Genomic DNA, 56,667 nt, shown 5'->3' with positions numbered 1-56,667 from the left:
CGCGGTCGCCGCGGGGCCCTTCCAGTCGTCGCCGACCGTCTTCGCCAACTGGTCGAGGCCTTCGACCGTCTCCTCCAGGTAACGCAGCATCTCCTCCACATCCTGAAGGAGATCGGACAGTTCCTGATCCGATACTGGTCGCTTCTCGTCACTCATGTTCCATACCCCTGCCACCTCCGGTCCGGCCCCTCAGCGGGATGATCGTGCCATGACCGGGGCCGGTCCGGAGGGTTAGCCCGCAAGGTGGTCGAACTCGCCCGCCTTGATGGCATCCAGAAGGGGCCGCAGCTTGGCGGGGGTGGTGGTCATCACGGTGCCGGGCTCGTCGCTCTCGCGCAGCGCTATGGCGCCGGGCCCCAGGGCGGCCAGCTCTACGCAGGAGTTGCCGTCGCCTTGCGTGGAGTACGAGGACTTCTGCCAGTTGATCTCAGACATGTCTTTGCCTTCAGAGGGTGTCTTGCCTTCAGAGACGTTGGGCGATGCCGTGGATCATGTCACGTGACTCCTTCTGGGGGAGGGTCACTTTCATGGTCCGGGCCAGCACCGCCCGGTGGTTGGTCAGCTGGGTCCCGGCGTCCAGGAACATGGGGCCATGTGCGGCGTCGAGCTGCACGGTGTCCAGCTGCGGCACCGGGCCCGAGGCGTAGGTGACCGATACGCCGGAGACCGGGAACCCGCCCGCCTCGAACGGGATGACCCGCACGGTGACATTCTTCCGCGTCGAGGCCTCCAGCAGGCTGTCCAGCTGTCTGCGCATGAGCTCCGGTCCGCCGAGCCGCATGCGCAGACAGGCCTCGTGGATGATGAAGGTGCACGGCGGGGGATCGTCCCGGTCGAGGATGTCCCGGCGCTTCATCCGGTGGGACAGCCTGCGCCTCATCTCGGCCGGCGACCACGCCGGAACGGCCTCGGCGAGCACGGCCCGTGCGTACTCCTCGGTCTGCAACAGCCCCGGCAGGAACATCAGCTCGACTACGCGCAGGCTCGTGGCGTAGTACTCCAGCTCGGCGAGGTCGAGCCCGCCGGTGGCGATATGGCCCCGGTACTCCTCCCACCAACCGCCCTTGCGCTCGCGGGTCATGGCGACGAGCGCGTCGACGTACGCGTGGTCCGGACAGGTGTAGATGGCGGCGAGGGCGCGCACCCGCTCCTCGCTCACACCGAACCGGGCCAGCTCCAGGTTGGTGATGTGGGTGCGGTTGATGCCCAGCCGGTCGGCGGCCTCCTGGATGCTGAGTCCGGCGCCCTCGCGCATCCTCCTCAGTTCTGTTCCGAGCCGGACTTGACGCGCGGTCGGGACGCTTCTGGGTGGCATGGCCCTCCGTAACCCTTAAGGAGTAATTGTCGGGGAGATTCAACGAGGCCGTAGCAGTTGTTTGTGTCGCTGCCCTACCTTGGGTGCCGTCGCCGCTACTGCGCGTTGATCGCTGTAACGGTACGCGCGATATCGGCCCTTTCGCAGGGAGTTGATCCATGGAGTCCGACTACGAGTCCGACGACCGTCCACCGCGCCGCCCGCCCGCTCCCTCCAAGGACCCGTACGCCTACACGCTCCAGAACAGCCGCCACGCCACCTCCGCCAAGGTCTGCCGGGACTTCGTCGCCGTCGTGCTGGGCTCCGTGGGGCAGGAGGCGCTGGTCGAGGTGGCCACCCTGTGCACCTCCGAGCTGGCCACCAACGCCTTTCTGCACGCCGAGGGCGACTGCCTGACGCTGCGCGTGGTGATCGAGCCTCCCCGCTTCCGCGTCCTCGTCTACGACGCCTCCGCCCAACTCCCCGCCGCGGCACGCCTGCCCGAGGGCGACCGCCTCCACGGCCGCGGCCTCGGCCTGGTCGCGGCTCTCGCCGACGCCTGGGGCACGGCGGACGCGGACCCGGTGGGGATGTACGCGAAGGCGGTGTGGTTCGAACTCCTCGCGGAGCCGGACACGCCCTAGGCAGGGTGCCCCAGGAGCATCGTGGGGGCGCCCGCCGAGCGGGTGAGGAGGATCGTGCAGGCGTTGCCCCCTTCGAGCCGCAGCTTCTTGCGCAGATGCTCCGGCTCGATCGCCGAACCGCGCTTCTTGATGGTCGCGACGCCGACCTCGCGCTCCCGCAGCAGCGCCCTGAGCCTCTTCAGGTTGAACGGCAGCACATCGGTGATCTCGTACGCGGTGGCGTACGGCGTCGGGCGCAGCTCGTCCGCCGTGATGTAGGCGATCGTCGGATCGATGAGGCGGCCGCCGATCCGGGCCGCGACGTCCGCCACGAGGTGGGCACGGATGACGGCGCCGTCCGGTTCGTACAGCCAGCGGCCGACCGGGCCGGGCTCGGGGTCCGGGAGCTGGGCGCCGAGCAGGGAGTGGCCGGAGGGCAGCAGGGTGGCGCGGCGCATGCCGGGGCGGGCGGTGCCGAACCACAGGACGGCCTCCTTCACGTTCCCCTGGTCCGAGATCCACTCGGCCTCCGCGTCCTCCGGCACCGCCTCGTGCGGAACCCCAGGCGCGATCTTGAGGGCGGCGCGCGGGGCGGTACGGGCGGCCTCGATGGCCCACGACAGCGGCGGGGAGTACGCCTCGGGGTCGAAGACCCGGCCCCGGCCGCCGCGCCGGGCGGGGTCCACGAAGAGCGCGTCGTGGCGCGAGGTGTCGACCTCGGTGACATCGGCGCAGCGCACCTCGATCAGCCGCGACAGGCCCAGCGCGTCGGCGTTGGCCCGGGCGACGGCGCAGGTCAGCGGATCGCGGTCGACGGCCAGGACGCTGAGCCCGGCCCGCGCCATCGCGATCGCGTCACCGCCGATGCCGCAGCACAGATCGGCCACGGTGCGCACCCCGAATCCGGCCAGCCGGTCGGCGCGGTAGGCGGCGACGGAGGTACGCGTGGACTGTTCGACGCCGTTCGGCGTGAAATACATCCGATGGGCGTCCTCGGCCCCGAACTTGGGCACGGCCCGCTGCCGCAGCCGCGCCTGGGTCAGGGCCGCCGAGACCAGGGCGGCCGGATGGTCGCGGCGCAGCCGGGTCGCGGTGGCCAGCTCCCGCGCCGGGTCGTAGTCCCGTAGCGCGGAGAGCAGCGCCTGCCCCTCGTCGCCGAGCAGTGAGTCGAAGGCGTCAACGTCCACATGGCCCATTCTCCCCGCTCCCGGGAGGGCATTCGCACCCGTACGGCGTGCGGGCGCGCACCATGGAACCGAAGATCACTTTTGTGATGATGCTCAAGACTGGTGTATCCGGGTGTCTGGTTCTCGCCGCCGCGGCGGCCCTGCTCACCGGCTGCGGGGGCACGGGCCCCGAGCCGCGCCCCGGGACGGGGAAGGCGGCCGGCCTCACGCGGTCGGCCTCGGCCTCCCCGTCCTCCGCGTCCCGGGCCTCCGGCGCGCCACCGCCCGGGAGCGGGCGCCAGGACGGTCCGCATCCGCCGCCGGACGGCTACCGCCGCTGGGGGCTCGACCGCCCGCTGGACCCGCCGCCCCCGCCCGCCGTCAAACCCGCGCTCGCGCCGGTGTGGCCGCCGGCGCCGGGGCTGGCGACGGTCATCCGCCGGGTGGCGACGACCGATCGGGTGGTTTTCCTGACGCTCGACGACGGGATCGAGAAGGACCCGGACTTCATCGACCAGGCCCGGGACCTCGGTCTGCCGTTCACCCAGTTCCTGGAGGACGAGGTGATCGGCACCCACTACGACTACTTCCGCGCGCTGCGCGAACTCGGCAACCGGATCGGCAACCACACGCTCACCCACCCCAGCCTGGCGGGCAAGGACTACCAGACCCAGCTCCACGAGATCTGCGGCCAGCAGGAGGTCCTCGGCGAACGCCTCGGGCTTCAGCCCCGCCTCTTCCGTCCGCCGTACGGGAACTACGACCGGAACACGCTGCGGGCGGCGGCGGAGTGCGGGCTGAGCAAGGCGGTGCTGTGGCGCGCCGAGATGGAGCCGCAGGGGCTGGTCTACCGCTCCGGGAGCGGGCTGCGGCCGGGGGACATCGTGCTCGCGCACTTCCGCGGCCCCGAGCAGCTGCACGGGCACACCATGACCGACATGATCACCGAGCTGGTGCGGGAGGTCCAGGCGCAGGGATTCACCGTGGCGCGCCTGGAGGACTACATCTGACCGCCTCCGAAGGCCGCTCGCGGGGGCGTCCGCGACCGGACGTCCGTGCGGTCCGTCGCCGCCTCGCTTGGCACTCTGGTTGACGGAGTGCTAACCGCGTCATAATGTCAGGGCTGGCACTCGGCACTGCGGAGTGCCAGCCACACAGCGACGGGCAGGTCCGGCACCCGCGACGACGGATCCACCTGGTCGCCACCTCAGACAGTTAACCCCGTGAGATCTCCGAAGGGGGAGGTCGGATCGTGACGACCGCCAGCTCCAAGGTTGCCATCAAGCCGCTTGAGGACCGCATCGTGGTCCAGGCCGTCGAGGCCGAGCAGACCACGGCCTCGGGCCTGGTCATCCCGGACACCGCCAAGGAGAAGCCCCAGGAGGGCGTCGTCCTGGCCGTCGGCCCGGGCCGTTTCGAGGACGGCAAGCGGCTTCCGCTCGACGTTTCCGTCGGCGACGTCGTGCTCTACAGCAAGTACGGCGGCACCGAGGTGAAGTACAGCGGCGAGGAGTACCTCGTCCTCTCGGCTCGCGACGTCCTCGCGATCGTCGAGAAGTAATCACCGAAGTCTTGCCTTGAGCCGCGCCCCGGTGCCCGTGTCACAGATACCCGGGGTCGGGGCGCGGTTCGTTTTTTTGACGCGACGGCGGCTGCCTCGTTACGGCGGCCGAGGATCGCAATGAGAGGACATACGCAACCATGGCGAAGATCCTGAAGTTCGACGAGGACGCCCGTCGCGCCCTTGAGCGCGGCGTGAACAAGCTTGCGGACACCGTCAAGGTGACGATCGGCCCCCGCGGCCGCAACGTCGTCATCGACAAGAAGTTCGGTGCTCCGACCATCACCAACGACGGTGTCACGATCGCCCGCGAGGTCGAGGTCGAGGACCCGTACGAGAACCTGGGCGCCCAGCTCGTCAAGGAGGTGGCGACCAAGACCAACGACATCGCGGGTGACGGCACCACCACCGCCACCGTGCTGGCCCAGGCGCTGGTCCGCGAGGGCCTGCGCAACGTGGCCGCCGGCGCCTCCCCGGCCGCCCTGAAGAAGGGCATCGACGCCGCGGTCAAGGCCGTCTCCGACGACCTGCTGGCCACCGCCAGCCCGATCGACTCCAAGTCCGACATCGCCGCCGTGGCCGCGCTGTCCGCCCAGGACAAGCAGGTCGGCGAGCTGATCGCCGAGGCGATGGACAAGGTCGGCAAGGACGGTGTCATCACCGTCGAGGAGTCCAACACCTTCGGCCTGGAGCTGGACTTCACCGAGGGCATGGCCTTCGACAAGGGCTACCTCTCGCCGTACATGGTGACCGACCAGGAGCGTATGGAGGCCGTCCTCGACGACCCGTACATCCTGATCCACCAGGGCAAGATTTCCTCCATCCAGGACCTGCTGCCGCTGCTGGAGAAGGTCATCCAGGCCGGCGCCAGCAAGCCGCTGCTGATCATCGCCGAGGACGTGGAGGGCGAGGCCCTGTCCACCCTCGTCGTCAACAAGATCCGCGGCACCTTCAACGCCGTCGCCGTGAAGGCCCCCGGCTTCGGTGACCGCCGCAAGGCGATGCTCGGCGACATGGCCACCCTCACCGGTGCCACCGTCATCGCCGAGGAGGTCGGCCTCAAGCTCGACCAGGCCGGTCTGGACGTGCTGGGCACCGCCCGCCGCGTGACCGTCACCAAGGACGACACCACCATCGTCGACGGCGGCGGCAACGCCGACGACGTGGCCGGCCGCATCGCCCAGATCAAGGCCGAGATCGAGACCACGGACTCCGACTGGGACCGCGAGAAGCTGCAGGAGCGCCTCGCGAAGCTGGCCGGCGGCGTGTGCGTGATCCGCGTGGGCGCGGCCACCGAGGTCGAGCTCAAGGAGAAGAAGCACCGTCTGGAGGACGCCATCTCCGCGACCCGCGCCGCGGTCGAGGAGGGCATCGTCTCCGGTGGTGGCTCCGCGCTGGTCCACGCCGCCAAGGTGCTCGAGGGCGGCCTGGGCAAGGAGGGCGACGAGGCCACCGGTGTCGCCGTCGTCCGCCGCGCCGTCGTCGAGCCGCTGCGCTGGATCGCGGAGAACGCGGGCCTGGAGGGCTACGTCATCACCTCGAAGGTCGCCGAGCTGGAGAAGGGCCACGGCTACAACGCCGCGACCGAGGAGTACGGCGACCTGGTGAAGGCCGGCGTCATCGACCCGGTCAAGGTCACCCGCTCCGCGCTGGAGAACGCCGCGTCCATCGCCTCGCTGCTGCTCACCACCGAGACCCTGGTGGTCGAGAAGCCGGCCGAGGAAGAGGCCGAGGCCGGCGGCCACGGTCACGGCCACGCGCACTGACGCGAACCGAGCGCCACGCGAAGGCGCGGCCACCCCGCACGGGGTGGCCGCGCCTTCGCGCGTCCGCGCGCCCGGCGGCGGGGCGCGCGTCCGGTACCGGCCCGCTCACCCCTTGACCGGGGCCCGGCCCACCTTCGAGGACACGCCCGCCACCGCCGCCCTCGGCACCAGCTTCGCCAGCCCGGTCAACGCCTTGTACCGGGGATCCGGAATCGACAGCGACTTCCCCCGCGCGAAGTCCTTCAGGGCCGCCGCGACCAGCCGGTCCGCGTCCAGCCACATCCAGTCCGGCGCCTTCTCCGGCTTGATCCCCGCCCGGGCGTGGAACTCCGTCCGCACCAGCCCCGGGCACAGCGCCATCAGCCGCACCCCCGACCGCGCCAGGTCCTTCGCCGCGCCCTGCGTGAACTGCACGACCCACGCCTTGCTCGCCCCGTACGTCCCGCGCGGGAAGAAGGCGGCCACCGAGGCCACGTTGATCACCCCGCCGCGCCCCCGCGCCCGCATGGTCCCGGCGGCGGCGCTGGTCAGCCGCAGCACCGCCTCGCAGTGCAGCTTCAGCATCCGCAGCTCATCGGCGAGCGGCGCCTCCAGATAGCGGCCCTTGTTGCCGAACCCGGCGTTGTTGACGAGCAGATCGACCGGATGTGTACGGTCCCCCAAGCGCTCCTCGACCGCGGCGATACCGGCGTCCTCGGACAGGTCGGCCCGCAGGACCTCCGCCTCGACTCCGTGCCGGTCGTGGAGGTCGGCGGCCTGGTCCCGCAGACGCTTCTCGTCGCGGGAGACCAGCACCAGGTTGTGCCCGTCCGCCGCGAGCCGGCTCGCGAAGGCGGAGCCGATGCCGGCCGTGGTTCCGGTAATCAATGCAGTCGTCATACGCGCACGGTATCGGCCGGACGATCATCGCGTGCCCGGGCGCCGCGGCCCGCGCCGGAGTACGCCGCCAAAGCAGCGGCGCGATATTCCGGTCCGCACCCAAGCGCGTCTTATGCTCGGGGGCATGATCGAGGCCCGTCATCTGAAAGTGCTGCGCGCGGTGGCCACCACCGGTTCCTTCTCTGCCGCCGCCCGCGAGCTGGGCTGCACCCAGCCCGCCGTCAGCCAGCAGATGAAGGCCCTGGAGCAGTCCGCGGGGACGCCGCTGCTGATCCGTACCGGGCGGGAGATGCGGCTGACCGAGGCGGGCGAGGCGCTGGTCCGGCACGCGGCGGGCATCCTGGCCGGGCTGACCGCCGCGGAGGAGGAGGTCGCGGCGCTCGCCGGGCTGCGGGCCGGACGGGTGCGGCTGGTGTCGTTCCCCAGCGGCAGCTCCACGCTGGTCCCGACCGCGCTCGCCGGGATGCGCGCCGCCCATCCGGGGACGCGGGTCTCCCTGGTGGAGGCCGAGCCGCCGCGGTCGGTGGAGATGCTGCGCGGCGGCGACTGCGAGATCGCGCTCGCCTTCCGGTACCCCCACGCGGGGCCCGCGGCCGGTACGGACGCGGACCCGGCCGCGGGATGGGACGACCTGGTGGTGCGGCCGCTGCTGCGGGACCGGCTGGTGGTCATGGTCCCGCACGACCACCGGCTGGCCGGGGCCGGGACGGTGGGCATCGGGGAGCTGGCCGGGGAGCCGTGGATCGCGGGCTGTCCGCGGTGCCGCCGCCATCTGGTGGAGGTGTGCCAGGCCGAGGGCTTCACCCCGCGCATCGACTTCGCGACGGACGACTACCCGGCGGTGGTCGGGCTGGTGGGGGCCGGGCTCGGGGTCGCGGTGCTGCCGGAGCTGGCGGTGGAGTGCGTGACGGCCAAGGGGACGGCCACGCTGGAGGTCACGCCCGAGGTGCGGCGCGAGGTGGTGGCGCTGACGCTGCCGGACCTGGCGCGGGTGCCCGCGGTGGCGGCGACCCTGGACCGGCTGGAACTGGCGGCGCGCCGCTGACCTGCGAAAAGCCCGCCGCCGACCTGCGGAAAGCCCGCCGCCGACCCGCGGAAAACCCGCCGCGACGTGCGAAAACCCGCCGATCGTCGGTGGGAACGGTCGGCGGTGGTGGGGCGATGGTTGCTGATGGAACGTTTCTTCAGGGCGGATGAGGGCCGGGATCCCGGTCAGGACCCCGGGGCTCCCGAGGAGGCCACCGTGCGATGGCGGGCCCGCCCCATCAGCTCCTCGCGCTCGTCCTCGGTCAGTCCACCCCACACCCCGTACGGCTCGCGTACCGCCAGGGCGTGAGCCGCGCACTGCGCCCGTACCGGGCAGCGCATGCACACCTCTTTCGCCGACATCTCGCGCGCGCTGCGGGCGGCGCCGCGCTCCCCCTCGGGGTGGAAGAAGAGCGAGCTGTCGACACCACGGCACGCGGCCAGGAGCTGCCAGTCCCACAGATCGGCGTTCGGACCGGGAAGACGGGAGAAATCTGCCATTGCCTTGTCTCCTCGAAGCGATCGGCTGCGGACGCTGTGTCCCGGGTCGCACACCTACTGTGTAAGTAGATGTAAATATGACTCATTGCGAATCTAGCCACATAGACCGGCAAATTGGAAGCAAGGTCGCCAAATGCCACCGAAGGGGATGACCTTTGGGGGAGACGTGACAGGGCGCGACCTGCGCGGGGAAGCGCCTCCGTATCCGAGGGCTCACGTAGAGTGTCGAAGGTGGCCGCCGAACCCCGTAACTCTTTCGGGTGACCGTCGTTGAGAGTGCGGAGGCGGTTGATGGGTAAAGCTCTCGGACACATATCCGGGGCTGTCAATCGCTCAGGTGACGATATGTACCAGCCTGGAGGCTCAAGGTGACGCGCATCATCTGCGGAGGGCGGCCATGACATCCGTCCTCGTCTGCGACGACTCCCCGCTCGCCCGAGAAGCGCTGCGCCGCGCGGTGGCGACGGTGCCCGGCGTCGAGCGGGTGACGACGGCGGCCAACGGCGAGGAAGTCCTCCGCCGATGGGGCGCCGACCGCTCGGATCTGATTCTGATGGACGTGCGCATGCCCGGCCTCGGCGGAGTCGAGACCGTGCGCCGGCTGCTCTCCGCCGATCCCGGCGCCCGGATCATCATGCTCACGGTCGCCGAGGACCTCGACGGGGTCGCGCTGGCCGTGGCCGCCGGTGCCCGCGGCTATCTGCACAAGGACGCCTCGCGCGCCGAGCTGCGCGCGACCGTGACGCAGGCCCTCGCCGACCCGACCTGGCGGCTCGCCCCGCGCCGGCTGCGCTCCGCCGAGATGGGCGCCGCGCCCACGCTCACGGCGCGGGAGATCCAGGTGCTTGAGGGCATGAGCCACGGCCGGTCCAACGCGGAGATCGGCCGTGAGCTGTTCCTCTCCGAGGACACGGTCAAGACGCACGCCCGCCGGCTGTTCAAGAAGCTCGGCGCGTCCGACCGGGCCCATGCGGTGGCCCTCGGATTCCGCTGGGGCCTGGTCCGCTAGCGGAGCCGGGGCCCATCGATCGGTCCGAATCGACATGCTGCGCAGCGGGGGCGCTACCCCCGCCCGCCAAGCGGCGGGCGGGGCGGGAGCGTGCGCGACACCGGCCGTGACGGCGGCTTGTACCGGTTCCCCGCGCGATGCCGCATCCTTGAAGGCGTGGAGTTCCTCGGGGACGAGTCGGCCGGGCGTGAGGGGAGAGCGCAGGACGTGACGACTACCGGCGCACCTGCTCATAACGCTTCAGCGCACAACTATGGACGCGGTGCCACGGAGCCGCCGGGCCCAAGGCACCATGGACGGATGCGCGACGACGAGAGTCCAGGGCCCCCCAAGGCGGGCAGCCCGGGGACGCATGGGGCGATCGGTGCCCTCGTCGGGCGCGCGGTCGAAGGGGATGAGCAGGCCACCCACGATCTGCTGGCCCATGTCCATCCGCTGGCCCTGCGCTACTGCCGCACCCGGCTGTCCCGACTGCCGGGTGACGCTCGTCATTTCGTGGACGACCTGGCGCAGGAGGTCTGCCTCGCGGTGCTGTGCGCGCTGCCGCGCTACCGCGACACCGGCAAACCCTTCGAGGCGTTCGTGGTGGCCATCGCCTCCCACAAGGTCGCCGATCTGCAGCGGGCGGCCATGCGCCACCCCGGTTCCACGGCGGTGCCCTCGGACGAGATGCCGGAGCAGCCGGACGATTCGCTGGGCCCCGAGGAGCGGGCGCTGCTGAGCAGCGACGCGGAATGGGCCAAGAAGCTGCTGGCGAACCTTCCGGAGAATCAGCGCGAGCTGGTGCTGCTGCGCGTGGCGGTCGGGCTTACGGCGGAGGAGACCGGGCAGATGCTCGGCATGTCGCCGGGCGCGGTGCGGGTCGCTCAGCACCGGGCGCTGAGCCGGCTGCGCGCGCTGGCCGAACAGTAGCGCGAGCGGTCGTTCCAGGCGGCGTCACCAGCGGTATTCGTCGGTTGTCCACAGGGCGGAATGTGACACCGGGGATGGCCGTTAGCATGGGAGTCCGCGCTGGGGCAAGACCATTTGGAAGGGTGTCATGACTGACAACGTCGACGGAGTGCCTGAGAAGTTTGCGATGCTCGGGCTGACGTACGACGACGTGCTGCTGCTGCCGGGCGCCTCCGAGGTGCTGCCGAACGCGGTCGACACCTCGTCCAGGGTCTCCCGGAACGTGCGGGTGAACGTGCCGCTGCTGTCGGCCGCGATGGACAAGGTCACCGAGGCCCGGATGGCCATCGCCATGGCCCGTCAGGGCGGCGTGGGCGTGCTGCACCGCAATCTGTCCATCGAGGACCAGGCGAACCAGGTCGACCTGGTGAAGCGGTCCGAGTCCGGCATGGTCACCGACCCGATCACGGTCCGGCCGGACGCCACGCTGCACGAGGCGGACGCGCTGTGCGCGAAGTTCCGCATCAGCGGCGTCCCGGTCACCGACGCCGCGGGCAAGCTGCTGGGCATCGTCACCAACCGGGACATGGCCTTCGAGGTGGACCGGGGCCGTCAGGTCCGCGAGGTCATGACCCCGATGCCGCTGGTCACCGGCAAGGTCGGCATCTCCGGTGACGACGCGATGCAGCTGCTGCGCCGCCACAAGATCGAGAAGCTGCCGCTGGTCGACGACGCGGGCGTGCTCAAGGGCCTGATCACGGTCAAGGACTTCGTGAAGGCCGAGCAGTATCCGAACGCGGCGAAGGACGACGAGGGCCGGCTGGTCGTCGGCGCGGCCGTCGGCGTCGGCGACGAGGCGTTCGACCGGGCGCAGGCGCTCGTCGAGGCCGGGGCCGACTTCCTGGTGGTCGACAGCGCCCATGGGCACAGCCGGGGCATTCTCGACATGATCGCCAAGGTGAAGTCCAATGTCTCGGTCGACGTGGTCGGCGGCAATGTCGCCACCCGCGACGGCGCGCAGGCGCTGATCGACGCGGGCGTGGACGGGGTGAAGGTCGGTGTCGGCCCGGGCTCCATCTGCACCACCCGGGTGGTCGCGGGCATCGGCGTGCCGCAGGTGACCGCGATCTACGAGGCGGCCCGCGCGTGCCACGCGGCCGATGTGCCGCTGATCGGCGACGGCGGCCTGCAGTTCTCCGGCGACATCGCCAAGGCGATCGCGGCCGGCGCGGACACGGTGATGCTGGGCAGCCTGCTCGCCGGGTGCGAGGAGTCGCCGGGCGAGATGGTCTTCATCAACGGCAAGCAGTTCAAGTCCTACCGGGGCATGGGCTCGCTGGGCGCGATGCAGACCCGCGGCCAGGCCCGCTCGTTCTCCAAGGACCGCTACTTCCAGGACAACGTGCTCTCCGAGGACAAGCTCGTCCCCGAGGGCATCGAGGGCCAGGTGCCCTACCGCGGCCCGCTGGCCTCGGTCGCCCATCAGCTGGTCGGCGGCCTGCGCGCCTCCATGGGGTATGTCGGCTCGGCGTCCGTGGCGGAGCTGAAGGAGAAGGGCCGCTTCGTGCGGATCACCTCCGCCGGCCTCAAGGAGAGCCACCCGCACGACGTCCAGATGGTCTCCGAGGCGCCGAACTACTCCGGCCGTTGACGCGCGCGTCCCCCGCGTGACCCCCGCGCGACGGGCCGCGCGCGGGGGATGGCGATACTGGTACGGCAGAACAAGCCAGCGAAAGGCACCCCACGTGACTGAGATCGAGATCGGGCGCGGCAAGCGCGGCCGCAGGGCGTACGCGTTCGACGACATCGCCGTCGTGCCGAGTCGTCGCACCCGGGACCCGAAGGAGGTCTCGATCGCCTGGCAGATCGACGCCTACCGCTTCGAGCTGCCGTTCCTGGCCGCCCCGATGGACTCGGTGGTCTCCCCGCAGACCGCGATCCGCATCGGCGAGCTGGGCGGCCTCGGGGTGCTCAACCTCGAGGGCCTGTGGACCCGGTACGAGGACCCCGAGCCGCTGCTCGCCGAGATCGCCGAGCTGGACGAGCGCACCGCGACCCGCCGCCTCCAGGAGATCTACGCCGAGCCGATCAAGGAAGAGCTGATCGGGCAGCGGCTGAAGGAGGTGCGCGACGCGGGCGTGGTCACCGCCGCCGCCCTGTCGCCGCAGCGCACCGCCCAGTTCTCCAAGGCCGTGGTGGACGCCGGGGTCGACATCTTCGTCATCCGGGGCACCACCGTCTCGGCCGAGCACGTCTCGGGCGCCGCCGAGCCGCTGAACCTCAAGCAGTTCATCTACGAGCTGGACGTCCCGGTCATCGTGGGCGGCTGCGCCACGTACACCGCCGCGCTGCACCTGATGCGCACCGGCGCGGCCGGGGTGCTCGTCGGGTTCGGCGGCGGCGCCGCCCACACCACCCGCAATGTGCTGGGCATCCAGGTGCCGATGGCCACGGCGGTGGCCGATGTCGCCGCCGCCCGCCGGGACTACATGGACGAGTCCGGCGGCCGCTATGTGCATGTGATCGCCGATGGCGGGGTCGGCTGGAGCGGCGATCTGCCGAAGGCGATCGCGTGCGGCGCCGACTCGGTGATGATCGGTTCGCCGCTGGCCCGGGCCACCGACTCGCCGGGCCGTGGCCATCACTGGGGCATGGAGGCCGTGCACGACGAGGTGCCGCGCGGCAAGCGCATGAACCTGGGCGTGGTCGGCACCACCGAGGAGGTCCTGCTCGGCCCCTCGCACACCCCGGACGGTTCGATGAACTTCTTCGGCGCGCTGCGCCGGGCGATGGCGACCACCGGCTACTCGGAGCTGAAGGAATTCCAGCGCGTCGAGGTGACGGTGGCCCCGTCGAACGACAAGCGCTGAGCGCACGCGCGGGACATGCGGAAGGCCCCGGCCGCATCGCGGCCGGGGCCTTCCGCACGCTGTGCTAGCGGTTGCTGATCCGGAAGGCGGTACCGGCGGCGGCGATCGGGGAGAGGATCATGAAGATCCAGGTGATCGCGTCGGCGTCCTCCTTCCAGGTGTCGAACAGGTCGCCGAAGTGGTCGAAGAAGATCTCGTTCGCCGACGGGATGTCGGCGGATGCCGCGGCGGCGCCACCGATCTTGTCCACGTAGTTGGTGGTCGCGTCGTTGAGGATCATCGCGTAGCCGTACAGCTCGCCGAGGAAGATGGCGACGAGCGCCAGAACCGCGCCGACCACCCACAGCGCGACGTTGCGGCCGCCGAGCTTGGCGACCACCAGGCCGACGAGCGCGCCGAGGGCGACGCCGGCGTAGGCGAACTTCCGGACCTCCGGCGGATTGGAGTCGGTGTCCGCGAGCGAGCTCAGCAGGAACGCGTACGCCAGCGCACCGACGACAGCGGCCACGATGGCGGCACCGACCGCGGCGAGCGGGTTGCCCTGGCGGCCCACCTGCGGCGCGGGCGGCGGGAATCCGCCGCCGAACTGCGGCTGGGGCGCGCCGGGCTGCGGGTGCTGCGCCTGCGGGTAGCCGTAGCCGGGCTGCGGCGGGGCGGGCTGCTGCGGGTAACCACCCTGCTGCTGCGCGTAACCGCCTGGCTGCTGCGGCTGCTGCCAGTTCTGGCTCATGAAATCCCCCGGGGATGAAGGTGATTCGCGTTCGGGGACAGCCGTGGCCGAAATGCGGCGGCGGCGGGGAACGCGAAAGATTCAAGCCATAAAGTAGCAGGAGTGCATGACAATCAGACAAGTCACTTCTGGGGTCCGTGACACGCCTGGGACCAGACAGAGACATGGTGTCCCGGTAAAGACGGACATTGATCCGCTATTCGGTGACGCGCCGGGCGCCCGGGACGCGGACCAGTCGCGCGCCAGTGGGGCGGGGAGTTGTGCGCGGTGGAGCGAATATCCGCGGTGGCAGGACAGAATCCGGCATAAGCAATAATGTCAACTTATGGCGCAGAACAAGTCGTTCACTGGGCGAGACATGGGCATCGACCTCGGCACCGCGAATACGCTGGTGTACCTGCGGGGCAAGGGCATCGTGCTCAACGAACCGTCGGTCGTGGCGGTCAACACGGCCGACGGCAGTGTGCTGTCGGTGGGTTCGGCGGCAAAGGAGACCATGGGGCGGACCCCGACGAACATTGTCGCCGTCCGACCGCTCCGTGATGGGGTCATCGCCGATTTCGAGGTCGCCGAGCGCATGCTGCGGTACTTCATCAAGAAGGTGATGGGCAGTCGGCGGCTGGCCCGCCCGCGCGTCGTCGTCTGTGTGCCGTCCGGCATCACCGGTGTCGAGCGTCGCGCGGTGATGGAGGCCGCGACCCAGGCCGGGGCGCGGCAGGTGCATCTGGTCGAGGAGCCGATCGCGGCGGCGATCGGCGCGGGCCTGCCGGTGGGCGAGCCCACCGGTTCGATGGTCGTCGACATCGGCGGCGGTACGACGGAGGTCGCCGTCGTCTCGCTGGGCGGCATCGTCACCGCGCGCTCGGTGCGCACGGCGGGCGACGCGATGGACGTCGCGATCAGCACGTACGTCAAGAAGCAGTACGCGCTGGCCATCGGCGAGCGGACCGCCGAGGAGATCAAGGTGTCGATCGGGTCCGCCTCGCCGACCGGCTCCTGGTCCGCGCCGCGGGCGATGGCCGTACGGCAGGCGGAGCGCAACGTCGAGGTGCTCGACAACGGTGACAACGAGGACACCCAGGCCCTGCTGCCGCCCGACCGCTGCACCATCCGCGGCCGGGACCAGGCCACCGGGCTGCCCAAGGTCCTCGAACTCACCGCGGACGAGGTGCGGCACGCGCTCGCCGAGCCGGTGGACAGCATCGTCGCCGCCGTCCGGTCCACGCTGGACGAGACCCCGCCGGAGCTGGCGGGCGACATCATGGACCGTGGCATCGTGCTCACCGGCGGCGGCGCGCTGCTGCGCGGCCTGGACGTACGGCTCGGCCGTGAGCTGGACATCCCGGTGCTGGTCGCCGACGACCCGCTGGACTGCGTCGCCGTCGGCACCGGCCGCTGCGTCGAGGACTTCGCTTCGCTGCGGGCCGCGATGGACGCCAGCCCCCGCCGCTCGGACACCGTGCGGGTCTGACGCCCCGGCCGCGCCCCACCCCATCGGGCCGCCCCGCGTGCGGCCCGGCAGCCGCCGTGGTGGGCTGGTGACCGGACCGGACCGGGGTTCGTCAGGCGGGAGGTACGGCGGCGAGGTGACGGCGGGAGCACGGGCGTACGGGTGGACGATCGCCGTGGCGGTCGCGCTGCTCCTGCCCGGCGGGCCCGCCACCGCCGCCCCGGCCGCGTTCGCCGACGCCCCCGCCACGCCCGCGCGTGCCTCGCACCCGTACCCGCTCACCGTCGAACTGCGGTCGCTGAGCCCCACCGTGGTCCGCCACGACGGCGACCTCAGGATCAGCGGCACCGTCAAGAACACCTCCGGGCACCGCGTCACCGGCGCCCACATCGGCGTGCGCATCGGCGCGGCCGGGTCCGCCGACACCCGCGGCGCGCTCGCCGACCACGCCGCGCGCACCACCCTGACCCGAGCCGACGGCGCCGAGGTCGCCGCCCACACCGCCCGCCTCGCCCGGCTCGGCGCCCACGCCGGGCGCCGCTTCGAGTTGACCGTGCCCGTCTCCGGCCTCGGGCTGGACGGCGCGGGCGCGTACCCGCTCACCGTGACCGCGACCGCCGCGGACGGCCGGGTGCTCGGCCTGACCCGCGGCTATCTGCCCGCCTACCCCGACGGCACCGGCCTGGAGCGGCTGCGCACCACCGTCCTGTGGCCCCTCACCGACGTCCCCCACATGGAGGCGCTGACCAGGCGCACCGGCGACGGCAGTGTGCTGCCGGTCTTCCGCGACGACGCGCTGACCGCCGCGTTCGGCCCCGGCGGGCGGCTGCGGCGGCTGGTCGAACTGGGCGAGGACGAGCCGGTGACCTGGGCCGTCGACCCCGATCTGATCGTCCAGGCGCAGGCCATGACGCGCGGCTACCGGGTCGCCCGCACTCCCGGCAGCAGCGATCCGCAGGAGGCCGGGCCGGGTGGGGGCGGCAAGGCGGCGGCCGGCTGGCTGGCCGCGCTGCGCAAGGCGGTGCGCGGCCGGGACGTCATCGCCCTGCCGTACGCGGACCCCGATCTGGCCTCGCTCGCCCGCGCCGGCGACCCGGCGCTGGCCGCCCTGCTGCGCCGCGCGTCCGCCACCGGCACCGCCGTGGTGAACCGGGCCCTGGGCGTCCGCGCCCGCGCGGGGGTGGCCTGGCCCGCGGGCGGCATGCTGGACGCCGGGACCGCCGGCTACGCGCGGCGGCTCGGCCTGGACACGATGCTCGCCTCCGGCGAGGGCCCCGACCCCTACGGCGCGGCGCTCGTCGCCGGGGGCGCCACGGACGACGGGGCGGTGGCGCTCGACGACGGCGGCACCGCGCTGACGTACGACGCGACCCTCGCCTCCCTGCTGTTCCGCAGCCACCCGGCCGGGGGCGCCGCCGGGGCGCCCGCCCGGCTCGCGCTGCGGCAGCGGCTGCTGGCCGAGACCCTGACGGCGGTACGGGAGCTGCCGTACGCGGCGCGCGATCTGGTGCTCGTACCGCCGCGCCGGATGCCGGTCGGGGTCGGGCGGGCGCTGCTCTCGGCGCTGGCCGCGGGGCAGGAGGCGGGCTGGCTGGAGCCGTCGCGGTTCGGGGACGGCCTGCGGGCGCCGGAGGCGGGGGAGTTGCGGGACGGCGGCCGTCCGGCCGGGCTGCGCGCCACCGAACTGCCGCCGGAGCGGCTGGCGGCGGTGGCCCGGGACCGGCGGCGGCTGCGCGCGCTGGCCATGGTGCTGTCCGACGCGCAGGCCACGGTGGCGTCGGTACGGGCGGCGCTGGCCCGGTCGGTCTCGACGGGGTGGCGGGGCGACGCGGCGGGGGCGCGCGCGTACCAGGAGGGCGTGGCCCGCTATCTGACCGCGTCGATCGCCTCGGTGCGGCTGGTGCCCAAGTCGAGGGTGGTGGTGACCGGGGGATCGGCGACGATCCCGGTCACGGTCGCCAACGGGCTGCAGCAGGACCTCACCGGGGTCGAGCTGCGAGTGTTCTCCAGCCGCCCGGAGCGGGCCCGCGCGGTCGATCGCGCCGTGGACGTCACCGCCTCGCGCGCGGTGAGCCGTACGGTACGGGTCCGGGTGAGCGCCCACGCGAACGGGCCGGTGCGGCTCACCGCCCAGCTCTACACCCGCGCCGACGGGCGGCCGTGGGGGGCGCCGATGGCGTTCACCGCCGAGGTGCGCTCGGTGCCGTCGGGCGCGGTCGCGTTCGTCGCGGGCGGGGTGGGGCTGATGGTGCTGGCGGCGACCCTGCGGCTGCGCAGCGCGCGGCGGCGGGGCGCCCGGAGGTGAAGGGCCCCTCAGAGGCGGTGGGCGGTGCCCGCCGGGCTCGCCCCTCGGGTGTCCAGCAGCAGCTGGGCCTTGGCCGCCAGACCCTGCAGGTCGTAGGTGCGGTGGTGCTGCAGCAGGACGGTCAGGTCGGCCTCGGCCGCCGCCTCGTACAGCGCGTCCGCGCGCGGCACCGGGCGGCCGAGCACCCGCCAGCCCGGCACATACGGATCGTGGTAGCCCACCTGGGCGCCCAGCTCCATCAGCCGGGCGGCGATCTCGCGCGCCGGGGAGCCCTCCTCGTCCGCCACGTCCGGCTTGTAGCTGACGCCGAGCAGCAGGACGTGGGCGCCGCGCGCCGACTTGCCGTGCTCGTTGAGGAGCGCCGTACAGCGCTGGGTGACATAGCCCGGCATCCGCCCGTTGACCTGCTGCGCCAGCTCGACCATGCGCAGCGGCAGGCCGAGTCCGCGCTGCGGGTGTGTCATCCGGTCGCATTCGATCGGCGCGCCGTGGCCGCCGACGCCGGGGCCCGGGCGGAAGGACTGGAAGCCGAACGGCTTGGTCTCGGCGCAGCGCACCACGTCCCACAGGTCGACGCCGTTGTCGTGGCAGAACGCCGCCATCTCGTTGACCAGGGCGATGTTGACGTGCCGGTAGTTGGTCTCCAGGACCTTCACCGTCTCGGCCTCGCGCGGCCCGCGGGCGCGCACGACCTTCTCGGTGAGGCGTCCGTAGAACGCGGCGGCCGCCTCGGTGCAGGCGGCGGTGAGGCCGCCGATGACCTTGGGGGTGTTGGCGTAGCCGTAGGCGCGGTTGCCGGGGTCGAGGCGGCCGGGGGAGTAGGCGAGGTGGAAGTCGCGGCCGGCCCGCAGCCCGGACCCCTCCTCCAGGAGCGGACGCAGGAATTCCTCGGTGGTGCCGGGGTACACGGTGGATTCCAGCAGAACAGTGGTGTGCGGGCGCAGCCACCCCGCCAGCGTGCGCGCCGCCTCGCCGACCGCGGACAGATCCAGCCGGCGGTCCTCGCCGAGCGGGGTGGGCGAGCAGATCACGGCGGTGCGGACCCGGCCCAGATCGGCCGGGTCGGTGGTGGTCCGGAAGCCGCCGGAGATCATCCGGCGCAGCTCGGCGGCGGTCAGCGAGCCGTCGCCCGCCCCGGTGGGCAGCCGCCCGGCCCGCAGCTCGTCGGCGGCTCGGGAGTCCGGGTCGTAGCCGACCGTACGGACACCGGCGGCGGTGGCGGCCTGGGCGAGCGGGAGGCCGAGATGGCCGAGTCCGATGACGGCGAGATCTGCGGGCATGACTTCATGCCGTCCTTCCCGAGGCGATTCCGGATGGCGCAAAGGCAGACTAAGCGGAAATATGACTCGTATTCAGTATTGACGGAGGGTGGCGACGCGGTGTTGCGGTCACCAGCGGGGAACGGCCCGCGCGGCGGCCCGTCAAGGGCCGCGCCCCGGCATGGCACGGCAGGGAGAAAGCCAGGAAAATCATCACGCGAGCGTCGTGACGTCGACCACAACGGGAGGCAGCGGTGAAGACACCGGCACTGGGACCGGCCGAGCGCGGCGAGGCGCTGGCCCGGATGGCGGACCGTGAGCTGGACGTGCTGGTCGTGGGCGGCGGCGTGGTCGGCGCGGGCACCGCGCTCGACGCCGCGACCCGCGGCCTGGAGACCGGACTGGTCGAGTCCAGGGACTGGGCCTCCGGCACCTCCAGCCGCTCCAGCAAGCTGGTCCACGGCGGCCTGCGCTACCTGGAGATGCTCGACTTCGCCCTCGTCAGAGAGGCCCTGAAGGAGCGCGGACTGCTGCTGGAGCGGATCGCCCCGCACCTGGTCAAGCCCGTCCCGTTCCTCTATCCGCTCAAGCACCGGGGCTGGGAGCGGGCGTACGCCGGGGCGGGCGTCGCGCTCTACGACGCGATGTCGATCTCCTCCGGGCACGGCCGCGGGCTGCCCGTCCACCGCCACCTGACGCGCACCCGCGCCCTGCGCGTCGCCCCCTGCCTCCGCAAGGACGCCCTGATCGGAGCGCTCCAGTACTACGACGCCCAGGTGGACGACGCCCGCTTCGTCACCTCCCTGGTGCGCACCGCCGCCCGGTACGGCGCACAGGTCGCCAACCGGGCCAGGGTGGTCGGGTTCCTGCGCGAGGGAGCGCGCGTTGTCGGTGCCCGGGTGCATGATCTGGAGCAGGGGGGTGAGTTCGAGGTCCGGGCCCGCCAGGTGGTGAACGCCAGCGGGGTGTGGACGGACGAGACGCAGGCGCTGATCGGGGAGCGCGGCCAGTTCCACGTCCGCGCGTCCAAGGGCATCCACCTCGTGGTGCCCAGGGACCGCATCCACTCCACGACCGGGCTGATCCTGCGCACCGAGAAGAGCGTGCTGTTCGTGATCCCGTGGGGGAGGCACTGGATCATCGGCACCACCGACACCGGCTGGGACCTGGACAAGGCGCATCCGGCCGCCTCCAGCGCCGACATCGACTACCTGCTGGAGCACGTCAACGAGGTCCTCGCGGTGCCGCTGACCCGCGACGACGTCGAGGGCGTCTACGCGGGCTTGCGCCCGCTGCTGGCCGGGGAGTCGGACGCGACCAGCAAGCTCTCGCGCGAGCACACGGTCGCCCATCCGGTGCCGGGCCTGGTGGTGGTCGCGGGCGGCAAGTACACGACGTACCGGGTCATGGCCAAGGACGCCGTGGACGAGGCGGTGCACGGCCTCGACCAGCGGGTCGGGCCCTGCGTCACCGAGGACGTGCCGCTGGTCGGCGCCGTCGGCTACCAGGCGCTGTGGAACGCGCGGGCGCGCATGGCCCGCCGCACCGGGCTGCACGTCGCCCGCGTCGAACACCTGCTGAACCGGTACGGCGCGCTGACCGAGGAGGTGCTGGAGCTGATCGCCGCCGATCCGTCGCTCGGCGAACCGCTCACCGCCGCCGACGACTATCTGCGCGCCGAGGTCGTCTACGCCGCCTCCCACGAGGGCGCCCGCCACCTGGACGACGTCCTCACCCGGCGCACCCGCATCTCCATCGAGACCTTCGACCGGGGCGCCCGCGGCGCCCGCGAGGCGGCCGAGCTGATGGCGCCGGTGCTGGGCTGGGGGCCGGAGCAGATCGACAAGGAGGTCGAGCACTACGAGAAGCGGGTGGAGGCGGAGCGCGAATCGCAGCGGCAGCCGGACGACCTGACGGCGGACGCGGCCCGGCTGGGCGCCCCGGACATCGTGCCGCTGTAGGCGGCGAGCCCCGCTGGGCTATCGCTTCGGGCAGAACACCGCCGTGAGCAGGGCGGTCTCCGCCTCCGGGTCCGGCGGCCCGGCGCTGTTGAGGCGGTAGACGAGGGTGCGGCGGCCGTCGCGGGTGGCCACGGCCAGCGCGTACGAGCCGCTGACCTCGCCGTTGTGCCCCCAGACCGTCGTCCCGCACGGCAGCCGCACCGGGAACAGGCCCATCCCGTACCGGCCGCCGGACGCCGAGGTGTCCTTCATCCGCCGCAGCTGGGCCCTCGGCACCACCTGGCCGCGCAGCAGCCCGCCGAGCAGACGGGACAGATCGCCCAGCGTGGAGATCATCTCGCCCGCGGCTCCGGCGGAGGACGGGTCGAGGTCGGTGACATCGCGCCAGTGGCCGCCCCGGGAGTCGTACGCGCGGCCGTGCGGGGCCGGGAGGGTGGTGCGGACGCCGGGGAACGAGGTGCCGCGCAGGGCGAGCGGACCGAGGATCCGGCGCTCGGCCCCGGCCGCGTACGAGCGTCCGGTGACCCGCTCGACGATCATGCCCAGCAGGACGTAGTTGGTGTTGGAGTAATGCCACTTCGCCCCGGGCGCGAAGGCGGGGCGGTGGGTGAGGGCGGTGCGCACCAGCGAGGCGGGGCTGTGCGCCTCCGTACGGCCGGTGCCGTCCATGCCCTCTGCGTCATTGATGCCGTCCGTGCCGTCCGTGCCGTCCGTGCCGTCCGTGCCCTCTGTGGCCGACAGCTGACGCGCCAGCACCGGGTCGGCGGTGTAGTCGAACAGCCCGCTGGTGTGGGTGAGGAGCTGACCGACGGTGATTTTTCGGCCATTGTTGCCCTGGCCGCGCACCAGCCCCGGCAGATGCTGCTCGACGGTGTCGCCCAGGCCGAGCCTGCCCTCGCCGGCCAGCCGCAGCGTCAGCGCCGCGATGACGGTCTTGGTGACGCTGCCCGCCCGGAAGCGATCGTCCCGCTCGATGCGCCGCCCGCTGTGGGTGTCCGCGACCCCCGCCGCCGTGAACCGGGTCCCGCCCCCGTCCCGGACGAGCGCCGCGGCCCCGGGCGCCGTGCCGTCGGTCACCAGCCTCCGCAGGGTCGTCCTCACGGCGCCGCGCTCCTCCCGCTCGGCGGCCTTCCGGCCCCCGCCGGCCACGCTCGCGCGGGCGTCCGCGTCCGCCGTACAGCCCGCCAGGGCGACGGCCATGGCCGCGACCAGCGCCACGACGGTCGGCATACGGCCTCGCCTGTGCCATCGTATGGCGGAGATGGGCATGACACGGGCCTTTCGTTTCCTGCGGACCCCCGATGTTCGCAGGTGCACCGGACGGCCGCCGCACGTGCCCGCTCCACCGCCCGGACCCCGGGCTTTCCCGGGGTCGCGGATGAGAGACAATGGACGCTCTCCCAGGGTGGGTTCAGGGTGGGTTGATTCGCAGAGGGGTCGCATGTCGGAGGCTGAGAAGACGCAGGGCTCGACTGGGCGCCTCCTCGCCGGGCGATACCGGCTGGGGGAGATTCTCGGTCAGGGCGGCATGGGCACCGTCTGGCGCGCCGCCGACCAGACCCTCGGCCGTACGGTCGCGGTCAAGGAGCTGCGCTTCCCGTCCAGCGTCGAGGAGGACGAGAAGAGACGGCTCATCACCCGCACGCTGCGCGAGGCGAAGGCGATCGCCCGGATCCGCAGCAACGGCGCCGTCACCGTCTATGACGTGGTCGACGAGGACGACCGCCCCTGGATCGTCATGGAGCTGATCGAGGGCCGCTCGCTCGCCGACGTCGTCCGGGACGACGGGCCGCTCACCCCCCGGCGCGCCGCCGAGGTCGGCCTCGCCGTCCTCGACGTGCTGCGCGCGGCCCACCAGGCGGGCATCCTGCATCGCGACGTGAAGCCGTCCAACGTGCTGATCTCGGAACCCGACGGCCGCGTCGTCCTCACCGACTTCGGCATCGCCCAGGTCGAGGGCGATCCGTCCGTCACCTCCACCGGCATGCTCGTCGGTGCGCCCTCCTACATCTCCCCGGAGCGCGCCCGCGGCCACAAGCCCGGCCCGCCGTCCGACCTGTGGTCGCTGGGCGGCCTGCTGTACGCGGCGGTCGAGGGCGTACCGCCGTACGACAAGAGCACGGCCATAGCGACCCTCACCGCGGTCATGACCGAGCCGGTCGAGCCGCCGAAGAACGCGGGCCCGCTGGAAGAGGTCATCTACGGTCTGCTGGTCAAGGACCCCGACCAGCGGCTGGACGACGCGGGGGCGCGGGCGCTGCTGGAGCACGCCCTGAGCGCACCGGAGGACACCGCGTCGAAGAAGGCCCCCGCCGACGCGACCCGCACGATGAGCCTGCCGCCCGCCCCCTCGGCCGAGGACGAGGCGGCCGCGGAGGCCAAGTCCGCGGCGGCGGTCGCGGAGCGCGCCCGGGGTGCGCTGAAAGCCGTACGGAACGCGAAGACCGAGCAGAAGGCGGACCCGGCGAAGAAGCCGGAGACGTCGAAGAAGGCCGATTCCGCGAAGGCGTCGAAGTCCGCGGCGGGCGCGGCGGGCGCGCAGTCCTCGAAGAAGGCCGACCTCACGAAGAAGGGGGAGCCGGCCGCTGGTTCGGCTTCCTCCTCGGCCTCCGCTTCCTCCTCCGGTTCGGGCAAGCCCGAGGACGCGTCCGGTCCGGACCGCCCGGTGCCGCCCCGCGCCCCGATCACCGATGTGGTCTCCAGGCGGACGCTGATCATCATCGCGGTCGTCGTGCTCGCCGTCGTGGCCACCGTGCTCGCCGTCGCCTTCAGCGGCGGCGGTGACGACGACAAGGCCAAGGGCACGGGCGGCGCCAAGGCGTCGGCGTCGGCCGGGGCGTCGGACGATCGGCGGGACGGCAAGGACACCGGCGCGTCCGGCGGGGCGAACACCCAGTCCCCGGACGGCAAGACGTCCGGCGGCTCGACCGAGCAGGCCGGCTCGGACACGTCCAAGGGCGGCGACACGGACGACGGCGGCAAGGGCAAGGGCGGGAGCGGCAGCGGCGACGAGGGCGGGAGCGGCGGCAAGGGGAAGGGCAAGGGCGGCTCCCTGCCCGGCGGCTACGAGACCGTCAAGAGCTCCGACTTCCCGTTCACCATGGCGATGCCCAAGGGCTGGTCGGTGCACGACGGGAGCTACAGCGGCAGCCGAAAGTACTACGGCGGCTCCAGCATCCCGCGTATCCAGATCGACTTCACCTCCTCCCCGAAGCCGGACGCGGCGGCCGAGTGGCGCAAGGGCGAGGCCGCCGCGCGGAGCAGCATGTCCGGCTACAAGAGCCTCGGCATCAAGACCGTCTCCTGGCGGGGCTACCCGAGCGTCGCGGACTGGAAGTTCGAGCGTGACCAGGACGGCAAGCACGTACGGGTGCTCAACCGCGGCTTCAAGGCGGACGGCAGCCACGGCTTCTCCATCATGATCACTTGCGAGGCGAGCAAGTGGGACGACAAGGAGTGCAGGACGCTGCGCGACACCGCGTTCAAAACCTTCGACATCACGGACTGAACACTCCTGTCGGCGAAGCGTCGCGCGGGCCCGTATCGTGAGTGCCCGTAGACCGTGCGCAGTCGCATGAACCCGCCAAAACGACCACAATTGACGGCCTGGCACTGCGCTGATCGCATACAGGGACGTTGACCGCGCCTGATCGTGCGCCAGGGGAGGTGTCGTGGACGAGTACGCGGGCCGGGTACTGGCCGACCGCTATCGCCTGCCCCTGCCGCCCGCCGACGAGTACGAGTTCGTCGAGACCCGCGCCTTCGACACCTACAGCGGCCAGCAGGTCCATCTGCGGCAGATACCGCTTCCGGAGGTCGTCGACGCCGAAGTCGTCGACGACGACGGCCACCCCGGCGCAGGGCCGAACGGGGCGTCCGGTGCGGCCCGGGGCGGCGGCGACCCCGCCGTACGGCGCGCCCTGGACGCGGCGACCGCGGCGGCGCAGGTCCCCGACCATCCGAGGCTCGGCCAGGTCTTCCACGTCTTCGCGGAGGCCGGAAGCCTGTGGATCGTCAGCGAACTCGTCGCCGGGCGCCCGCTCGCCGCGCTGCTCACCGAGCGGAACCTGTCCCCGCACCGCGCCGCCGAGGTCGCCAACGACGTGCTGACGGCGCTCCGCGCGCTGCACGCCCACGGCTGGACGCACCGCAACATCACCACCCGCACGGTGCTGTTGTGCGACGACGGCCGCGCGATGCTGACGGGCCTGGCGGCGGGCGCGGCGGAGGAGGCGCTGTGCGGCTACGACCCGGTGCCGAGGCCGCCGGACGAGGACACGGCCGGCCCGGCTTCCCCTCCCGCCGCTCCCGGCCCCGTCCCCGGGCCCGCGTCGCCGCCGGACGCGCGCGCCGCGGACGACGGGTACACCCCCACGCCGCCCGCAGGCACTCCCATCGCCGGCGCGCCCACCCCGGCCCTTCCGCACGGCTACGAGAGCGCCGCGCCCGACCAGCGGCCCGGCGGGGAGCGCCCGGAGGGGTGGCCGGAGCCGCGGCCCGGCGCGCACGGACCGGTCTACCGCGACCAGGGCGCCCCGGGGGGCTTCCCCGCCCCGCGCGGCGCGGGCGGCGGTGCCCAGGGGCCCGGGGCGCACGGATATCCGGAGCCGGCAGGACCGGCAGCCGAATGGGCCGCCGGCGGCTCCGGTCGCATTCCGGCGCAGGGCGCGGGGGACGATCCACCGGGCGCGGGGGACGACGCGCAGGGCGCGACCGCGCGCGCCGCCCGGGCGAAGGCCATCGCCGCGTACGCGGCGGGAGCCCGCGCGGCCGCCGCCCGGGCCGGCGCCGACGCCCCCCGGTCGCCCGCCCAGGAGCCGGGCCCGCTCACGGGCGGCGCGCCCTGGCCCGATTCCGTCTCCCGTTCCGTTTCCGGTTCCGTTTCTGGTTCCGGGTCCCCCTCACCGGAAGGCGCCACCGTGCCCCGGCAGCCGAGCGGTGGGGACGGCGGCGGTTCCTGGGACGGCGGCGGCACGACGGACGGCGGCCCGCCGCGCGGCCCCACCACCGCGCTCGCCGCCGAACGGGCCCGCCAGGCGCGGATCGTCGTGGTCGGCGCCGTCACCGAGCGCTGGGCGCCCGAGCAGGCCGGACCCGTCCACGAGAACTGGCGGCTGGCCCCGCCCGTCGGCCCCGCCGCCGACCTGTGGGCGCTGGGCGTGCTGCTCTTCCGCGCCGTCCAGGGCCACGCCCCGTACCCGGAGGAGAACGCCGCAGAGCTGGTGCAGATGGTGTGCGCCGAGGCACCGGCGTACGCGGAGGAGTGCGGTCCGCTGCGCCCCGTGGTCGAGTCGCTGATGCGCCAGGACCCCACCGAGCGGCCCGACTTCGAGGAGCTGCGCGGCTGGCTGCGGTCGCTCATCAGGTCGGCGCCGGAGCCGGACGTCGGCAGCAGCACGGTCACCGTGCCGTCGATCGGGCCGGGCGGCGCGTCCGACCCGAAGCGGCTGCCGATCGTGCGCCGCCGGGGCTGGCTGGTGCGCAGGGGCCGGGGTCGCCCGGACCGATCGACGGCCGCGCACGGGCGGCACAAGCGGGCGAAGCAGGCGGCGCGCGAAGCGGCCCCGGCCCCGCGGCGGGAGCAGGCCACGGGCCGCAAGCCGCGCAGGCTGGGGCGGGTGCTGCTCCTGCTGATCCTGCTGGGCCTGGCGGCGGCGGTGCTGTACGCGATGATGTTCATGCCGCGCGCCGACAACAGCGGCGGCCAGGGCCGTACGGGGTCGGCGGGCGCGGGGAGCCCGGCGCCCACCAGCGCCCACGACCCGGCGTCACCGTCCGGTGAGGGCAGCGAGGACGACGGCTCGGCGGACCCGGGCTCCGACGAGCCCCAGTCCACCGAACCGGCCGGTCTCGCGAAGGGCTTCGCGGTCCGCAAGGACCCCAAGGGCTTCTCCGTCGCCGTCCACGAGGGCTGGACCCGGCGCGGCGAGAACGCGCGCGGCCAGATCCGCTACATCGGCGGCGACATCGAGCTGGTGATCGTGGCGGGACGCGACAAGGTGTCCGAGTTCGGCGGCGACCCGATGGCGTACCAGCAGAACCGGGAGGCCGAACTGGCCGCCTTCCGCGACTCGGCGTGGGCGTCGTCCTCGGGGCTGAAACGGATCGACGTGGGGAAGACGGCGATGGCCGAGGGCCAGTTCAGCTGGCGGGACAGCAGCGGCCGCAATGTGTACGCGCGCAACCTGGCGATGCTGATCGGCGGCCGCTACCACGTGGTCCTGGCGATCGGCCCCGCCGACGAGCGCCGCACGGTCAACCGCCACTTCGAGCAGGCGACGGCCACGTACAGCACGACGGGCTGACTCAGCGCCCGGACCGAGGCGCCGCCGCCGCGCCCCCGAACCGCTCCCGCAGCCGGTACTTCAGCACCTTCCGCAGCGTGTCGTTCCGCGGCAGCGCGTCCACCACCTCCACCCTCTCGGGCACCTTGTGCACCGACAGCCCCACCCCGCGCAGATAGGACCCCACCCCCTCCACGGTCAGCGGCGCGGCCCCCACCGGCTGCTCCACCACGGCGCACACCACCTCCCCCCGCTCCGCGTCCGGCAGCCCGATCACCGCCACATCCCCCACATCCGGATGCCGGTACAGCAGCTGCTCGATCTCCTTCGCGGAAATGTTCTCGCCCTTACGGATGATGATGTCCTTGGCGCGCCCCGTGAGCACGAGATGACCGCTTTCCGTCAGATGACCGAGGTCGCCGGTGCGGAAGAAGCCATCGGCGTCGAACGCCTCCCGGGTCTGCTCCGCGTCCAGATACCCGGCGCACACCGCCTCGCCGCGCAGCCTCACCTCCCCGTCCACGACGCGGATCTCCATCTCCGCGGGCGGACGCCCCTCCGTCGTCGCCAGCAGCTCGGCGGTGTCGTCCGGCGACCCCATCGTGATCATGGGAACCTCGGTCATCCCGTAGCCGTGGGTGAGTTGGCAGCCCAGCTCCCGAACCACCTCGTAGTACAGCTCGGGCGGTTTGGGCGCGCCGCCACCGGCCAGCAGCCGCAGCGTCGGAATGAGCGGGCGCGCGGGGTCCTTGCGCTGCTCCGCCAGGAACATGGAGTAGAAGGCGGTGCTGCCGCCCGCGACCGTCACCCCGTGCCGCCGGTACGCGGACAGCGACTCCGGCAGCGCGAAGTGCTCCAGCAGCACGGCGGGGAAGCCGTACAGCAGCAGCATCACCGTGTAGTCGGGCCCGGCGACATGCGCGTAGGGGAAGGCCATCGACCCGATGTCGTCCGCGGTGAGCCGCAGCGCGTGGGCGAGACAGGAACCGGCGGCGATGAGGCTGCGGTCGGTGTGCAGCACACCCTTGGGGTCGGAGGTGGTGCCCGAGGTCCAGTAGATCCAGCGGACGGCCGTGCCGTCGGTGGGCGGCGGCGGCAGATGCGGCGGCGCCTTCGGGTCGGCGACCGGGAGCGCGTCGTACGCCTCGAAGACCAGCGGCGACCGCGGCAGCCGCGCGGCCAGCCGGTGCGCCATCGCCGTGTGGTCGAAGCCGCGCCACGTCCCGGGGACGGCGAAGAACCGCGCGCCCGAGGCGCGGAGCGCGTACCCCACCTCGCGGTCGCGGTAGTACGGGATGAGCGGGGTCTGTACGGCGCCCAGCCGGGCCAGCGCCAGGGTCAGCACCACCGTCTCCAGCCGGGTGGGCAGCTGCCAGGCGACCCGGCTGCCGGGGCCCACCCCCATCGCGTGCAGCCCCGCCGCCGTGCGCTCCGCGCGGGTGCGCAGGGCGTGGAAGGTCAGCCGCCGGTCGTGCCGCCCGCTGGCGGCGGCCTGGACCAGCGCCGGGGCGTCCGGGGTGAGCGCGGCGCGCCGCTCCAGCAGTTCCCACAGCGTCGCCGACGCGCCGAGGGTGTGTGCGGTGTCGGTCATTCCGGCCTCCCGTGGCCGAATCCATAGACCTGACGGGTAGTCAGTTATTGCGGGAAGCGTAAGGCTGTCCGTCTTGTCGGTCCAGAGGGCGCGGATTAGCCTTCCCCTGCCGCCTGATCTGACGAGCCATCAGAAAAGGGAGGACGGCCGCCGATGGATCTCGCCTTCACGGAGGACGAGGAGGAGTTCCGGCACGGACTGCGCGCCTGGCTCGCGGACGTCCTCCCCACCCTGCCCGACCGCCCCGACCCCGCCGACTGGCCCGCCCGCCGCGCCTACGACTGCGGCTGGCAGCGCAGGCTGTACGACGCCGGATACGCCGGACTCCACTGGCCCGAGGACGCCGGAGGCCGCGGCGCCACCCCCACCCAGCACCTGATCTTCCTGGAGGAGACCGAACGCGCGGGCGCGCCCTACGTCGGCGCCAACTTCGTCGGCCTGCTGCACGCGGGCCCCACCATCGCCGCCGAGGGCACCCCCGCCCAGCGGGCCCGCTGGCTGCCGCCGATCCTCCGCGGCGACCAGGTCTGGTGCCAGGGCTTCTCCGAACCCGACGCCGGATCCGACCTGGCCTCCTTGCGCACCCGGGCCGTACGGGACGGCGACCACTACATCGTCAGCGGCAGCAAGATCTGGACCTCGCACGCCGAGATCGCCGACTGGTGCGAACTGTTGGTGCGCACCGCGCCGACAAACCCCGACACGCCGAAGCACCGGGGCATCACCTGGCTCGCGCTGCCCATGGACGCGCCCGGCGTGACGGTACGGCCGCTGCGCACCCTCGCCGGGACCGCCGAGTTCGCCGAGGTCTTCCTGGACGAGGTGCGGGTGCCCGCGGGGCACCGGATCGGGGCCGAGAACGACGGCTGGCGGGTGACCATGGTGACCCTCTCCTTCGAACGGGGCACGGCCTTCGTCGGCGAGGTCGTCGCCTGCCGGCGGGTGCTGGAGGCCCTGGCCCGTACGGCCAAGGCCAACGGCCGCTGGGACGACCCCGTACTGCGACGGCGGCTCGGGCGGCTGGCCGCCCACTGCGCGGCGCTGTGGCGGCTCACCCAGTGGAACGTGAGCGAGGCGCAGCGCACCGGCGGGGTGCCGGGCGTCGGCGGCTCGGTCTTCAAGCTCCGCTTCTCTCAGGTGCGGCAGGAGCTGTACGACGCCGCCGCCGAAGTGCTGGGCCCGGACGCGCTGGACGCCGGGCACGAGTGGGTAGCGGATCGGCTGTCGTCGCTCTCGTACACCATCGCGGCCGGAACCTCACAGATCCAGCGGAACATCGTCGCCGAGCGCATCCTCGGCCTGCCGAAAGGGCGGTGACCGGAGGCATGGACTTCCAGCTCGACGACGACCAGCGGGCGCTGCGGGACGGCATGCGCGAGCTGCTGGAGCGGCGCTTCCCCCGCGCCCGGTTACGGACGGCCGTGGACGGCCCCGAACGCGGTGCCATGACGCTGGACCGTGCCCTGTGGCGGGAACTGGGCGCCGCCGGATTCTTCGCGCTGCGGCTGCCCGAGTCGGCGGGCGGGGTCGGGCTCGGACTGCCGGAGGCGGTGCTGGCCATGGAGGAGGCGGGCCGGGCGCTGCTCCCGGGGCCGCTGGTCGCCACCCAGCTCGCGGCGGGACTGGCGGCGGCCGGTGCCGCGGGCGCCGCCGAGGGGGCGGCCGTGGTCACCGCGCTGGACCTCGGCGCCGGGGCCGTGGCGGACCCGCTGGTGGAGCATCTGGCCTCGGCCGACGCCGTGCTGGTGCTGAGCGGCGAGGACGCCGGGGTGGTTCCGGCGGGAGCGCTCGCGGACTCGGCCCGGCCGATACGCTCCGTCGACCCTGCCACCCCGCTGCACCGTGCGCGGCCATCGGCCCCGCCCCCGGGGGCGGTCGGGGCCGTCGGCGCGGCCGCCGCCCGGCGGCTGCGCCGCGAGGCGGCCCTGCTGACCGCCGCCCAACAGCTCGGCAGCGCTTCCCGTACGGTCCGGATGGCGGTCGACCACGCCATGGCGCGCACGCAGTTCGGCCGCCCGATCGGCGCCTTCCAGGCCGTACAGCATCTGTGCGCGGGGATGCTCGTACGCGCCGAATCAGCCAGAAGTGTGGTGTACGCCGCCGCGGTCACAGAAGACGCGGGTGACATCGCCGCCGCCAAACTGCTCGCCGACGAGGCGGCCGTCCGTAATGCCCGCGATTGTCTTCAGGTGCACGGAGGGATGGGTTTCACCTGGGAAGCGGATGTCCATCTGCACCTCAAGCGGGCCTGGGTGCGCGCCGGGCAGTGGCAGACGGCGGCCGGGGCCGAGGAGGAACTGGCCGCCGGGCTTTTGTTGACCGCTGAAACAGGTTTGTAACCGGGCCCCATGGATACGCCTGAATTGTTGGGATGTCGCATTCTCTGGGGAGATCCCCGGAGGCTTTGAGGTGACCGAGCGTTGATATCGGGTTGTTTCCTAGGCGTGACTCGTCACAGGGGGGAGTCGGGCTCCGGCTCGGGTACTCTCCGTGGGGTGCGAGCGGTTTTGGGGTGCAACGAACCCGGCGTGGCCCGTGGGGCGACTCCGGGCACGCCGATGTGCCCCGCTCGCACGGGGTGCGCTCCGGTCATGCCTCGCTGTTCGAGTCATCGGGGCGTGCGTCGCACAGTATGCCCCACGCATACTCCTTGGCGCTGGAATATGACCGAAGCGCTTGTTGGGGTGACTGTACGTCAACCATGCTCTCTCGCACGGGGGTACCTCCCGGCCGCAGCCGGGAGAGAGTCGCGTTCCGTGACCTCTTGGAGGTATGAGGCGATGTGTCCGCCGGTTCGGATGGTGTGAGCGGTGCAGGTGCTTCAGATGCAGATGGAGGTCCGACCCGATCCCGCGGAGGTGAGCCGTGCCCGTCGGTGGGCGCGTTCGCGGCTCGCCGGATCCGGTATCGGGGCCGACGAGCCGCTTGCCGAGACTTTGATCCTGCTCATCTCCGAGCTGGTCACCAACGCCGTGGTGCACACCGGCTGTCCCGCGGTGCTGCGGATGCGCTTCCCCGCGCAGGCCGGCACCGGCGGTGGGAGCGGCGGTAGCGACGGATCCGTGGAACCCTCCGCCGGCAAGGGGCCCGAACTGGGCACCGTCCGGGTCGAGGTCGCCGACGCCAGCGCCCGCGCGCCGCGTCAGCGCCGCGCCGACGAGGAGTCCACCAACGGCCGCGGGCTGGAGCTGGTCGACGGGCTCGCGGACCGCTGGGGCTGGCAGCCCGAGGGTGCGGGCAAGCGCATCTGGTGCGAAATCGACCGTGGTCGGCGGGAAGAGCGCGCGGACGGCGCGGAGCGCGTCGAAGACGGCGATCACGGGGGGCGTGGCGAGGCGCTTCTGACGGGGCGTGGCGCCTCCCGCGCGTCATCGCATCCGGGGCGGACCCCACAAAGTCCAGACCAGGTGTTGACGTGACGTGGCCGAGTGATCACTCTAGGATCAGCGATTCGTCGCGAGGGGACGCCGAGGGCTATGTGGCCCCTGTGAACCGTGTGTTCGCGGGGCCGTTCCTTGGCGAGTGCGGGTCGCGGCCCGGCGTCTGATCAGGGCTCGACGCCGGAGCCGGGTGGCGGTGCGCGATGCCGTGCTCGGGGTGTGCATGAGCGCACCGCCGCCCGATAGGCCCCACCCGCCCGTCCCCTCGCGCTCTTCGCGCTCCTTGCGGCACCGGCCTCAGAGGATCGCCACCGGCGCGACCGGGGCGCCGGTCCCACCGGTGAACGGCTCGGGCGTGGCCGACAGCAGGAAGGCGTAGCGCCCCTCCTCGGCGCAGGCCGCCGACAGCTCCTCCAGATTCCAGTTCTGGCCCTGTGGCATGCCCATCTCGACCAGGTCGAGGGCGTGGACGGGCAGCCACAGGTCGTCGATCTCCGGCGGGAAGATCTCGAAGGTGAGCGTGTCATTGGCGACCGCGGCCACGTCACGGGCATGGAACCACTCGGGCGTACGGAGCGACAGGCCCGGCGACGGATACGCGTACGCCTCCCTCTCGCCCGCGAGATACCGCTGGATCTGCCCCGTCCGTACGAGCACGATGTCGCCGGGCCGTACCGGGACCTGAGCCAGCTCCTCGGCGGCGGTGAGGTCTTCGGGGGTGACGGCATGCCCCTCGGACAGCCGGTCCGCGCCCCGGGCGCGCGCGACGTCGAGCAGCACTCCGCGCGAGACGATGTGCCGCGCCGTATGGATGCCGCTGAAGGCCGCGCGGTCATGGGCGGTGACGGATGTGGCGGGACGGCCGTTGTAGAGCGTGCCGGAGTGCGAGACATGGGCCAGCCCGTCCCAGTGGGTACCGGCCTGCAGCCCCATCGTCACGGCGTCGTCGCTGGTGGCGACCGTACCCGGGCCGAACACCTCGGCGTTCACCGCGACCATGGTGTGCAGCGGATTGACCCGCCCCGGGATCATCCCGGTCTGGATGCCGTCCTGCCGCAGCGCAACCGCGAGCGGGACGCGGCGGCCGGTGCGCACCGCCGCGGCCGCGTCCCGGACCACCGCGTCGGTGATCAGGTTGAGTGTGCCGATCTCGTCGTCGGCGCCCCACCGTCCCCAGTTGTTGACGCGCTGGGCGATGTCGTGGAACTCGGGTGGCAGCGGCATGGTGCCTCCTTCGGTCGGTTCCGTTCCAGGGCTTGTACTCGGGGCGGGTCTGCTCAAAAATCTAACGGTCCGTCAGAAACTGTGGGAGGGGACGCGACGTGGGCAACTTCTTGGACGGCAAGGTCATCGCCGTCACCGGGGCCGGGCGCGGCATCGGACGAGCCGTGGCCCTCGCCTGCGCGGCCGAGGGCGCGAAGGTCGTCGTCAACGACTACGGGGTCTCGATCGAGGGCGGCGAACCCACCAGCCAGATCGCCGAAGCGGCGGTCGAGGAGATCGCGGCGGCGGGCGGAGAGGCGGTCGCGGTCGCCGACGACGTCTCCACCATGGCCGGCGGCCGGCGGATCGTGGACACCGCCGTCGAACGGTTCGGGCGGCTCGACGGCGTGGTGTGCGTGGCCGGGATCCTCCGCGAACGAATGCTCTTCAACATGAGCGAGGAGGAGTGGGACCTCGTCGTCGCCACCCACCTCAAGGGCACCTTCACCGTCTTCCGCGCCGCGTCCGCGGTGATGAGGCGACAGCGCTCCGGCACCCTGATCGGCTTCACCAGCGGCAACCACCAGGGCAGCGTCGCCCAGGCCAACTACGCCTCGGCCAAGGGCGGCATCATCTCGCTGGTCCGCAGCGCGGCCCTGGGCCTGCACAAATACGGCGTCACCGCCAACTGCGTCGCCCCGGTCGCCCGTACCCGCATGTCCGCCAACGTGCCGATGGAACTGAAGGAGATCGGCGAACCGGAGGACGTCGCGGCCCTGGTCGTCTACCTGCTGAGCGAACGGGCCCGCGAGGAGAAGATCACCGGACAGGTCTATACGATCGCGGGCCCCAAGATCGCGGTCTGGGCCCAGCCGAGGGAACTGCGCGCCGGATACGCCGAGGGCGCCTGGACCCCGGAGAAGATCGCGGACTTCCTGCCCGGCACGGTCGGCACCGACCCCATGCCGCTGCTGGCCCAACTCGAAGCCATGGCCCAGGCCGCCGCCACCCACCAGCGCCCCAACGCGTGACCCGCGCGCCCACCGTGCGATGTGAGGAAGAGGAGAGGCCGTGGACTTCGCCTTCGGGCCCGGGGACGAACACTTCCGCGACGAGGCACGCGCCTGGCTCGACACCCACCTGACCGGCCGGTTCACCCGTCCCACCGACACGGCCACCACCGCTGCCGCCGCCACCACCGCTGCCGCCACTGCCGCCGCGCAACGCGCCTGGGAACGCGAACTGGGCGGCGGCGGCTGGATCGGGCTCGGCTGGGACCGCACCCACGGGACCTACGGAAACCGGCCCGCCACCCTGACCCAACAGGTCGTCTGGGCCGAGGAATACGCCCGCGCCGGAGCCCCCGGCCGACTCGGGCACATCGGCGAGAACCTGCTCGCCCCCACCCTGCTCGCACACGGCGACCAGGCCCAACGCGCCCGCTTCCTGCCCCCCATCGCCCGCGGCGAGGAGCTGTGGTGCCAGGGCTACAGCGAACCCGACGCCGGCTCGGACCTCGCCGGAGTGCGCACCCGCGCCGTCCGTGACCCGGGCGACGGGACCTACCGCGTCACCGGCCAGAAGATCTGGACCTCCCACGCCCGCGAAGCCGACTGGTGCTTCGTCCTGGCCCGCACCGAGGAGGGATCACAACGCCACCACGGGCTGTCCTTCCTCCTGGTGCCCATGGACCAGCCGGGACGCGTCGAGGTCCGGCCCATCCGGCAGCTCACCGGCACCGCTGAGTTCAACGAGGTGTTCTTCGACGGGGCCCTCGCCCACCCCGACCACCTCGTCGGCGGCCCGGGCCGGGGCTGGACCGTGGCCATGAGCCTGCTCGCCGTGGAACGCGGAGTCTCCACCCTGGTCCAGCAGATCGGCTTCGCCCAGGAACTCGACCGCGTCATCCGACAGGCCCTGGAGACCGGCGCCGCCCGCGAACCCGTACTGCGCGACCAGCTGATACAGCAGTGGACCGAGCTGAAGGTCATGCGCTGGAACGCCCTGCGCACCCTGAGCGGCGCGGGGAATCCCCCCTCCGGGGGCCCCACCCCCACCCCCTCCGCCTCCGCTCCCCATCTGCCCGCGCCCCCTCGCCCCACGGCGCACGATGCCGGGGCTCCCAGTGTGGCCAAGCTGCTGTGGGGCGGCTGGCATCGGCGGCTCGGCGAGCTGGCCGTGCGCGTGCGGGGCGCCGCCGCCGCGCTCGGACCGGTGCGCTGGACCGAGGACCGGCCGTATGAACTCGACGCCGCGCAGCGCCTCTTCCTCTTCTCCCGCGCCGACACCATCTACGGCGGCTCGGACGAGATCCAGCGCAACATCATCGCCGAGCGCGTACTCCACCTCCCCAAGGAGGATCGATGACAACGTACGGGCATTGGATCGGCGGCTCCTGGCGGACGCCCGGGGCCGGGCACTACGCGGTCCTCAACCCGGCCACCGAGGAGATTGTCGGCCGGGCGCCCGAGGCCGACGATGCCGATGTGGACGCGGCGGTGCGGGCCGCGCGGGACGCGTACGACGGCTGGTCGCGCACCGCCCCCCGGGAGCGCGCCGCCGTACTCGACCGCGCGGCCGACCTGCTCGCCGAGCGCGCCCCCGGCCTGGTGCCCCTCGTCCAGGCGGAGACGGGCGCGACCCTGCGGGTGACCGCGGCCCTCCAAGTGCCCCCCGCGGCCGACCGCTTCCGCCGCTACGCGCGCGGCGCGATGGAACCGGACACCGTCCCGCTCGCCCCGCTGCCGGTCGCCGCCAGCCCGCTGGCGCCCGGCGGGCTGATCGGCGCGGCGGCGGTCCGCCGTCCGGTGGGTGTCGTCGCCTGTATCACCTCCTACAACTTTCCCCTCGCCAATCTCGCGGGCAAGGTCGCCCCGGCGCTCGCCATGGGCAATACGGTCGTCGCCAAACCGGCCCCGCAGGACCCGCTGGCCTGTCTCGAACTCGGCCCGCTGCTGACCGAGGCCGGGCTCCCGGACGGTGTCTTCAATGTCGTCACCGGCTCGCGCGCGGCCGCGGGCGAGGCGCTGGTCGCGCACCCCGGTGTCGACATGGTCAGCTTCACCGGATCCACCGCCGTGGGGAAGAAGATCGCCGAATCCGCAGGCCACTCGATGAAGCGCACCCTGATGGAACTGGGGGGCAAGGGTGCGGCCATCGTCCTTGGGGACGCCGACAAGCGAGTGATCGCGTCGGCGGTCGGGGCGGTCGGTTCGACCTTCTCCTTCCACAGCGGGCAGATCTGCACGGCGCCGACTCGGGTGCTCGTCCATCGATCGCTGTACGAGCGGGTGGTCGCCGCACTCACAGATTACGCAAAGTCACTGAGCGTGGGGGACCCTGTGGATAACTCCACGATCGTGGGTCCGCTGATCTCCGCGGCCCAGCGCGATCGGGTCGAGGCGTACCTCGCCGGGGCCCGTGAGCAGGGCGCCCGCATCGTCGCCGGCGGTGAACGCCCGGCCCTGGGGCCAGGGTTCTACGTCGCGCCGACCCTCATAGCCGACGCCGACCCCGGCATGACCGTGGCCCGCGAGGAGCTGTTCGGCCCGGTCGTCGTGGCCCTGCCCTTCGACGACGAGGACGAGGCGGTGCGGATCGCCAACGGCACCTCGTACGGCCTCTACGACTACGTCTTCAGCGCCGACGCGGGCCGCGCCTGGGCGCTGGCCGCCCGGCTGCGCAGCGGAAACGTCGGCATCAACACGGTTCAGCGCCACCCCGAGACCCCGTTCGGCGGCTTCAAGCACAGCGGTGTCGGCCGCGACGGCGGCTCGTTCGGACTGCACGCGTACAGCGAACTCCAGTCGGTGGTCTGGGCCTCCTGAGGGCCCCAACAGGTGGGGGAGATCAGGCGTGAGAGGCGTAGTTTTCGACGGCAAGGCGCCCCGGGTGGTCGACGACCTGGAGGTGCGCGGCCCGGGACCGGGCGAGGTGCTGGTGGCCGTGGCCGCCGCCGGGCTGTGCCACAGCGATCTGTCCGTCATCGACGGCACCATTCCGTTTCCGGTGCCGGTGGTGCTCGGCCACGAGGGCGCGGGCGTGGTCGAGTCGGTGGGGCCCGGCGTCACCCACGTCGCGCCCGGTGACCACGTCGCCCTCTCCACCCTCGCCAACTGCGGTACCTGCGCCGACTGCGACCGTGGCCGCCCCACCATGTGCCGCGCCGCGATCGGCAGGCCGAGCCGCCCGTTCCACCGGGGAAACGGTGAGCGGCTGTTCAACTTCGCCTCCAATTCGGCGTTCGCGCAGCGCACGCTGGTCACGGCCGTCCAGGCGGTGAAGATCCCGGACGAGATCCCGCTCACCTCGGCCGCCCTCATCGGCTGCGGCGTCCTCACCGGCGTCGGCGCCGTCCTCAACCGGGCGCGGGTGGACCGCGGCGAGTCGGTCGTCGTCATCGGCACCGGCGGCATCGGGCTCAACGTCCTGCAGGGGGCCCGGATCGCCGGGGCGACCACCGTCGTCGCCGTCGACAACAACCCGGCCAAGGAGCCGCCGGCCCGGCGCTTCGGCGCCACCCACTTCGCCGGCTCGCCCGAGGCCGTACGGGAGATCCTGCCCACCGGCGCCGACCACGCCTTCGAATGCGTCGGCTCCATCCGGCTCATCCGGCAGGCCGTCGACCTCCTCGACCGGCACGGTCAGGCGGTGCTGCTCGGGGTACCGCCCGCGGACGCCGAGGCGGCCTTCCGGGTCTCCTCCCTCTATCTGGACAAGTCGATCCTGGGCTGCCGCTACGGCTCCGCGCGCCCGCAGCGCGACATCGCCCTGTACGCGGAGCTGTACCGGCAGGGGCGGCTACTGCTGGACGAGCTGGTCACCCGCGTCTACCCGGTGGAGGACTTCGCCGCGGCCGTGGCCGACGCCCGCGGCGGGCGGGTCGCACGGGCCGTCCTCACCTTCTGATCGGGCCCGTCCGCCAAGGCGGAGGCCCGGAAGGTGCGCCGGTACGCGGTGGGGGAGACCCCGAGCGCCGCCTGCAGATGCTGCCGCATCGACGCGGGCGTGCCGAAGCCCGCGTCGCGCGCCACCTGGTCCACCGACAGGTCCGTGTCCTCCAGCAGCTGCCTGGCCCGCTCCACCCGCTGCCGCGTCAGCCACTGGCCGGGGCTGACGCCGACCTCCTCGCGGAAGCGGCGGGTGAAGGTGCGGACGCTCATCGACTCCTGGGCGGCCAGGTCGCGCAGGGTGAGGGGACGGTCGAGGCGGCCCAGCGCCCAGGCGCGGGCCGCGGTGGTGGTGGCCTGCTGCGGCGCGGGCACCGGGCGCCGGACGTACTGGGCCTGGCCGCCGTCGCGGTGCGGCGGCACCAGGCTGCTGCGGGCGACCTCGTTGGCGACGGCGGTGCCGTGGTCGCGCCGCACGAGGTGCAGGCACAGGTCGATGCCGGAGGCGACCCCGGCGGAGGTGAGGACGTCGCCGTCGTCCACGAACAGCACATCCGGATCGACCGCGATGGCCGGAAAGAGCCGCTGGAAGTGGTCGGCGCTGCTCCAGTGGGTGGTGGCGGGGCGGCCGTCGAGCAGTCCGGCGGCGGCGAGCACGTACGAGCCGGTGCAGATGGACACCCAGCGGACGCCGGGGCGGGCGTGGGCGAGGGCGGCGGCGAGCGGTGCGGTCAGCCGGCCCTCCTCCTGGACCGGCCCGAGCCCGTGCGAGGCCGGAACCACGATGGTGTCCGCCTCGGCCAGGGCTTCCGGACCCCGCTCGACCATGATCGGGAAGTCGGCGTCGGTGGTCACGGGGCCGGGCACGGGGGTGCAGGTCACCACCTCGTACAGCGGCCGCCCGGCGGCGGAGCGGGCCCTGCCGAAGATCCGGTAGGGGATGCCCAGTTCGAAGGGGATCACGCCGGGCAGGGCGAGCACGACGACGCGATGGAGCTTTCCGGTCATCCCGGGCTCGCCCATGGCTCCGGCCTCCTGTCGCGGTGGTATGGCCCGATCCTAGCGAATACTGTCCCACGGGCCACTCGATCGTGGGGAGGCGCCACCCGATGCTGGTCCGGTGACGCAGACAACCGAACGTCCCCAGGCCCCCGGACAGAACGAGAAACCGGGCCGGTCCCGCCTGCGCCGCCCGCACCGGGCCTGGCTGGTCGCCGCCGTCACCTTCATGACGATCACCATGGCGGCCGGATTCGCCTCCCTGCCCGGACTGCTGATCGACCCGCTGCACGAGGAGTTCGGCTGGTCGCGCGGCACCATCGGCTTCGCCGTTTCCGTCAACCTCGCGCTGTACGGGCTCACGGCGCCATTCGCCGCCGCCCTGATGGACCGCTTCGGCGTCCGTCAGGTCGTCGCCGTCGCGCTGACGGTCATCGCCGTCGGTGGCGGTCTGACGGTTTTCATGACATCCCCCTGGCAGCTGATCCTGTGCTGGGGCGTGCTCGTCGGCCTCGGCAGCGGGGCCATGGCGCTCGCCTTCGCCGCGACCATCACCAACCGGTGGTTCGTCGCGCGGCGCGGCCTGGTCACCGGCGTCCTCACCGCGGGCGGGGCGTCCGGCCAGCTCGTCTTCCTGCCGCTGCTCTCCTGGATCGTGGAGCGGCAGCACGACTGGCGGCCCGCCGCCATGGTCGTCACGGTCGCCGCCCTCACCATCGTGCCGTGCGTGGTGCTGCTCCTGCGCGATTACCCGTCCGACGTCGGGCTCACCGCGTACGGGGCCGACGGCCCGCCCACCCCCAGGCCCGCCCCCCGGCGGGGCGCCGCCCGGCGCGCGGTGACGGCCCTCGTCTCGGCCTCGCGGACGGGGACGTTCTGGCTCCTCGCCGGGACGTTCGCGGTCTGCGGCGCCTCCACCAACGGCCTGGTCAAGACCCACTTCGTGCCCGCAGCGCACGACCACGGCATGCCCGTGACGGCGGCCGCGGGGCTGCTCGCGGTGATCGGCGTCTTCGACATCGTGGGGACGATCGGCTCCGGCTGGTTCACCGACCGGTTCGACGCGCGGCGGCTGCTGGCCGTGTACTACGCGCTGCGCGGGCTGTCCCTGATGGTCCTGCCGCTGCTCCTGGACGACGCGGTGCGCCCGCCGATGATCTTCTTCATCGTCTTCTACGGGCTCGACTGGGTGGCCACGGTGCCGCCGACGATCGCGCTGTGCCGGGAGTGGTTCGGGGAGGACAGCGCCATCGTGTTCGGGTGGGTGCTGGCGTCGCACCAGGTGGGCGCGGGGCTCGTGGCGTTCGCCGGGGGCATGGCGCGGGACGCGTTCGGGTCGTACGACCTGGTCTGGTACGGCGCGGGCGGGCTGTGCGCGGTGGCGGCGCTGATGGCGCTGGTGATCCGGCGCGGTGCCGCTACCGCCCCGGCGCCAGCCCTGTGAACGAGCCGCGGTGGAAGAGCAGGGGGCCGTCGGCCGCCGCCTGTTCGTCGGTGTCCAGGGCGCACACCCGGCCCACCACCACCAGATGGTCGCCGCCGGTGTGGACCGTGTGGACGGTGCAGTCGATCCAGGCCGGGGCGCCCGTGAGCCGGGGGGAACCGGTGACGGGGCACGGGGTGTAGGGGACACCGGCGAACTTGTCCGGCCGGTCCGCGGAGCTGACCGCGAACGACCGGCACAGCTCGGCCTGCGCCGCGCCCAGGACGCTGACGCAGAAGACGCCGCTGCGGGCGATGCGGGGCCAGGTCGTGGACGTACGGGCCACCATGAAGGCGATCAGCGGCGGGTCGAGGGACAGCGACGTGAACGACTGGCACGCGAAGCCAGTCGGACCCGCCTCGTCGGTGGTCGCGATCACGGTGACGCCGCTCGCGAAGTGGCCCAGGACCCGGCGGAATTCCGCCGGGGCCAGGGGCGGGCGCTCATCCTCCTGTACGGCGCGCAGCGCGCGGCGCGCGCTGGGCCGGGGCGGCAGCGGTGGCCCGGCGGTGGTGGGCGAACCGGCCGAGCGCAGATAGCGGACGGCGGTGGCGGCCATTCCGGCGTGTCCCATCATGGTTTTCGCATCTCCTCGTCGTTCCGTCTCTCTTCTCTCTTCCGGCGGACCGCTCAGCGGCCCCGGTAGACCGGCGCGCGGCGTTCGACGAAGGCGCGGACGCCCTCGTTCGCGTCGGCCGTGGTCATGTTGGTCTCCTGGGCGGCCGCCTCGGCGGCGAAGGCGGCCGCACGGCCGGACTCCAACGAGGCGTTGACCAGCGCCTTGGTGGCCGCGAGGGCGCGGGTGGGGCCCGCTGCCAGGCGTTCGGCCCAGGCGCGGGCGGTCTTGGCCAGTTCGCCGTCCGGTACGACGCGGTTGACCAGCCCCAGCCGTTCGGCCTCGGCGGCGGGCAGCGCGTCGCCGAAGAACAGCAGCTCCTTCGCCCGCTGGGGGCCGATCAGCCGGGGGAGGAGGTAGGCGCCGCCGCCGTCGGGGACGAGTCCGCGGCGCACGAAGACCTCGGTGAAGGTGGCCGATTCGGCGGCCAGGACCAGATCGCAGGCGAGCGCGAGATGGGCGCCGAGCCCCGCGGCGGTGCCGTTGACGGCGGCGATGACGGGCTTCTCGCAGTCGAGTACGGCGGTGATGAGCCGCTGCGCCCCGCCGCGGATCAGCCGGGCCACGTCGCCGGCGATCCGCTCGGCCGGGGCGGACGGGGCGCCGCGCAGATCGGCGCCCGCGCAGAAGCCCTTGCCGGTGGCGGTGAGCACGACGGCCCGTAACTCCGGGTCGGCGGAGGCCTGATCGAGCCGGAGAATCAGGCGTTCGCGCTGGTCGGGAGTGAGGGCGTTGAGGGCGGAGGGGCGGTCCAGGGTGATCCAGGCGACCCCGTTGTCAGTGGCGTGCCGTACAACGGAATCGAGCACTTCTTCGGGGGAGGGAGACGTCATGGGAAGGCTCCTCAGGCTGTGGGCGCGGCGCGTGCGCTCGGCGGCGTGCGGGCGCTCAGCGGCAGACCGCCAGCGCGTCGAGGGCCACCGCGCCCTGGCCGCGGGGCAGCACCATCAGGGGGTTGACGTCGAGTTCGGCGAGCTGGTCGCCGAGTTCCAGGGCCATGCGCTGCACCCGCAGCACGACCTCGACCAGGGCGTCCACATCGCACGGGGGCGCGCCGCGTACGCCGTCGAGGAGGGCGTGGCCGCGCAGTTCGGCGAGCATGGCGCGGGCCTGGTCCTCGCCGAACGGGGGGACGCGGACGGCGGTGTCGCGCAGCACCTCCACGAGCACGCCGCCGATGCCGACGGTCACGGTGGGCCCGAAGAGGCTGTCGTGGGTGACGCCGACGACCATTTCGACGCCGCGCTCGACCATCTGGCACACCAGGACGCCGTCGAGTTCGACGCCTTCGTAGCGGGCGATGTCGGTGAGTTCGCGGTAGGTGTCGCGGACCTGGCTGGCGGAGGTCAGGCCGAGGCGGACCAGGCCGAGTTCGGTCTTGTGGGCGAGCTGGGGCGCGGACGCCTTCATGACGACGGGGTAGCCGACGAGCCCGGCGGCGCGGACGGCCGCGGCGGCGCTGGTGACGAGCTGTTCGCGCGGCACCCGGATGCCGTAGGCGCGCAGCAGCTGCTTGGCGGCGTGTTCGCTCAGCCGCTCGCCGGGGCGCAGCAGTCCGCTCGCCTTGCGCATCGACGGGGAGGGGGTGCGCGGGGCGTCGTCGAAGGGGGAGCGGTAGGAGGCGGTGAAGCGGTGGTGGCCCAGATAGGCGCGGACGGCGGTGAGGCAGTTGCCGACGGTGCGGAAGGTGGCGACGCGGGAGGAGCCGAGGAGGGTGGTGCGGTAGGCGTCCTCGGTGCCGACGGGGGAGCCCCACACCACGCAGACGAGTTTGTCGGTGCGTTCCGCGGCGTCCACCAGGTCCTGGGCGAGCTTGTCGCTCATCGGCGGGAAGGGACCGGTGATGGGGCAGATCAGCACGCCCACGGCCGGGTCGGCGAGGATCGCGTCGATGATTTTCGGGCCGCGCCAGTCGCCCACGGGGTGGCCGCCGTTGTCGACCGGGTTGGCGACGCCGAGGTCGTCGGGTATCCACTGGTGGAGTTCGGCCTGCTTCTCGGCGGAGAGGACGGGCATCGGGAGCCCGGCCGCGGTGGCGAGGTCGGCGACGTGGGCGCCGGTGCCCCCGGAGATCGAATACACCACGACGCCCTCGGCGCGCGGGGGCCGGGCGCGGGCGAGCAGCGCGGCGGTGTCCTGGAGTTCGTCCAGGCCGTCCACCCGGATCACGCCGAACTGGCGCATGGCCGCGTCCACGACGGTGTCCGCGCCGGTCAGTTTGCCGGTGTGGGAGGCGGCGGTGCGGGCGCCGGTCTCGGTGCGGCCGACCTTGACGGCGACGACGGGCACCTTGGCGCGGGCGGCCCGGTCGGCGGCGAGGAGGAAGCCGCGGCCGTCCTTGAGCCCTTCCGCGTACAGGGCGATGGCGCCGACCTCGGGCCGGGTGGTGAAGTACGAGAGGAAGTCGGCGCTCTCCAGGTCTGCCTCGTTGCCGGTGGGGGCCCAGTGGCTGAGCCGGATGCCCAGTTCCTGGAGGGTGTAGAGGGGGCGCCCCTGGTGGCCTGACTGGGTGATGAGGGCGATGGCGGGCCCTTCGAGGTCGTCGCGGAACTCCTCGAAGGCGTTGAGGTTGGTGTTGGGGCCCAGCAGCCGCAGCCCGGCGCGGCGGGCTGCGGCGGTCAGCCGGGCCTGGGCGGCGGCGCCCTCGGCGCCGGTCTCGGCGAAGCCGGAGGCGAAGACGACGGCGAACTTGACCTTGACCTGGGCCAGTTCCTCGATGACCGGGAGGGGGTCGCGGACGAGGAGGACGGCGAGGTCGACGGGTTCGGGCAGTTCGGCGACGGAGGGGACGCAGGGGAGGCCGAAGACGGCCGGACGGGAGGGATGGACGGGGTGCAGCCGGGCGCCTACGCGTGTCGCCCAGGCGAGGAGCTGCCGGGTGATGCCGGTGCCCGGGCGGCCTTCGGTGTCGGACGCGCCGATGAGGGCCACCGCCTCGGGGCGGAAGAAGCGGTCCAGGTCGGGGACGTCGGAGTGCAGCGGCCGGCCGCTGACGTCCAGGTCCTCGGCGTCGTCGGGGGCCGAGGCGCTGCTGTGGACGTGGACGGCGGGGCCGGGGGGCCGCCCGCAGGCGACGGCGCGGGCGTGACGGGAGTTGGTGGTGAGGGTGCCGTGAGTCGATCCAAGCATTGGGTATCCGCCACTCCTGCTCGTTGGCCAATAACCAGGTAACTGACGCCCAGTCACATTACTGAGTAGTCAGGCTACAGAGGTGACGGGCTGTCAGGAATGCTCGGTGCGCGGAGAACACGCAGGGTGACGCTGTGCCGTTACCGGCGGTACGGCGCGACGGCAACAAGAGCGTGCCCGCCCGGCGGGGTGCTCACGCCGCCGGGCGGGCGGCGAAATCAAGCCGTCGTGCGGGACACCGCCCCGGCGATCTTCTTCGCGTCCAGGGCCAGTTCGCGCAGCATGCCGCTGATCGGGTTCGTATAGCCCGTGAAATACAGGCCCGGTGCGGTGCGCAGGGTCCGCCTGCCGTGGGTGAGCGGATGCCCGCGGTCGTCCAGCACGCCCAAGTGTCCGACCAGGTCCTCCAGCCCGCGCCGGTAGCCGGTCGCCGCGATCACCGCCTCCGGGCCGATGCGCGAGCCGTCGGCCAGCACCACCTTGTCCTGATCCAGGGACTCGACCGCGGCGACCACCTCCACCCGCCCCGTCCGCACCGCGTCCACCAGCCCCACGTCCTGCACCGGGATCGCGCCCTGCCGCACCCGGGTGTAGAGCCCGGTGTCCGGCCACGGCAGTCCGTGCGCGGACAGATCCGGCATGCTCAGGCGGCACATCACCCGCGCCGCCCGGTCCACCGCGCCCCGCGGCAGCCGCCGCACCAGGATGCCGGTGCGCTGCGCGGGCCAGCCCGCCGTCGAGCGGCGCAGAATGTGCGGCACGGTGCGAACCGCCAGCCGCACCCGCGCCGCGCCGCCCTCGACCAGGTCGACCGCGATCTCCGCGCCGGTGTTGCCGACCCCGACCACCAGCACGTCCCGGCCCTCGTACGGGCGGGCGTCGCGGTAGCGGTGGGCGTGCAGCAGCTCGCCGGTGAAGGTGTCCCGGCCCGGCCAGTCCGGCAGCCGCGGCGTGTGGTTGTAGCCGGTCGCGACCACGGCCACCGGTGAGCGCAGCTCGCGCCCGCCGCCGGCCCGCAGCACCCAGCCGGTGTCGTCGCCGGCCCGGTCGATCCGGGTCACCTCCACGCCCGTGGCGATCTCCAGCCGGTGGTGCTCCGCGTACCGCTCCAGATAGCGCACCACGTCGTCCCGGGCGACCCAGCGCCCGTACGCGCGCGGAATCGGCAGCCCGGGCAGCGCGGAGAGGCGGCGGGTGGTGTGCAGGCGCAGCCGGTCGTAGTGGCTCCGCCAGGAGGCGGCGACCGTATCGGACTTCTCCAGGACCACGGCGTGGATGCCGCGCGCGCCCAGCGCGGCGGCGGTGGCGAGCCCGCCCGGTCCGCCGCCGATCACATAGACGGGTGAGGGGGATCTCGTGGGGAGACTGTCGGCCATGGTGGCGAGCGTAGTCGGCTGCTTGACGGGTTTCGGTCAAAGGAATTCCGAATCGGTTGCGGATCGGTCACGGGCACGGCGGGCCGGGTGCTCCCCGCCCGCGGACCGCCCCTTGCGCGGGCCCTCCTGGCCGCCTGAAACTGATGTGCCGTCAGAAAAGAGCGGTGCGCCGCCGTGCGGCGGCCGGAAGGAGTGTGCCCATGAGCGGCCCCGACGCCTCCGGTGCCCCCGCGGCCCCCCGCTTCGACCTGCCCGAAACCGACCCCTTCACCCGGACCTACTGGGACGCCGCCGCCGAAGGGCGGCTGCTGATCCGCCGCTGCGCCGGCTGCGGCCGGGCCCACCACTACCCCCGCGAGTTCTGCCCGCACTGCTGGGGCGAGGACGTCGCCTGGGAGGACGCGAGCGGCGCCGCCACCCTCTACGCCTGGTCCGAGGTGCACCGCAACGACCTCCCGCCGTTCGGCGCCCAGGTCCCGTACACCGCCGCCGTCGTGGATCTCGCCGAGGGGCCGCGGATGATGACCCGGATCGTCGACCACCCGGCGGACGGGCTGCGCGCCGGTATGCGGCTGCGTGTCGCCTTCCGGTCGCTCGCCGACGGAGCCCCGGCCGTCCCCGTCTTCCGGCCACTGTCTGAATGATCAGGCCGAATTCTCATCTGCGAGCAGAATAATTTGATGATCGATCTTGAACAATCACTCGGCCAGGTGCCTAGACTGACCGCCTAACTTCCGCCTTTTACCGAGGACTTACTCTTTCGAGCCATGCCCAAGGCGCCCGGCGGCTGTTGCCTGCTTCACCTCCCGGCCGCGAGGAATCGATGACTCCGATACACCCCGATCAGCGCGAGCGGTCGCGTGTCCACCGGTGGGACTCACCCGCCAGGAGGGCCGTTCTCGGCCTTCTGGTGACGGTCCCCGTGCTCGGCATCGCCGGGTGGGCGGCGGCGGCAGCCGCGCCCGACGCGGCGAGACCCGCGGTGATCGGATGCGCGGTCGTGGCCGGGGTGCTGGTGGGCGCCGCGGTCGCGGCGGCGGCGCACCGCGGCGCGGCCCTCGCGCGGGCCGCGATGGCCGTACGGGCGCTGGAGTTCCGGGCGGCGCAGGCCGAGTCACGGGCCGCCGAGGCCGGGGCCATCGCGGAAACGAACCGGCTGGCCGCCGAGCGCGCCGAAGCCGAGGTCCGCGAGCTGAGGGAGCGGGCCGCCGCCTCCGAGCGACGGGCCGCCGCCGCGGAACAGCAGGCCGCCGCGGCCGAGCGGGACCTCGGCCACACCGTCGGCACCGCGCTGCCCGCCCTCGTCGAGCAGCTGCGTGGCCGGGTCCCGGTGGAGGAGGCGCTGACCGGGATCGGGCAGCCCGCCACCGGCCCGCTGCGCGACCTGCTGCGGACCGTGGGCGGCGAACTGTCCCGGGAGCGGCAGAAGCGCACCGAGATGGTGGCCGCGTTCCGCAGCATCGCCGGTCGCCTCCAGGCGCTGGTCGCCGGGAACCTCGCCCGGCTGCGGGAGATGCAGGACCGCTACGAGGCCGACGCCCTCGACGACCTCTTCCAGCTCGACAGCACCACCTCCCAGACCGGCCGGATGGCCGACCGCATCGCCGTTCTCACCGGCGCGCTGTCCGGCAAGCACTGGCCCAGGCCCATCGTGATCTGGCGGGTGCTGCGCGCCGCCACCTCCCGTATCGAGGGGCTGGAGCGGGTCGAGATCCGTTGTACCAGCGAACAGGCCGTGGTCGGCGCCGCCGCCGAGAAGGTGATCACGCTCCTCGCCGAGCTGATCGACAACGCCGTGAGCTTCTCGCCGCCCTCCACCCTCGTGAACGTCTACGTCCAGGAGGTTCCGCGCGGGCTCGCCGTCGAGATCGCGGACAGCGGCCTCGCCATGCGGCCCGACATGCTCGCCCGGGCGCAGCAGGCGGTCACCGACGACCCGTCGAGCATGCTGAAGCTGTCCGGCACCCGGCAGGGTCTGCTGGTGGTGGGCATGATCGCCCGTAAGTTCGGGCTGCTCGTGCGGTATCAGTCGTCCGCGACCGGCGGTACGGCGGTCACCGTGCTGATCCCGCAGCAGCTGCTCACCGAGCCCCGCGCCGAGCACGACGCCCCCGGCCACGAGGCGTCCGGTCACGAGACGTCCGGTCACGACGCCCCGGGTCACCACACCGCCGCGCCCCCGCTCCCCTCCCGCAGGCCGCCGTCACGGCCGTGGTCGCCGCCCGAGGAGCCGTCCGACGAGCGGCCCGGAAAGGGGTCGGAGGAGCGGTCCGGTGCGCATCCGCTCACCCCCGAGGGGCTGCCGAGGCGCCGGCGCAAGCAGGTCGAGACCGGCACCGAGCGGGGCGCCGAGCCACCGGCGCCGCCATCTCCCGTACGCAAGAAGCCCGCGGAGGCGGGGGACCGGTTCGGTTCGTTCCACACCGCCGTCAAGCAGGACCGCACTCGCACGACACCACGCTCGGAAGGCACGACCTCATGAACCCGGCTGATCTCGACTGGAAGCTCGATGCCCTGCTGGCGAAGACGCCCGGGGCGCGGCACGCGCTCGCGGTGTCCAACGACGGACTGGTGATCACCCAGTCCTCCGATCTGAGCCGGTCGGACGCGGAGACGCTGGCCGCCATCGCCTCCGGGATCCAGAGCCTGGCCAGAACGGTGTCGACCAAGTTCGGCGACGGCACCGGCAGCGTGGAGCACTCCCTGGTCGCGGTCGGCGGTGCGGTGCTGATGACCGTCGAGGCGGGCGAGGGCGCCCATCTCGCGGTGCTCGCCCGGGAGGACGCCGACCCGGGGATCGTCGGCAACAGCATGTCCGTCCTGGTCGACGGGCTCCTCACGTACATCACCTCGCCGCAGCGCGTGCCCGGGGAGGAGGGCGGCGCGACGGCATGATGCGCTGGGACGTCCATGAACAGCCGGACCGGCTGTTCGCCGCGACAGGGGGACGTAGCCGCGCGTACACGGAGTTCGATCTGGTGTCACTGGTCGTCAGCGAGTCCGAACCGGCCGCGGGCATGGCCCCGGAGGCGGTTCAGATCCTGCGGCTGTGCCGCCATCCGATGGCGCTGGTGGAGGTCTCCGCGCGGTTGCGCATGCCCGTGGGCGTCGTCGCGATCCTGCTGTCCGATCTGCTCGCCGAGGGCCGGATCTCGGTCCGCCATCCCAGCAGCGGGGCCGGTGGCGCCGGGCGGCCGGCCCCGCGGGGCGCCGGGGCCGCCGCCCCGGCACGGCCCCGGCTGCCCGATACCGGCTTGGTCCGAGAGGTGCTCGTTGCACTCAAAAATCTCTGAGACGGTCGACGAGACGGTCGATGTCGAGGCCCCGCTGAGCGATACGGCCCACGAGGCGGTGAAGATCGTGATCTGCGGCGGCTTCGGCGTCGGCAAGACGACCTTCGTCCGGGCCGTCAGCGAGATCGACCCGCTGACGACCGAGGCCGTGATGACCGAGAAGGGCGTGGGGATCGACGAGGTGGCCGGGGTGGAGGGCAAGTCGGCCACCACGGTCGCCTTCGACTTCGGCCGGATCAGCGTCACCGAGCGGATCGTGACGTATCTGTTCGGCGCCCCCGGGCAGAGCCGCTTCCGGTTCCTGTGGGACAACCTGTTCCTGGGCGCCTGGGGCGCGGTGGTCCTGGTGGACAACCGGCGGCTGGCGGACTCGTTCCCCGTCATCGACCACCTGGAGCGCAAGGGGATGCCGTTCGTCGTCGCCCACAACCGCTTCGACGACAGTCCGGACCACACCCTGGACGCCATACGCGGCGCGCTCGACCTCGCGGACGGGATACCGCTGGTCGCCTGCGACGCCCGCTCCCACACCTCGGGCAAGGACGTCCTGGTGGCGCTGCTCGACCATCTCCACACCCTGTCCGCCGCCCAGGAGGCCGCTTCGTGACCCAGCCGACCTCACCATCCGACGAACCCGGCGCACCCGGCGCACCCGGCGCACCGGACGAGCCGGGCCCGCGCGGCGAACCCGCCCCGCCGGAGCCCGTCCCACCGCAGTCCGTCCCAACGGAGCCCGGCCCGCCTCCCATCGAACGGCCCGCGTCCCACGAGGACGCCGCCCTGCTGTTCGGCCCGCGCTTCCAGGACACGCCCGCCGAGGTCTACCGGGAGCTGCGGAACACCTACGGCCCGGTCGCCCCCGTGCTGCTCCCCGGCGGCGTCCCCGCCTGGCTGGTCCTCGGCTACCGCGAACTGCTGCGCGTCACCGAGGACACCAAGGTGTTCGGGCGCGGTTCGGCCCGCTGGCGGCTGTGGCCGCAGATCCCGCCGGACTGGCCGCTGCGTCCGATGGTCGAGGACAACGGGTCGCTGCTGTACCGGGAGGGCGACGACCACCGCAGGCGCGCCGGAGCGGTCGGATCCGCCCTCGAAGCGGTCGATCTCAATCAGATGCAGGACGCGACCCAGTCGTTCGCTCAGGGCCTGATCGAGAAGCTGAGCGAGGGCAGCCGGGCCGATCTGATCGCCGACTACGCCCATCCGCTGCCGGTGCTCGCCCTCAGCCGCGTCCTCGGCCTGTCCGACTCCGAGGGCGTCACCCTGGTGAAGGCGATCAACGACATGGTCGACGGCGGCCCCGACGCCCTGCGCGGGCAGATCGAGGTGCGCGACACCATGGAGCGGCTGGTGGCCCGCAAACGCCGGGACCCCGGGCCGGACACCACCTCCCGGATGCTCGCCGACCACGCCGGTCTCACCGACCAGGAGGTGATCGAGGACCTGATGGTGCTCACCCTCGCCGGACACCAGCCCTGCACGGACTGGATCGGCATGACCCTGTGGCTGCTGCTCACCGACCACGAATACGCGGCCGGCATGGGCGGCGGCCGCCGCTCGGTCCGCCAGGCCATGCACCAGGTGCTGCGCGACCACACCCCGGTGCAGATCTTCGCGGGCCGTTTCACCACCCAGGACACCGTGCTGGGCGCGACCCGCGTCCCGGCCGGGGACCTGGTGCTGCTCGGGCTCGCGGGGGCCAACACCGACCCCTATATCCGTCCGCATGCGGCCGGGGTGATGGCCGGGCCGGAGGGCCACAACGCCTATATGTCGTACAGCCACGGCGAACACCGGTGCCCGTACGCGGGGCAGTGGATCGCCGAGGTCGTCGCCCACACGGCCGTCGAGACGCTGCTGGAGCATCTGCCGGACGTGGAGCTGGCCGTGCCTGCGGACGAGCTGCGCTGGCGCCCCTCGCCCTGGCTGCGCGGCCTGACCTCGCTGCCCGTCACCTACACGCCCGCCCACTCATACACCGGAGGCTTCGGATGGGACTGACCGAGGAAACGATGGGACCGACCGGGGAACGACCCCTCCTGCTCGACCCGACGATCCGCAGCTCCGCCGAGGAGAGCGAACTCCTCTACGCCGCCGGGCCCGTGGTCCGGGTCGAGCTGCCGGGCGGGGTGTCCGCCTGGGCCGTCACCCATGACGCGCCCGCGCGCGAGGTGATGCGCGACAGCCGCTTCGTGAAGGACATCGGCCAGTGGGGTCCCTGGACGCGCGGTGAGATCCCCGCGGACTGGCCGCTGATCGGCCTGGTCGACCTGGGGACCTCGCTGGTCAGCACGGACGGCGCCGAGCACCGGCGGCTGCGCCGCCCGGTGGCCCGGGAGTTCACCCCGCAGCGGGTGGAGGCGCTCCGCGGCCGTGTCGAGGAGATCACCCGCGAGCTGCTCGACCGGACGGCGGAGGCCGCCGCGGCGGAGGGCTCCGGCGGGGTGGTGGACCTCAAGGACACCTTCGCGTTCCCGCTGCCCATCACCGTGGTCGGCGAGCTGTTCGGCATGCCGGTCGAGTGGCACCGGCCGCTGCGGAAGCTGTACGACAGCTTCTTCGACGACAACGCCGCCCCCGAGACCGTCCACGCCACCCTGCAGGGGCTGTACGACTACATTGCCCGGCTGGTCCGGCTCAAGCGCGACGAGCCCGGCGCCGACCTCACCAGCGCGCTGCTGTCGGAACTCGGCGACGACCCGTCGGAGGAGGCCGTCGAGGAGCTGATCGCCACCATCCAGGTCATGATCACCGCCGGGCACGAGACCAGCGTCCACGCGGTCGTGAACGCCGTACGTTCGCTGCTGGACGACCCCGCACAGCTCGACCTCGTCCACAGCGGCCGCTACGACTGGGACGACGTGGTCGAGGAGAGCCTGCGGCTGGACGCCCCGGCGCTGAACTTCCTCTTCCGCTTCGCCACCGAGGACATCGACGTCGCCGGAACGCTGATCCGCGAGGGGGAGGGCGTGGTCATCTCCTACGGCGGCATGGGCCGCGACCGCGCCCAGCACGGCGCGGACGCCGACCGTTTCGACATCGCCCGCCGCCCCCGGCACACCTCCTTCGGCCACGGCCCGCACAGCTGCCCGGGCTCCGCGCTCGCCCGCCTGGAGACCACCATCGCGCTGCGGGAACTCTTCGCCCGCTTCCCCCGCCTGCGGCTCGCCGACCCGGACAGGCCGCTGGAGCGCTCCCCGTCGGTCATCGTCAACGGCCACCGGGCGCTGCCGGTGCGGCTGGCCTGATCAGGGGCCGTTCAGAGCCGGGGGTGTTCAGGGCGGGGGCCGTTCAGAGCCGGGGGTGTTCAGGGCGGGGGCCGTTCAGAGCCGGGGGCGTTCAGGGCCACAGCAACTCGCGCCGCCAGCCGCCGCGTTCCTCCGGGGCGCGGCGGTAGCGGAGCCGGACGTGCCGGCGCCGCGCCTCCTCCTGGTAGAACTCCACCTCGTCCGGCTCCAGGACGTACAGCGTCCAGGTGGGCGCGGTGGCGTCCGGTTCGCGCCCGGCCCGCTGTCGCGCGTCCGCGAAGGCCCGTTCCAGCTCCTCGTACGAACCGAGCACCGCGCTCTGCCGTCCCGCCCCGGCCAGCGCCGCCGCCAGCGCGGCGGGGGAGCGGCCGCGCAGATCGGCCGCGCTCGCCTCGGCTCCGGCCTCCGTGACGCGCCCGCTGATCCGGACCTGGCGTCCGGGGAGCATCCAGTGGAAGCCCAGCGACGCGTACGGGTGCTCGGCCAGCTCGCGGCCCTTGCGGCTGGTGCGATGGGTGCCGAAGTGCCAGCCGCGGGCGTCGGCGTCGTGCAGCATCACCGTGCGCAGGGACGGGCGGCCGTCCGCGCCGGCGGTGGCGAGCATCATCGTGTGCGGGCCCGGTTCGCCGCCTTCGGCGGCCTCGCGCAGCCACCGCCGGAACAGCGGAAGCGGCGCGCCCGGAGCCCGCGCCGGGTCGAACACGGGCAGCTCGGCCCCGTGCGGGACGCGCAAGCCGCGCAGCAGCTCCCGGAAGGCCTGGGCCTCGGCCCGGTCGTCGGCCGCCTCATCACGTACGTCGCTCATGGGGTCCCCATCCGATCACCCGCCGCCGGTCCGGGCAAGGGGAGGACCCCCCCGGCTCAGCCGCGGCCGAGCACGACCGTGCCGGAGGAGCAGAACCAGCCGCCGGTCCCCGAGGCCACGGCCAGTTCCGGCAGCCGCCCGCCCGCCTTGCGCACCTGCCGCGCCCCCGCCTCGCCGCGCAGCTGCCGTACCGCCTCGACCAGCAGGAACAGCCCGCGCATCCCGGGGTGGCAGGCGGACAGGCCGCCGCCGTCGGTGTTGACCGGCAGCGCGCCGCCGAGCGTCAGCCGCCCACCGGAGGCGAACGCGCCCCCCTCGCCCTTGGCGCAGAAACCCAGGTCCTCCAGCGTCACCAGCGTCATATAGGTGAACGCGTCGTACAGCTCCGCCACATCGATCTCCTCCGGCCGCACCCCCGCCCGCGCGAAGGCGTCGCGCCCGGAGGCCGCCGCGGGCGAGACGGTGAAGTCGTCCCACTCGGACAGGGCGGAGTGGGAGACGGCGGTGCCCGAGCCCAGCACCCACACCGGGGCCTTGGCCGTGTCCGCCACAAGGTCCTCGGCCGCCAGCAGCACCGCGCAGCCGCCGTCCGACCGGATGCAGCAGTGCAGCTTGGTGAAGGGGTCGGCGATCATCGGCCCGCTCAGCACGTCCTCGACCGTGATCGGTTCACGGAACATCGCGTCCGGATTGTGCGCGGCGTTGGCGCGCGCCTGCACGGCGATGTCCGCGAGCTGTTCGAGGGTGGTGCCGTACTCGTGCATATGGCGGCGGGCGGCCATCGCGTATTTGGCGACGAGGGTGTGGCCGTACGCGACCTCGAACTGGAGCGGTCCGCGCGCCCCGAAGGAGAGGTTCGCGGTCCGGCGGCCCGCCCGGATGTCGGCGCGGGCGGTCGAGCCGTAGACGAGGAGGACGGCACGGGCGTGACCGGCGGCGATGGCGTCCGCCGCGTGCGCCGCCATGACCTCCCAGGTGGCCCCGCCGACGGCGGTCGAGTCGGTCCAGCCGGGCCGCAGCCCCAGGTACTCGGCCACCTCCACGGGCGCCAGGATGCCGAGCCCCGCCGAGGCGAAGCCGTCCACCACCGAGCGGTCGAGGCCGGAGTCGGCGAGCGCCCGGCGGGCGGCCTGGGCGTGCAGGGTGTACGGGGTGGGGCCGTCGACGCGACCGCAGTCGGCGAGGGCGACGCCGACGACGGCGACCTTACGAGGGGCAGGCGTCATGAATCTGACGGTACATCAGTTCGCTGAGCTAGTATGACTGGTCGTCAGGAACGGGAGGTGGGTCGTCCGATGGATGCCGCGTTCAGCGAGGAGCAGGAGGAGATCCGGCGCACCCTGCGGGAGCTGCTGCGGGGGCGGTGCGGCGGCGTGGAGGTCAAGGCCGCGGTCCGCACCGCCGCCGGATACGACGAGGCGCTGTGGGGGCGACTCGCGCGGCGGCTGGGCCTCCCCGGGCTCGCCCTGCCCACGGCGTACGGCGGCGTCGGCTGCGGGCCCCTCGAGCTGGCGCTCGCCTGCGAGGAGACCGGGCGGGCGCTGCTGCCCTCGCCGCTGCTGGCCACCGCCGTGCTCGCCGCGCCCCTGATCACGGCCCTCGGGACCGGCGCGCAGCGCGCCGAGCTGCTGCCGCGGATCGCGGGCGGCGAGCTGACGGCGGCGCTCGCGGTGCCGGGCCGGGCGCTGTCCCGGGCGCTGGGGCTCGACGGGGAGTCCGGCGGCCGCGGCGAGGCGGACTGGGCGGGCGGCGGGCGCGCGGGCGGGGTCCAGGCCCGGGCCCGGGACGGCGGCTGGCGGCTGTACGGGCAGGTGGAGCAGGTGCTCGACGGGCACAGCGCCCAGCTGCTGCTGGTCGCCGCCCGCGCCGGGGGCTATACGCGCGGCCGCACCCTGGTCTTCGCCGTGCGGGCGGGGGCGGCCGGGCTGGTCCGCGCCCGGCTGACCGCGCTGGACGAGACCCGGCCGCAGGCCCGTGTCGAGCTGCGGGACGTCCCGGCCGAGCTGCTGGGCGAGGACGGCGCGGACGTGGCGGGCGCGCTGGCCGGGCTGGGCGGTCCGGCGGCGGCCGTCCTGGCGGCGGAGGCGGTGGGCGCGGCGGGCGCGGCCCTGGCCCGTACGGTCGACCATGTACGGACGCGGGAGCAGTTCGGCCGCCCGATCGGCTCCTTCCAGGCGGTCAAGCACCGGCTGGCCGATGTGTACGTCGCGGTGCGGGCGGCCCGCTCGGCGGCGTACTACGCGGCGTGGGCGGCGGACGGGCCGGAGGCCCCGGTCGCGGGCCCGCTGGCGCTCGCGTCGGCGCTGGACGCGCAGCGGGCGGCCGCGGGCGAGGCCGTGCAGCTGCACGGCGGCATCGGCATCACCTGGGAGCACGACGTGCATCTGTACCTCAAGCGGGCCGCCTCCGACGAACTGCTCTTCGGCCCCGCCCACCGGCTGCGGGCGCGGGCTGCCGACCGGGGCGGGCTGTTCGCACCGGCCGCCGCCGGGGCGGCGGGCGTCTGATGCCGCCGGGGGCGCGGATGACGCGGCTCGTACAGAAGGTGTCGTCGGGGCGCGCCTTCGCGCGGCTCGCCCCGCGCGTCGTTCCGGCCCTCGACCGGGCCGTCCACCGGCTGACCCGAGGCCGGGTGCTGCCGAGCGCGCGGATGCTGCCCAGCGTGATCCTCACGGCGCGCGGCGCGAAGTCCGGGCTGCCCCGCCGTACGCCGCTGGCCTGCATGCCGGAGGAGGGCGGCGGCTGGATCCTGATCGGCAGCAACTTCGGCCGTCCCGGCCATCCCGCCTGGACGGCCAATCTGCTGCGCCACCCGGACGCGGAGATCAGCTGGCGGGGCCGCGACATCCGGGTCCGGGCCCGTCTGCTGGAGGGCCCGGAGCGGGAGCGGACCTGGTCGGCGGTGGTGGCCTTCTGGCCGCCGTATGCCGGCTATCAGGCGCGGGTGGAGCGCCGGATCCGGCTGTTCCGCCTGGAGCCGGTGGGGCCGGAGGAGCCGTGGTCCGGGCCGGAATCGTGAGGCGGCCAGGGGGGCACCGGAAACCCGGGACCGAAACGGCCGCGGCGGGCCACTCGTGTCGAGT

Annotated in this window: 49 protein-coding genes (1 of these 49 only partly in view); 31 read left to right on the top strand and 18 right to left on the bottom strand. The window is 73.1% G+C overall.

Annotated elements, in window-relative coordinates:
• From ASC60_RS33095 to ASC60_RS33085, 3 genes are all read right to left on the bottom strand, one after another.
• Positions 1-156, bottom strand: the start of a protein-coding gene (locus tag ASC60_RS33095; protein ID WP_055557386.1) for a WXG100 family type VII secretion target. The gene continues 159 nt to the left of window position 1, outside the view; only the first 156 of its 315 coding nucleotides appear in the window; the start codon lies at positions 154-156; its stop codon lies off the left edge, out of view.
• 75 nt (positions 157-231) lie between these two features.
• Positions 232-435, bottom strand: coding sequence for a DUF397 domain-containing protein (locus ASC60_RS33090; RefSeq protein WP_055557385.1), 204 nt, complete (start codon positions 433-435; stop codon positions 232-234).
• 28 nt (positions 436-463) lie between these two features.
• Positions 464-1,315 carry a helix-turn-helix transcriptional regulator gene (locus tag ASC60_RS33085; protein WP_055557384.1) on the bottom strand — a complete coding sequence of 284 codons (852 nt, stop codon included), beginning with the start codon at positions 1,313-1,315 and terminating at the stop codon, positions 464-466.
• A gap of 158 nt (positions 1,316-1,473) precedes the next feature.
• On the opposite strand from ASC60_RS33085, the gene ASC60_RS33080 reads away from it, so the two are divergent.
• Entirely contained in the window at positions 1,474-1,938 is a 465-nt protein-coding gene (locus ASC60_RS33080; RefSeq protein WP_055557383.1) for an ATP-binding protein, read from the top strand.
• Here the strand turns inward: ASC60_RS33080 and ASC60_RS33075 are convergent.
• The gene (locus ASC60_RS33075) at positions 1,935-3,113 is read right to left on the bottom strand and encodes a methyltransferase domain-containing protein (protein WP_055557382.1); all 1,179 of its coding nucleotides are present in this window, start codon (positions 3,111-3,113) and stop codon (positions 1,935-1,937) included. The two genes, ASC60_RS33080 and ASC60_RS33075, sit on opposite strands and share 4 nt — an antisense overlap.
• A 77-nt stretch (positions 3,114-3,190) precedes the next feature.
• On the opposite strand from ASC60_RS33075, the gene ASC60_RS33070 reads away from it, so the two are divergent.
• The 3 genes from ASC60_RS33070 (at position 3,191) to groL (ending at position 6,410) form a co-directional block, all read left to right on the top strand.
• Positions 3,191-4,093, top strand: coding sequence for a polysaccharide deacetylase family protein (locus ASC60_RS33070; RefSeq protein WP_234357234.1), 903 nt, complete (start codon positions 3,191-3,193; stop codon positions 4,091-4,093).
• A gap of 242 nt (positions 4,094-4,335) precedes the next feature.
• Positions 4,336-4,644, top strand: coding sequence for a co-chaperone GroES (gene groES, locus ASC60_RS33065; protein ID WP_009715799.1), 309 nt, complete (start codon positions 4,336-4,338; stop codon positions 4,642-4,644).
• A 140-nt stretch (positions 4,645-4,784) separates the two neighbouring features.
• The gene (gene groL / locus ASC60_RS33060; RefSeq protein WP_055557381.1) at positions 4,785-6,410 is read left to right on the top strand and encodes a chaperonin GroEL; all 1,626 of its coding nucleotides are present in this window, start codon (positions 4,785-4,787) and stop codon (positions 6,408-6,410) included.
• 105 nt (positions 6,411-6,515) lie between these two features.
• Here groL and ASC60_RS33055 read toward each other — a convergent pair whose 3' ends face one another.
• Positions 6,516-7,289, bottom strand: coding sequence for an SDR family oxidoreductase (locus ASC60_RS33055; protein ID WP_055557380.1), 774 nt, complete (start codon positions 7,287-7,289; stop codon positions 6,516-6,518).
• A 124-nt stretch (positions 7,290-7,413) separates the two neighbouring features.
• On the opposite strand from ASC60_RS33055, the gene ASC60_RS33050 reads away from it, so the two are divergent.
• Positions 7,414-8,334, top strand: coding sequence for a LysR family transcriptional regulator (locus tag ASC60_RS33050; RefSeq protein WP_055557403.1), 921 nt, complete (start codon positions 7,414-7,416; stop codon positions 8,332-8,334).
• Positions 8,335-8,501: 167 nt separating this feature from the next.
• Here ASC60_RS33050 and ASC60_RS33045 read toward each other — a convergent pair whose 3' ends face one another.
• Positions 8,502-8,816 (bottom strand): WhiB family transcriptional regulator, encoded by a 315-nt coding sequence (locus tag ASC60_RS33045; RefSeq protein WP_055557379.1) that lies wholly within the window; start codon positions 8,814-8,816, stop codon positions 8,502-8,504.
• Positions 8,817-9,213: 397 nt separating this feature from the next.
• Here ASC60_RS33045 and ASC60_RS33040 point away from each other — a divergent pair, with 397 nt between their 5' ends.
• The 4 genes from ASC60_RS33040 to ASC60_RS33025 all read left to right on the top strand — a co-directional run bounded on the left by ASC60_RS33040 (position 9,214) and on the right by ASC60_RS33025 (position 13,586).
• Positions 9,214-9,825 (top strand): response regulator transcription factor, encoded by a 612-nt coding sequence (locus ASC60_RS33040; protein ID WP_003948568.1) that lies wholly within the window; start codon positions 9,214-9,216, stop codon positions 9,823-9,825.
• Positions 9,826-10,125: 300 nt separating this feature from the next.
• Positions 10,126-10,737: a sigma-70 family RNA polymerase sigma factor gene (locus ASC60_RS33035; RefSeq protein ID WP_055557378.1), complete on the top strand. Its 612-nt coding sequence runs from the start codon at positions 10,126-10,128 to the stop codon at positions 10,735-10,737.
• 127 nt (positions 10,738-10,864) lie between these two features.
• A complete protein-coding gene (guaB, locus tag ASC60_RS33030; RefSeq protein ID WP_055557377.1) occupies positions 10,865-12,367 on the top strand; it encodes an IMP dehydrogenase in 1,503 nt (500 codons plus the stop codon).
• A gap of 94 nt (positions 12,368-12,461) precedes the next feature.
• Positions 12,462-13,586 carry a GuaB3 family IMP dehydrogenase-related protein gene (locus tag ASC60_RS33025; protein ID WP_055557376.1) on the top strand — a complete coding sequence of 375 codons (1,125 nt, stop codon included), beginning with the start codon at positions 12,462-12,464 and terminating at the stop codon, positions 13,584-13,586.
• 64 nt (positions 13,587-13,650) lie between these two features.
• On the opposite strand, the gene ASC60_RS33020 is transcribed toward ASC60_RS33025, so the two are convergent.
• Positions 13,651-14,316 carry a hypothetical protein gene (locus tag ASC60_RS33020; protein ID WP_055557375.1) on the bottom strand — a complete coding sequence of 222 codons (666 nt, stop codon included), beginning with the start codon at positions 14,314-14,316 and terminating at the stop codon, positions 13,651-13,653.
• Between the two features lie 325 nt (positions 14,317-14,641).
• Here ASC60_RS33020 and ASC60_RS33015 point away from each other — a divergent pair, with 325 nt between their 5' ends.
• Both ASC60_RS33015 and ASC60_RS33010 read left to right on the top strand, forming a co-directional pair.
• Positions 14,642-15,787, top strand: coding sequence for a rod shape-determining protein (locus tag ASC60_RS33015; protein WP_055557374.1), 1,146 nt, complete (start codon positions 14,642-14,644; stop codon positions 15,785-15,787).
• 115 nt (positions 15,788-15,902) lie between these two features.
• Positions 15,903-18,071 (top strand): DUF6049 family protein, encoded by a 2,169-nt coding sequence (locus tag ASC60_RS33010; RefSeq protein WP_199831112.1) that lies wholly within the window; start codon positions 15,903-15,905, stop codon positions 18,069-18,071.
• An 8-nt stretch (positions 18,072-18,079) separates the two neighbouring features.
• Here the strand turns inward: ASC60_RS33010 and ASC60_RS33005 are convergent, their stop codons facing one another.
• Positions 18,080-19,351, bottom strand: coding sequence for a nucleotide sugar dehydrogenase (locus tag ASC60_RS33005; protein WP_055557373.1), 1,272 nt, complete (start codon positions 19,349-19,351; stop codon positions 18,080-18,082).
• A gap of 233 nt (positions 19,352-19,584) precedes the next feature.
• On the opposite strand from ASC60_RS33005, the gene ASC60_RS33000 reads away from it, so the two are divergent.
• Positions 19,585-21,291: a glycerol-3-phosphate dehydrogenase/oxidase gene (locus ASC60_RS33000; protein WP_055557372.1), complete on the top strand. Its 1,707-nt coding sequence runs from the start codon at positions 19,585-19,587 to the stop codon at positions 21,289-21,291.
• A gap of 18 nt (positions 21,292-21,309) precedes the next feature.
• On the opposite strand, the gene ASC60_RS32995 is transcribed toward ASC60_RS33000, so the two are convergent.
• Positions 21,310-22,521: a serine hydrolase gene (locus ASC60_RS32995; RefSeq protein ID WP_199831111.1), complete on the bottom strand. Its 1,212-nt coding sequence runs from the start codon at positions 22,519-22,521 to the stop codon at positions 21,310-21,312.
• A gap of 211 nt (positions 22,522-22,732) precedes the next feature.
• Here ASC60_RS32995 and ASC60_RS32990 point away from each other — a divergent pair, with 211 nt between their 5' ends.
• Positions 22,733-24,799: a serine/threonine-protein kinase gene (locus ASC60_RS32990; protein WP_055557370.1), complete on the top strand. Its 2,067-nt coding sequence runs from the start codon at positions 22,733-22,735 to the stop codon at positions 24,797-24,799.
• A 163-nt stretch (positions 24,800-24,962) separates the two neighbouring features.
• Positions 24,963-27,596, top strand: a complete 2,634-nt coding sequence (locus tag ASC60_RS32985) for a protein kinase (RefSeq protein WP_055557369.1) — start codon at positions 24,963-24,965, stop codon at positions 27,594-27,596.
• Between the two features lies 1 nt (position 27,597).
• Here the strand turns inward: ASC60_RS32985 and ASC60_RS32980 are convergent, their stop codons facing one another.
• Positions 27,598-29,166 carry a class I adenylate-forming enzyme family protein gene (locus tag ASC60_RS32980; protein ID WP_055557368.1) on the bottom strand — a complete coding sequence of 523 codons (1,569 nt, stop codon included), beginning with the start codon at positions 29,164-29,166 and terminating at the stop codon, positions 27,598-27,600.
• 153 nt (positions 29,167-29,319) lie between these two features.
• Here ASC60_RS32980 and ASC60_RS32975 point away from each other — a divergent pair, with 153 nt between their 5' ends.
• The 3 genes from ASC60_RS32975 (at position 29,320) to ASC60_RS32965 (ending at position 32,585) form a co-directional block, all read left to right on the top strand.
• On the top strand, positions 29,320-30,483 hold the full coding sequence (locus ASC60_RS32975; RefSeq protein WP_055557367.1) for an acyl-CoA dehydrogenase family protein: 1,164 nt from the start codon (positions 29,320-29,322) through the stop codon (positions 30,481-30,483).
• A gap of 8 nt (positions 30,484-30,491) precedes the next feature.
• Positions 30,492-31,505 (top strand): acyl-CoA dehydrogenase family protein, encoded by a 1,014-nt coding sequence (locus ASC60_RS32970; protein WP_055557366.1) that lies wholly within the window; start codon positions 30,492-30,494, stop codon positions 31,503-31,505.
• A gap of 471 nt (positions 31,506-31,976) precedes the next feature.
• A complete protein-coding gene (locus ASC60_RS32965; RefSeq protein WP_055557365.1) occupies positions 31,977-32,585 on the top strand; it encodes an ATP-binding protein in 609 nt (202 codons plus the stop codon).
• Between the two features lie 258 nt (positions 32,586-32,843).
• Here ASC60_RS32965 and ASC60_RS32960 read toward each other — a convergent pair whose 3' ends face one another.
• Positions 32,844-33,770: a cyclase family protein gene (locus ASC60_RS32960; RefSeq protein ID WP_055557364.1), complete on the bottom strand. Its 927-nt coding sequence runs from the start codon at positions 33,768-33,770 to the stop codon at positions 32,844-32,846.
• Positions 33,771-33,868: 98 nt separating this feature from the next.
• Here ASC60_RS32960 and ASC60_RS32955 point away from each other — a divergent pair, with 98 nt between their 5' ends.
• Genes ASC60_RS32955 through ASC60_RS32940 form a run of 4 tightly spaced genes read left to right on the top strand, consistent with a single transcriptional unit; the run spans position 33,869 to position 38,657 of the window.
• Complete coding sequence (locus ASC60_RS32955) at positions 33,869-34,780, top strand: SDR family oxidoreductase (protein WP_055557363.1); 912 nt, start codon at positions 33,869-33,871, stop codon at positions 34,778-34,780.
• Between the two features lie 40 nt (positions 34,781-34,820).
• A complete protein-coding gene (locus tag ASC60_RS32950; RefSeq protein ID WP_055557362.1) occupies positions 34,821-36,116 on the top strand; it encodes an acyl-CoA dehydrogenase family protein in 1,296 nt (431 codons plus the stop codon).
• On the top strand, positions 36,113-37,576 hold the full coding sequence (locus ASC60_RS32945) for an aldehyde dehydrogenase (protein WP_055557361.1): 1,464 nt from the start codon (positions 36,113-36,115) through the stop codon (positions 37,574-37,576). Before ASC60_RS32950 ends, ASC60_RS32945 begins: the two co-directional genes overlap by 4 nt.
• 28 nt (positions 37,577-37,604) lie before the next feature.
• Positions 37,605-38,657 (top strand): Zn-dependent alcohol dehydrogenase, encoded by a 1,053-nt coding sequence (locus tag ASC60_RS32940; RefSeq protein WP_055557360.1) that lies wholly within the window; start codon positions 37,605-37,607, stop codon positions 38,655-38,657.
• Here ASC60_RS32940 and ASC60_RS32935 read toward each other — a convergent pair.
• The gene (locus ASC60_RS32935; protein WP_055557359.1) at positions 38,579-39,661 is read right to left on the bottom strand and encodes a GlxA family transcriptional regulator; all 1,083 of its coding nucleotides are present in this window, start codon (positions 39,659-39,661) and stop codon (positions 38,579-38,581) included. The two genes, ASC60_RS32940 and ASC60_RS32935, sit on opposite strands and share 79 nt — an antisense overlap.
• Before the next feature lie 97 nt (positions 39,662-39,758).
• Between ASC60_RS32935 and ASC60_RS32930 the strand changes: the two genes are divergently transcribed.
• Positions 39,759-41,081 (top strand): MFS transporter, encoded by a 1,323-nt coding sequence (locus ASC60_RS32930; protein ID WP_055557358.1) that lies wholly within the window; start codon positions 39,759-39,761, stop codon positions 41,079-41,081.
• Here the strand turns inward: ASC60_RS32930 and ASC60_RS32925 are convergent.
• The 4 genes from ASC60_RS32925 to ASC60_RS32910 form a co-directional block, all read right to left on the bottom strand.
• Positions 41,056-41,679: a flavin reductase family protein gene (locus tag ASC60_RS32925; protein WP_055557357.1), complete on the bottom strand. Its 624-nt coding sequence runs from the start codon at positions 41,677-41,679 to the stop codon at positions 41,056-41,058. The genes ASC60_RS32930 and ASC60_RS32925 overlap by 26 nt on opposite strands.
• Positions 41,680-41,750: 71 nt before the next feature.
• Entirely contained in the window at positions 41,751-42,569 is an 819-nt protein-coding gene (locus ASC60_RS32920; protein WP_055557356.1) for an enoyl-CoA hydratase/isomerase family protein, read from the bottom strand.
• A 55-nt stretch (positions 42,570-42,624) separates the two neighbouring features.
• On the bottom strand, positions 42,625-44,865 hold the full coding sequence (locus ASC60_RS32915; RefSeq protein WP_055557355.1) for an acetate--CoA ligase family protein: 2,241 nt from the start codon (positions 44,863-44,865) through the stop codon (positions 42,625-42,627).
• Between the two features lie 218 nt (positions 44,866-45,083).
• The gene (locus ASC60_RS32910) at positions 45,084-46,241 is read right to left on the bottom strand and encodes an NAD(P)/FAD-dependent oxidoreductase (protein ID WP_055557354.1); all 1,158 of its coding nucleotides are present in this window, start codon (positions 46,239-46,241) and stop codon (positions 45,084-45,086) included.
• A gap of 200 nt (positions 46,242-46,441) precedes the next feature.
• On the opposite strand from ASC60_RS32910, the gene ASC60_RS32905 reads away from it, so the two are divergent.
• The 7 genes from ASC60_RS32905 (at position 46,442) to ASC60_RS32875 (ending at position 52,779) form a co-directional block, all read left to right on the top strand.
• Positions 46,442-46,885 carry a Zn-ribbon domain-containing OB-fold protein gene (locus ASC60_RS32905; protein ID WP_055557353.1) on the top strand — a complete coding sequence of 148 codons (444 nt, stop codon included), beginning with the start codon at positions 46,442-46,444 and terminating at the stop codon, positions 46,883-46,885.
• A gap of 179 nt (positions 46,886-47,064) precedes the next feature.
• Positions 47,065-48,723 carry an ATP-binding protein gene (locus tag ASC60_RS32900; RefSeq protein ID WP_107097233.1) on the top strand — a complete coding sequence of 553 codons (1,659 nt, stop codon included), beginning with the start codon at positions 47,065-47,067 and terminating at the stop codon, positions 48,721-48,723.
• Entirely contained in the window at positions 48,720-49,136 is a 417-nt protein-coding gene (locus tag ASC60_RS32895; protein WP_055557351.1) for a roadblock/LC7 domain-containing protein, read from the top strand. The genes ASC60_RS32900 and ASC60_RS32895 overlap by 4 nt, the downstream gene beginning before the upstream one ends.
• A complete protein-coding gene (locus ASC60_RS32890) occupies positions 49,133-49,534 on the top strand; it encodes a DUF742 domain-containing protein (RefSeq protein ID WP_055557350.1) in 402 nt (133 codons plus the stop codon). The genes ASC60_RS32895 and ASC60_RS32890 overlap by 4 nt, the downstream gene beginning before the upstream one ends.
• Complete coding sequence (locus ASC60_RS32885; RefSeq protein ID WP_234357233.1) at positions 49,515-50,141, top strand: ATP/GTP-binding protein; 627 nt, start codon at positions 49,515-49,517, stop codon at positions 50,139-50,141. The genes ASC60_RS32890 and ASC60_RS32885 overlap by 20 nt, the downstream gene beginning before the upstream one ends.
• Entirely contained in the window at positions 50,138-51,532 is a 1,395-nt protein-coding gene (locus ASC60_RS32880; RefSeq protein WP_234357232.1) for a cytochrome P450, read from the top strand. The genes ASC60_RS32885 and ASC60_RS32880 overlap by 4 nt, the downstream gene beginning before the upstream one ends.
• Complete coding sequence (locus ASC60_RS32875) at positions 51,523-52,779, top strand: cytochrome P450 (protein ID WP_234357231.1); 1,257 nt, start codon at positions 51,523-51,525, stop codon at positions 52,777-52,779. Before ASC60_RS32880 ends, ASC60_RS32875 begins: the two co-directional genes overlap by 10 nt.
• Before the next feature lie 91 nt (positions 52,780-52,870).
• Here ASC60_RS32875 and ASC60_RS32870 read toward each other — a convergent pair whose 3' ends face one another.
• Both ASC60_RS32870 and ASC60_RS32865 read right to left on the bottom strand, forming a co-directional pair.
• Positions 52,871-53,584, bottom strand: a complete 714-nt coding sequence (locus ASC60_RS32870; protein WP_055557349.1) for a pyridoxal 5'-phosphate synthase — start codon at positions 53,582-53,584, stop codon at positions 52,871-52,873.
• A gap of 56 nt (positions 53,585-53,640) precedes the next feature.
• Positions 53,641-54,810, bottom strand: a complete 1,170-nt coding sequence (locus ASC60_RS32865) for an acetyl-CoA acetyltransferase (protein WP_055557348.1) — start codon at positions 54,808-54,810, stop codon at positions 53,641-53,643.
• 69 nt (positions 54,811-54,879) lie between these two features.
• On the opposite strand from ASC60_RS32865, the gene ASC60_RS32860 reads away from it, so the two are divergent.
• Together ASC60_RS32860 and ASC60_RS32855 are read left to right on the top strand one after the other, a co-directional pair.
• Positions 54,880-56,091 (top strand): acyl-CoA dehydrogenase family protein, encoded by a 1,212-nt coding sequence (locus ASC60_RS32860; protein ID WP_055557347.1) that lies wholly within the window; start codon positions 54,880-54,882, stop codon positions 56,089-56,091.
• Positions 56,092-56,108: 17 nt separating this feature from the next.
• Entirely contained in the window at positions 56,109-56,603 is a 495-nt protein-coding gene (locus tag ASC60_RS32855) for a nitroreductase family deazaflavin-dependent oxidoreductase (protein ID WP_234357230.1), read from the top strand.
• The last annotated feature ends 64 nt before the right edge of the window (positions 56,604-56,667 follow it).

Source organism: Streptomyces sp. NBRC 110028, assembly GCF_001417735.1.
Lineage (GTDB): Bacteria > Actinomycetota > Actinomycetes > Streptomycetales > Streptomycetaceae > Streptomyces.
This window is presented reverse-complemented; position numbering and strand designations above follow the sequence as displayed.

Excerpts from the sequence above, each read along its gene's own strand:
- ASC60_RS32900 (WP_107097233.1), top strand. The coding sequence starts at position 47,065 with ATGACTCCGATACACCCCGATCAGCGCGAGCGGTCGCGTGTCCACCGG.
- ASC60_RS32995 (WP_199831111.1), bottom strand. The coding sequence starts at position 22,521 with ATGCCGACCGTCGTGGCGCTGGTCGCGGCCATGGCCGTCGCCCTGGCG.
- ASC60_RS32945 (WP_055557361.1), top strand. The coding sequence starts at position 36,113 with ATGACAACGTACGGGCATTGGATCGGCGGCTCCTGGCGGACGCCCGGG.
- guaB (WP_055557377.1), top strand. The coding sequence starts at position 10,865 with ATGACTGACAACGTCGACGGAGTGCCTGAGAAGTTTGCGATGCTCGGG.
- ASC60_RS33005 (WP_055557373.1), bottom strand. The coding sequence starts at position 19,351 with ATGCCCGCAGATCTCGCCGTCATCGGACTCGGCCATCTCGGCCTCCCG.
- ASC60_RS32920 (WP_055557356.1), bottom strand. The coding sequence starts at position 42,569 with ATGACGTCTCCCTCCCCCGAAGAAGTGCTCGATTCCGTTGTACGGCAC.
- ASC60_RS33080 (WP_055557383.1), top strand. The coding sequence starts at position 1,474 with ATGGAGTCCGACTACGAGTCCGACGACCGTCCACCGCGCCGCCCGCCC.
- ASC60_RS33075 (WP_055557382.1), bottom strand. The coding sequence starts at position 3,113 with ATGGGCCATGTGGACGTTGACGCCTTCGACTCACTGCTCGGCGACGAG.
- ASC60_RS32895 (WP_055557351.1), top strand. The coding sequence starts at position 48,720 with ATGAACCCGGCTGATCTCGACTGGAAGCTCGATGCCCTGCTGGCGAAG.
- ASC60_RS32855 (WP_234357230.1), top strand. The coding sequence starts at position 56,109 with ATGACGCGGCTCGTACAGAAGGTGTCGTCGGGGCGCGCCTTCGCGCGG.
- ASC60_RS33055 (WP_055557380.1), bottom strand. The coding sequence starts at position 7,289 with ATGACGACTGCATTGATTACCGGAACCACGGCCGGCATCGGCTCCGCC.
- ASC60_RS32860 (WP_055557347.1), top strand. The coding sequence starts at position 54,880 with ATGGATGCCGCGTTCAGCGAGGAGCAGGAGGAGATCCGGCGCACCCTG.
- ASC60_RS33070 (WP_234357234.1), top strand. The coding sequence starts at position 3,191 with ATGATGCTCAAGACTGGTGTATCCGGGTGTCTGGTTCTCGCCGCCGCG.
- ASC60_RS32905 (WP_055557353.1), top strand. The coding sequence starts at position 46,442 with ATGAGCGGCCCCGACGCCTCCGGTGCCCCCGCGGCCCCCCGCTTCGAC.
- ASC60_RS32910 (WP_055557354.1), bottom strand. The coding sequence starts at position 46,241 with ATGGCCGACAGTCTCCCCACGAGATCCCCCTCACCCGTCTATGTGATC.
- ASC60_RS32980 (WP_055557368.1), bottom strand. The coding sequence starts at position 29,166 with ATGACCGACACCGCACACACCCTCGGCGCGTCGGCGACGCTGTGGGAA.
- groL (WP_055557381.1), top strand. The coding sequence starts at position 4,785 with ATGGCGAAGATCCTGAAGTTCGACGAGGACGCCCGTCGCGCCCTTGAG.
- ASC60_RS32960 (WP_055557364.1), bottom strand. The coding sequence starts at position 33,770 with ATGCCGCTGCCACCCGAGTTCCACGACATCGCCCAGCGCGTCAACAAC.
- ASC60_RS32875 (WP_234357231.1), top strand. The coding sequence starts at position 51,523 with ATGGGACTGACCGAGGAAACGATGGGACCGACCGGGGAACGACCCCTC.
- ASC60_RS32865 (WP_055557348.1), bottom strand. The coding sequence starts at position 54,810 with ATGACGCCTGCCCCTCGTAAGGTCGCCGTCGTCGGCGTCGCCCTCGCC.
- ASC60_RS32870 (WP_055557349.1), bottom strand. The coding sequence starts at position 53,584 with ATGAGCGACGTACGTGATGAGGCGGCCGACGACCGGGCCGAGGCCCAG.
- ASC60_RS32915 (WP_055557355.1), bottom strand. The coding sequence starts at position 44,865 with ATGCTTGGATCGACTCACGGCACCCTCACCACCAACTCCCGTCACGCC.
- ASC60_RS32975 (WP_055557367.1), top strand. The coding sequence starts at position 29,320 with ATGGATCTCGCCTTCACGGAGGACGAGGAGGAGTTCCGGCACGGACTG.
- ASC60_RS32890 (WP_055557350.1), top strand. The coding sequence starts at position 49,133 with ATGATGCGCTGGGACGTCCATGAACAGCCGGACCGGCTGTTCGCCGCG.
- ASC60_RS32935 (WP_055557359.1), bottom strand. The coding sequence starts at position 39,661 with ATGGGCGAGCCCGGGATGACCGGAAAGCTCCATCGCGTCGTCGTGCTC.
- ASC60_RS32925 (WP_055557357.1), bottom strand. The coding sequence starts at position 41,679 with ATGGCCGCCACCGCCGTCCGCTATCTGCGCTCGGCCGGTTCGCCCACC.
- ASC60_RS33015 (WP_055557374.1), top strand. The coding sequence starts at position 14,642 with ATGGCGCAGAACAAGTCGTTCACTGGGCGAGACATGGGCATCGACCTC.
- ASC60_RS33045 (WP_055557379.1), bottom strand. The coding sequence starts at position 8,816 with ATGGCAGATTTCTCCCGTCTTCCCGGTCCGAACGCCGATCTGTGGGAC.
- ASC60_RS33035 (WP_055557378.1), top strand. The coding sequence starts at position 10,126 with ATGCGCGACGACGAGAGTCCAGGGCCCCCCAAGGCGGGCAGCCCGGGG.
- ASC60_RS33090 (WP_055557385.1), bottom strand. The coding sequence starts at position 435 with ATGTCTGAGATCAACTGGCAGAAGTCCTCGTACTCCACGCAAGGCGAC.
- ASC60_RS33020 (WP_055557375.1), bottom strand. The coding sequence starts at position 14,316 with ATGAGCCAGAACTGGCAGCAGCCGCAGCAGCCAGGCGGTTACGCGCAG.
- ASC60_RS32990 (WP_055557370.1), top strand. The coding sequence starts at position 22,733 with ATGTCGGAGGCTGAGAAGACGCAGGGCTCGACTGGGCGCCTCCTCGCC.
- ASC60_RS33085 (WP_055557384.1), bottom strand. The coding sequence starts at position 1,315 with ATGCCACCCAGAAGCGTCCCGACCGCGCGTCAAGTCCGGCTCGGAACA.
- ASC60_RS32970 (WP_055557366.1), top strand. The coding sequence starts at position 30,492 with ATGGACTTCCAGCTCGACGACGACCAGCGGGCGCTGCGGGACGGCATG.
- ASC60_RS33050 (WP_055557403.1), top strand. The coding sequence starts at position 7,414 with ATGATCGAGGCCCGTCATCTGAAAGTGCTGCGCGCGGTGGCCACCACC.
- ASC60_RS33040 (WP_003948568.1), top strand. The coding sequence starts at position 9,214 with ATGACATCCGTCCTCGTCTGCGACGACTCCCCGCTCGCCCGAGAAGCG.